The organism is Microseira sp. BLCC-F43 (assembly GCF_041929235.1).
Taxonomy (GTDB): Bacteria; Cyanobacteriota; Cyanobacteriia; order Cyanobacteriales; family Aerosakkonemataceae; genus Microseira.
Genome location: NZ_JBHFNP010000324.1, coordinates 1 through 57,671, shown reverse-complemented (window position 1 = coordinate 57,671; position 57,671 = coordinate 1). Strand labels below are relative to the sequence as shown.

The following is a 57,671-nucleotide window of genomic DNA, read 5'->3' as shown; positions in this document are numbered from 1 at the left end:
CTACCAACCGCCCCGATGTATTAGATGCTGCCTTGTTGCGTCCCGGACGCTTCGACCGTCAAATTTTAGTCGATGCTCCCGATATTAAGGGACGTCTGGAAGTTCTCAACGTTCACGCGCGGAACAAAAAACTAGCACCGGAAGTATCGTTAGAAGGTATCGCCCGTCGCACCCCTGGCTTTACAGGCGCAGATTTGGCGAACTTGCTCAACGAAGCTGCTATTTTAACCGCCCGTCGCCGCAAAGATGCGATTACGATGGCGGAAATTAACGATGCTGTTGACCGCGTCGTTGCCGGGATGGAAGGTACGCCCCTCGTGGATAGCAAGAGCAAGCGGCTAATTGCTTATCATGAAATCGGACATGCGATCGTCGGCACGCTGCTGAAACACCACGACCCAGTCCAGAAGGTAACGTTAATTCCACGGGGACAAGCGCGGGGATTGACTTGGTTTACACCGAATGAAGACCAAGGATTAATTTCTCGCGCCCAGTTGCTAGCGCGCATTACCGGCGCTTTGGGCGGTCGCGCTGCGGAAGAAATTATCTTCGGCGATGCGGAAGTAACCACTGGTGCTGGTGGCGATTTGCAACAAGTATCCGGTTTGGCGCGACAAATGGTCACCCGCTTCGGCATGTCCGATTTGGGTCCATTGTCTTTAGAAAGTCAAACTGGCGAAGTATTTTTGGGTCGCGACTTTATGACCCGCGCCGAGTACTCGGAAGAAATTGCCGCCCGCATTGATGCCCAAGTGAAAACGATTACAGACGACTGCTACAAACAAGCCAAGCAAATTATCCGGGATAATCGCACCGTCATCGATCGCTTGGTAGATCTGTTGGTGGAAAAAGAAACCATTGACGGTGAAGAATTCCGGCAAATTGTGGCTGAGTATACCGTCGTTCCGGAGAAAGAACAGTACGTTCCTCAACTGTAATTTTAGATTTTAGATTTTGGATTTTGGATTGAATAGATTCTGAAATCTAATATCAGCTAATAGATAGGGATGATAAATATCATCCCTTTTTTTTGTGTCTTCTGATTGCCGACCTGTTCTTTGGATTTATAGCGGATTGCAGGCGGATGAGTTACAGCGAAAGTTTGTGTAGCGGCAGCCTTAAGACTGCCGCTACACAAACGAAGCCTTTTGGCTGTCCTGACTCGAAAAGCAATCTGCTGTATCCTGTAGGCTCTCCTACCCTAGCGACGGCACAATCTAGCAATCTAAACTAGATTTTTTATCTCTAAACTTATAATTATTTATATATTTAGATAGATAAGATTGCTATTAAATTTATATGTTTAGGTAGATTTAATTTGATTGATTTTGAATATAGCGTTAAGGAATGGTTTTTAGGAAGAGGAAACCAGGATCATACAGCCTATAAATAAATGTTTCGCGCTGTTTGAATTTTTTTCAGGACTTACGCAAAGAAACCGGGTTTCTACGAAGAAACAAAGGTGATGACCTCGTGGCCCGTAAGTTTTATTTTTGATGAAGATTACACAGAAATACTTGTCATTGGTGACAGGGTTAGATAATATTTTGATTAAATAAATACATTGAAAGTCCTGATGGCAAATTCTGAAATATGATGAAATTAAAGGCACTGGGTCCATACTCTCTATCTATCGTCTCAATCCTGCTCGGTGTAGGATGTGGAATGCCAGCGATCGCTGCCTCTCCTTTTGAAGTCTGGCTAGTCGATCAGTCGAACTCACCAGGACTTAATTATGGCGGGAACATAGCTATTTACGATGGCAGCGCTCTAACTCTAGGCAGTTCCCCTCTTTCAGGAGTTACGCCCCAAAAAACGATTGATTTAAGCGGATTAGGCGGACAGACTGGTCTGTGTTCGACAACCACAGGAACCAATCCAGTCCGTCCCCACATGCTCTTGTTTAATTCAACCTACACCCACGCTGTTCTTTCTTTTGTGGCGAGTGGTCATGTGGCAATTTTTGACACAGCAACCTACGACCCAGTTGCTTGTCTCAGAACAGCGCAGGGGGTAGGAGGTGTCCGTCAAGCCCATGCAGCTTTTCCCGCTTTAGATGATAGCTATATCTTAGTAGCCAATCAAAATGGCAAACTTTTGGAGCGAATTGATACTAACTATCAAAACAATCTTTTTACCCTCAATCCAGCGGCAACTCTCAACTTAGCGACCTGCACCACCCCAAACGGAAATGCTTGCGAACAGACGGAAGTTCGTCCTGATAATGCACCGATTTGTCCAATGCTTAATTCATCAAGTAATTTAGGATTTATTACCTTGCGGGGTGGCGGGTTATTTGTCGTCGATCCTAAATCTAACCCCATGAAAATTCTGGCAGAGTACGATCGAACGACCGTTCATGGTAATGGCTGTGGTGGTATAGAGACAGGAGGGAGCATGTATATCAACTCTGGGGCGGGAAGCCAATCAGAAAACCCCTCTGAGTTTGATGTCTATCAGTTTCCCCTGAGTGGCTACAGTCCATCCAATCTCCCCAATCAGCCAGGAATTACCACGATTTTCTCAGACGACACGACACCAATGCGGGATTCTCATGGCATGATTGCTGTTGGGGAATACCTGTGGGTAGCGGATCGGGGCTTGAATCTGATCGAGGTGTTTGATATTACTTCAAATAATCGAGTCAATACTATCGATCTCATAGGCGAGACTCCCGATTTGATCGATATTTCTCCTGATGGTAATCAAGTCTATATCTCTCTCAGAGGGCCTAATCCCCTCAGCGGATCTGCCCATGTTGCTGCTGGGACTACTCCTGGACTGATGGTGATTGATGTCCTACAAGGGGGTAAAACAGGACAGATAAAAGGAGTCATCCCTATTAGCAACATAGATCGAGGTATTGAACGAGCAGATGGACATGGAATCCGTGTCCGGCAGATTCAGCCTGTTCCCGAACCCAGTTCCACCCTCAGCCTCCTAGCCCTCGGCACTCTAGGCGCAGGTTCAGTTTTGCAGCGCCAACAGAAGCAGAAATCAGCTATCAGCGTTACGGACAAACTTTAGACGCAAGTTGCCCCTTTAGATCCTATTCCCGTGGCTGATAATAGCGACAACCTTGGCATGGCCCATCGGGGTTAACCGCGCAACGCAGGTAGGCGGAACGGGCATTAAATTGACAGGTAATATCGCCGATTAGCTCACCTACGCCTTCGACGTATTGTACCTCTGGCGGCTGATGAGGCATTCGCAATGGCATCATGCTTGCTCGTTCCATCGCCAATCTTAGCTGTTCTCGCGCCCGCGTTTCTGCTTGACGCATGAACCACACGGACAACACTGGTGGGATTAAGCCAATGGTAAAAACAATCAGCGTTTCTAACATTTTGCTTGATTGGGTAATGGGTAATTGGTAATTGGTAATTGCTAATCTTTATTTAAGTTGCTTTAAACTCATGATATCATGTTCTTAGGCAACCGTTTTGTAACTTTTAATAGTCTGTAATCGCGCCGGATTTGCCATATTATTTTCTATAAAAATAAAAATTGTTACGCAAATGCTTCGCCCGTGCTAATGGCTAAATAAAAAATAAACAGTCAATAATTCAGGACTTAGGCACGACATTGCCATCACCTTTGTTGCTACCTATATATGTGGTTTCCTCTCCCAAGGATTTTTCAGAGAAACTTTGGTGTTTGCTTAAGTAATCTAATTAACTCAAGTTGCTAGTTATAAGCTTTGGCGGCAAAGAAACTTTGGTGAGCTGAAAAATCGTGGGTTTGACTCTGAGAAATATGCAGACCGCACGAGTCCGCGCACTCGCGCACGCACTCGCGTTCGCGAACGACGCATCACCTTTGTTTCTGACGCTCGGTAATTGGTAATTGGATTCATTGGTGCTTGCATCCTGGCAATTACCCATTACCCATTCAGAAACCCGGTTTCTTCCGAGATTTCTCAGAGTCAAACCCACGATTTTTTAGAGAAACCGGGTTTCTTTGTCAAAGGATGTAACTAGCAACTTGGGTTAATTACTGAGCAGCTCTGGAGGCAATTGACAATTAGCAATTAGCTATCCGTATGCTGCCAATGCTACCGGACATGATATGATTTCATCATATATAATTTTTACCTAGATAATATGGACTGCTGTGATGCCTCGGCGACAAGGATTGCGGCGTTGAAAAAGTTGCCTATGAAGGGGGATGTGAATTATCTCTAGATGCAAGAATACCCGTCTCTTTAGAGCGGGGAGTATCAAGAACAACCCACGCCTACAGACCCTGCTAGACGGTAGCATCCAGGCGGAGGACATCGAGTTTGAGTGGGAAATCGTTCAGGGGGCGACAACCGTGCTGAACCCCTTATTTATCAAGGTTTTGGCTCTCTTAACCCTGAAAGACATTTGAGCTTATTGACAGTCTTATTGACAAGAGCTTGGTCGGGCGAGCATCTCAAAGCTATTTCTACGGTTGTTGCTACTAATTCTGGTCTGCTCACCCGACCAAATTTTATTGAGGACAAGGAAGCTAAAACCATTGCCTTATCTATATTTGGGGGCGCTTGTCGCCCCCTGAAGGGAAATCGCCTACCTACAACTGCGCCAAATTAAGGAAAACAGCTTTGACCTGTTCGAGTTTTCCCTCTCCAGCTATCTGATGGTGCCGGTCAAGCCGGAGTTGGCCAATCTGGGATAGTTAAACAATATGTATCTAATTGTTAAATTCGCCGAATGCAAAGAATAATAAAATTTCACTCAAACTATAGACATTAGTAACCGAAAGTGGTAAATTATTAAACAAGTTTTTGGTGTTGGTAATGCAGCTAGTTGAAAAGCATATCATCTATCGTCACCACTAACTTTATCAACAGTAGTATTTGGAGCAGAATTAACTCATCGAAGACAAGCAATCAAAGCCAGCCTTGACGATCGGCGTAAGCTCCGAAACTCAAGGATAAATTGTCACGATCGCTAGAGAAAAGCGAGGTTTTTAAATAGGAGAAAACCTGAAGGATGGCATAGTCGCTCGTGACAGCATATTGTTGAGACATGGGTGAGAAAGTTGCTCAAATGAAGTAGAGTTAATTGAATTATTAAAGAATTGGTTAGATTTGATGTAAAGGAATTAGAAAAGCCCGAAAGTTCAGGGATTGAATACCAAAAAGGCAAGTCAACTACCGCACACCAACCCTAACGGGTATGGTGTGGGCTCTCATGGCGCCTGTTGACCAGACGGCTAGACTTCGACTTTGCTCAGTCTAGCAGCCGTTAAGACCAAGAGTTAAAGTTCGTACCAAGGAATGCGTGCCAGTTCCTTGCTCTACAACTGAGTAATTAAACAGGTCATTAAGGGAAAGCCAGTGTTACTCAGAAAGTACCGAGTCTTAACACCGTCCTTGCAAACCTAACCAGTAATGAGAGGCAGCAGTAATGCGCGTTTTCGTACTAGATAAAAACCTCAATCCTCTTGACCCATGCCATCCAGCACGGGCGAGAGAACTATTACGCAAAGGGAGGGCTAAAATATACAGACGCTATCCATTCACCATTGTTTTGCAGGATAGAAGTACTGAGGATTCAGTCACCCATCCTCATCGAATTAAAATCGACCCCGGCAGCAAAACAACTGGGTTCGCTGTTGTCCAAGAAGAAACAGGTCGTGTCACAAACGCCCTGGAAGTTTCTCACAGAGGGCAACAAATTAAAGACGCTCTTGAGTCTCGAAGGGCTTTAAGAAGAGGTCGGCGTAACCGTAAAACTCGATACCGCAAGCCTCGTTTCTTGAACAGAACTCGTAGACAAGGTTGGCTTCCACCTTCTCTAGAAAGTCGAATTGCCAACATTGAAACTTGGGTAAGACGAATCAGAAAACTCTGTCCAGTCGTTGCTATTTCTCAAGAGTTGGTTAGGTTCGACTTACAGCAAATAGAGAACCCAGAGATTAGCGGTGTAGAGTATCAACGGGGCGAACTATTTGGCTTCGAGGTCAAGGAGTATTTACTTCAAAAATGGGGTAGAAAATGCGCTTACTGTGGCGTTGAAAATGTTCTATTTGAGATTGAACATATCCTTGCGAAAAGCAAAGGTGGCTCTAATCGAGTTAGCAATCTTTGTCTTAGCTGTCACTCCTGCAATCAAGCCAAGGGAAATAAATCTGTTGAGGAATTCCTCAAGAAAAAACCTGAAGTTCTCAAGCGGGTTTTAGCGCAAGCCAAAGCACCCCTCAAGGATGCTGCGGCTGTCAATGCAACTCGTTGGGAGTTGTATAGAAGGCTTCAAGCTACGGGCTTACCTGTAGAGGTAGGTTCAGGAGGTCGAACGAAGTTTAACCGTAAAACCAGAGGGATTGAAAAGCACCACTGGACTGATGCAGTCTGTGTTGGAGTATCAACTCCTGAAAAACTTCTCCTTAATGGGGTTAAACCTTTGATTGTCAAAGCTAAAGGGCATGGTAGAAGACAGCGCTGCGGCACTGACCGTTACGGCTTTCCTATTCGTCATGCCCCTGCTCAAAAGTTTTTCATGGATTTCCAGACAGGTGATTTGGTCAAAGCCAATGTTCTGACTGGAAAGTATGCAGGAACCTATACGGGTCGGATTGCTATCCGATTTAAACCAAGTTTCAAATTAACTACAGGAGGTAAGAGTTTCGACGTGCATCCAAAATATTTGAAAATCATTCACAGAGCTGATGGCTACGAATATGCATCTTGAAAATAAGGAAACGCTCGCGCTCAATTTATTTACTGGCGGCAATTCCCCAGACGCTAAACCATCGACGGTACTCGCTGCGCGAGGGTATTCCGCCTCGGTTATAGCGTCCGCCCCCTTGCCGCATTTTAGGTGGGAAGGTGACGAAGTAGGCGCAGATAGCATCAAGAAATGGGAAAGAAAATGTGGTGATTGTGGTGGGGAAAATATTAAAAGCTAAATTATATCGCAAAAAGAAAGGAAGTAAATCAAGAGAAAAAGCTCGTAAGCTAGTCGCTAGAGTTCACGAACGTATTAGCAATGCCCGTCAAGAATTTCTAAATAAATTATCAAGAAAAATAGTCAATGATAATCAAGTAGTGGTTGTTGAGAATTGGAACGTCAAGGGTATGGTATGCGCGGCGCGCACGCACTCGCGTTCGCAATCATAACTTAGCTCTAGCTATCTCTGATGTCGGATGGGGAATGTTTGTTAACCTTGACTATAAACTTGAACAGAAAGGTGGTTTATTGGTTGAGATTGATAGATTTTTACCGAGTTCTAAAACCTGCTAAAGTTGTATTTATCAAATGTCAGAAATGCCATTAGATGTTAGAGAATTGACTTGTCTTCGTTGTGGTACACACCATGACAGAGACGAAAATGCGAGTAAAAACATTCGAGCAGAAGGCATCAGACAATTATCGGTCTTGGGAACCAGGACTGCTGCTGAAGGAGGGAAAGTAAGACCAAAAGGCGGGCGCAAGTCTGTCTTGAGGCATTCCCCTGTGAGTTCAGAAGCCTACGCTGTACCGTCAGGTCAGTATGGGTAGTTCACTCGACAATTATTGCTCAGAAAAATGGTGATGGCTATACTTTCCGATCCTAAAGGCGGTTCAAACCGCCGTGTCAAATTGCTTTGCGAGTTAAAACATCGCGGTTGCCGTTTTCCAGTGAGGTTTTAGATGAACAGTACTTTAGAAGATTTGACTATAACTCAGTTAATCGCTATGGGTGCATCACAACATCCTGACGCCATAGCGCTCGTAGCTCAAGATCGTTCACCCCTAACCTACAGTTGCCTTTGGGCTCACATTCAGGACACAGTCAAAACCTTAAATTCAATGGGTTTGGGTCGAGGTGAGCGCATTGCAATTGTGCTACCCAATGGCCCAGAAATGGCAGTTGCTTTTCTGAGTGTTGCTGCGTGTGCCATCAGTGCGCCACTCAACCCTGGCTATCAGGCACCTGAGTTTGACTTCTACTTGAGCGATCTGAAGGCAAAAGCGCTGATTATCCAATCGGGAATGGATTCCCCTGCAATAGCAGTAGCAGAGGCTCTTAATATTCCCATCATCGAACTGGTGCCGCAGTTGTCGGCACCAGCAGGAATTTTTCAGCTAGTGAGTGATTCAAATTTGCCTCCTGTCGGCAACGCTTTAAGTCAGAGTGAAGATGTTGCCTTGATTCTGCATACCTCAGGAACCACATCGCGCCCCAAGATTGTGCCATTAACCCAGGCGAATTTGTGTACCTCAGCACACAACATTAAAACAACACTGGCATTGGGGCAGAGCGATCGCTGTTTGAATGTGATGCCACTATTTCACATTCATGGATTGGTGGGAGTTTTGCTGTCATCGCTGAGTGCTGGGGCAAGCGTGGTTTGTACTCCAGGCTTTTATGCCCCCAAATTCTTTGACTGGTTAGAAACCTTTCGTCCCACTTGGTATAGCGCTGTGCCCACAATGCACCAAGGGATTCTTGCCAGAGTTCAGGCAAACCGCGAGATTATTGCCCGTTGTCCACTGCGGTTTATTCGCTCCTCCTCTGCTCCTTTGCCTCCTCAAGTGATGACCGAGTTGGAGGGCGCGTTTAATGTGCCAGTGATTGAATCCTATGGCATGACAGAGGCTGCTTATCAAATGACTAGCAATCCCTTACCACCACATCAGCGTCAGCCTGGTTCAGTCGGGATAGCCGCTGGTCCTGAAGTGGCGATAATGGATCGGGAGGGTAACTTGCTACCACTAGGGGAAATTGGGGAAGTGGTTATCCGAGGCGCGAATGTGACCTCAGGCTACGAAAATAATCCTGAAGCAAATGAGAGTGCTTTTACAAAAGGCTGGTTTAGAACTGGCGATTTGGGCTATTTAGATAGCGACGGCTATCTTTTCCTCAAAGGCAGGATTAAAGAAACAATCAACCGGGGTGGGGAGAAAATTTTTCCCCGTGAAGTGGATGAAGTACTGTTAGAACATCCAGCTGTCAAACAGGTAGTTACCTTTGCTGCGCCTCATACGCTTTTAGGTGAAGAAGTTGCTGCTGCCGTAGTACTCAAAGAGAATGCTGCGGCAACTGAGCAAGAAATCAAAGAATTTGTCGCCCAGAAACTAGCTGATTTTAAAGTCCCTCGTGTGGTGGTATTTCTCGATGAAATTCCCAAAGGTCCCACAGGCAAACTAGAGCGGATTGGATTAGCAGAAAAACTAGGACTCCAAGCTTCAGATCCGACTGCCCCCAAACCTGAATTTGTTCCACCACGTACCGCTATAGAAGAAGAGTTGGTGAATATTTGGTCTCTGGTTTTAGGGGTTGAGCCAATCGGGATTAATGACAACTTTTTCCAGTTGGGAGGAGATTCCGTCTTAGCGACTCAGATTGTCAATCGCGTACTCCAATCATTGCAGGTTGAATTGTCATTACTGTTCTTCTTTGAGCAACCAACAGTCGCCAACATGGCGGTGAGAATTGCTCAAATTCAAGCAGAAACATTAGCATCTGGGGAAGTAACTGATTGGTTAGATGAACTGGAATCTCTGTCAGATGAAGAAACGCAACTACTTCTTGACAAGATGAGTCAAAGCCTTGAAAATCATCGAACAAGGGTGTAGGGGGTAGGGTGTAGGGTGTAAGGGTCAATTGGATGGGGATTCAAACCCCAACCAATTACTGACGGATAACCGCTCCCATGCTCCGGTTGAAGTGTCAATCAAAACCTCTGTCATAAGTTGTCTAGATTTTGAATAGCAGATTGATGAAATTCTCATCAGAACTAAGGCATATGCCGCAGGAGGAGCTGATGCTATATTGGCTGATGGAATCAAGGATATGGACGTAATCAGAACCCTAAAAAGTAAACTGGACAAACCTATCGTATTTAACCAAATTGCGGGGGGAAAATCTCCTGCCTGGAGCTTAACAGAACTGAGAGATGCTGGAGTTTCTCTTGTGAACTACAGCAAGCCTTGTCTATTTGCCGCCCAAACGGCGCTTGAGGATGAAATGAAAAGGTTGAGGGAAAAGGATGGATTTTTGCAAAAAGAACGAGTGGGCGTGCAGGAATGTACGGCACTATTGAATAAGAATATGGTCGCTCGCAGAAAGTCCCTAAGAAATTAATCTAAATATGAATAATATCAATCAACGAATTGCTCAACTCTCCCCAGCCAAGCGGGTGCTGCTAGAGCAAAGACTCAAGCAAAAGACTGTCAATGGGAATTCTCACCAGACTATTTCCCCAAGACCAAACCAGGAGGAAGTCCCTCTCTCGTTTGCACAAACTAGGATGTGGTTGCTAGACCAGTTAGAACCAGGTAATCCTGCTTACAATTGTCCCACTAATATCCGCCTCGTTGGTCGGCTCAAGAAGGCAGCGCTGGAGCAAAGTATCAATGAAATTGTACGCCGCCACGAAGTCTTACGGGCTAAGTTTCCGGCTGTGGATGGGAAACCCGTTCAAGCGATCGCTCCAACTTTGACCTTGAGCTTACCGATGGTAGATATTAGTCATTTACCGACGCTAGATAAGCAAGCAGAGGTTCAAAAATTAGCTCAAGAAGAAGCTCAACGTCCTTTTAATTTAGCTTTAGATTCTTTAGTCAGAGCCACTTTAGTGCGACTGGGTGAGGAAGAACATATCCTATTCTTGACCCTGCATCATATTATCTTTGATGGCTGGTCTGTGGGAGTTATCCTCAAAGAACTCGCCTTCCTTTATGAAGCCTTTTGTGCTGGAAACTCATCTCCTCTTTCTGAATTACCCATCCAATACGCAGATTTTGCCCACTGGCAGCAACAGCATCTACAGGGAGAGGTGTTAGAGTCACAACTTGCCTACTGGAGGAGACAACTGGGCAGTGACTTACCTGTGTTAAAGTTACCCACTGACCGACAGAGAGCGCCCCAACAAACGTTTCTCGGTGCAAGGCAAAACCTTTTATTACCTAAGTCCTTGACTGAATTGCTGAAGGTTATCAGTCAACGGGAAGGGGTAACGCTGTTTATGACCTTGTTGGCAGCATTTCAGATATTGCTTTATCGTTACACAGGTCAAGAGGATATCGTTGTGGGAGCGCCGATCGCAGGGCGCATACGCACAGAAACAGAGAAACTGATTGGGGTTTTCATCAACACCCTGGTTTTACGGACTTACCTTGATGGTAAGCTATCTTTTCGAGAACTATTAGCTCAAGTTCGCAAGGTAGCTGTAGAAGCCTATGAACACCAGGATATTCCCTTCGAGAAGCTGGTGGAGGAAATACAACCAAACCGAGATTTGAGTCATACTCCTCTGTTTCAAGTATTGTTCCAATTGCGAAATGTGCCTAATGAAACTGTGGAGGTACAAGGTATAAGATTCGAGGAGTTTCAGCTTGACAGAGGAATTGCCGCGTTTGATTTAACTCTGGATATTGTTGATACACATGAAGGGCTGTCTTGTCGGTTTGTATACAATACCGATTTGTTTGAACGGGCAACAATTAGCCGGATGGCAGGACATTTCCAGACTTTGCTTGAGGGTATTGTCGCTAATCTTGAGCAGCCAATTGGTCAATTACCCCTGTTAACAGAAGCAGAACGGCATCAGTTGTTGGTCGAGTGGAACAATACTCACAGAGATTACCCCAAAGACAAGTGTATCCACCAGTTATTTGAAGAGCAGGCGGAGCGGACGCCGGATGCCGTAGCAGTGGTGTTTGAACAGGAATACCTCACCTACGGCGAGTTGAATCGTCGCGCCAACCAACTAGCACACCATCTACAGGCATTGGGAGTGAAACCAGAGGTGTTGGTGGGGATTTGCGTGGAGCGATCGCTATTGATGGTGGTGGGACTGTTGGGTATTCTCAAAGCTGGTGGAGCCTATATGCCTTTAGATCCTTCCTATCCTACTGAGCGTCTTAATTTCATGCTGGAAGACGCAAACGTATCCGTCTTGCTAACTCAGCAGCAATTCGTTGAACGTGTGGGGTCGGATGGGGTGAGAGTAGTTTGCCTAGATCGGGACGCTTTGGCTCACGCTTCCCTTAGCCAAGAAAATCCAAGCGTGCCGCTAACACCTGAGAACCTAGCTTACGTTATCTACACTTCCGGTTCAACTGGAAATCCCAAAGGGGTTCCGATCGCTCACCGAGGATTATGCAATCTAGCAATAGTGGAAATCGAACTGTTTGACGTGCAGCCAAATAGCCGCGTTCTCCAGTTTGCCTCCTTCAGCTTTGACGCTTCGATCTGGGAAATTGTCATGGCTCTTGGTGCGGGAGCTACACTTTGTTTGGCAACTTCTGAGTCACTGCAACCAGGACAACCTTTACTGCGGCTATTGCAGGAGCAAAGGATTACTCACGTTAACCTTGTGCCGTCAGCACTCGCGGCGCTGCCGACTCAAGATTTGCCAGCTTTGCAAAATATCGTTGTAGGGGGAGAGCCATGTCCGGCAAATTTGGTAGCACAATGGGCTGTTGGAAGGCGTTTCTTTAATGCTTACGGACCAACTGAATCCACTGTCTGCGCTACGGTTGCACAATGCTTTGAAAGTACGCTCGCGCCACCAATCGGTCGTCCGATTAACAACAGCCAAATTTATATCCTCGATCGCTATCTCCAACCCGTTCCGATCGGCGTTCCTGGGGAACTGCACATTGCTGGTGTCGGGTTGGCAAGGGGCTATCTCAACCGTCCAGATTTGACTGATGCAAAATTTATCCCCAACCCCTTTAGCAATGAACCGGGTTCCCGCCTGTACAAGACGGGCGATCTAGTTCGCTACCTACCTGATGGCAATATAGAGTTCAAAGGACGCATTGACGATCAGGTCAAGATGCGGGGAAACCGCATCGAACTCGGAGAAATTGAAACAGCGATCTGTCAGCATCCAGAAGTACGAGAGTGTGTAGTCATCGTCAGAACCAAAGAATCAGGCGACAAGCAACTTGTTGCCTATGTCGTGCCAAACTTAGGAGCGATGCCTCCGGGAGTGCCCCCCACTGCCAGTAAACTGCGTAGTTTCCTCAAACAAAAGCTACCCGACTACATGGTACCAGCCGCCTTTGTGGTCTTGGAGTCTCTGCCCCTGAGTCCCAATGGCAAAGTAGACCGCCGCGTCCTACCTGCCCCAGATAAATCTAGCTTCTTAGATACCAGCTTTGTACCCCCAAGCGATGCCCTAGAAAAACAACTGGCGCAAATCTGGTCAGAAATTTTGGATGTTGAATCCGTAGGAGTTAAAGATAACTTCTTTGCTCTTGGGGGTCATTCGCTGTTAGCTGTGCTATTGATGGCTAAAATCCAGCAGGAATTTGGCAAAAGTTTACCTTTAGCAACACTTTTTCAGTCTCCCACCATCGCAGATTTAGCCGCTCTTCTCAGAACTGAAAAAGATGTCCCAACTCATGCAAATTTAGTTTTGATTCAACCCCTCGGAAACAAGCCTCCTTTCTTCTGCGTTCATCCTGTTGGCGGTGATGTTCTCTGCTATGCCGATCTAGCCCGTCATCTCGGGGATACTCAACCTTTTTACGCCTTGCGAGCGCTTGGTTTAGATGGGTCGGGCGAACCCCTAACCCGAATTGAGGATATGGCTGCCACTTATATCAAAGCTTTGCAAACCATTCAGCCAGAGGGTCCTTATCAACTGGGAGGATGGTCTATGGGTGGCGTAGTCGTTTTTGAAATGGCTCAACAGTTAAAAGCTTCAGGGCATCATGTTTCTCTGGTAGCTCTGATTGACAGTTATGCACCTATCCCTCGGTTCAAAAAAACCAAAGAGATAGATGAGACAATGCTGTTAGCTGATTGGGTCAAAAACTTGAGTGGACTCTCTGGCAAAGATTTGCCAGTATCAATTGATAGCAAAACGGGAGGCGATTGTGTCTTAGAACTGCAACAAAAAGGCTCTTTAGAAGCACAGTTGAACTATATACTTGAGTACACTCAAGTAGCGGGGATATTTCCACGAGAAATGACCTGGCAGCAGTTTATGTGCCTATTTCAGGTGTTCAAAGCTAACCGCTTATCTCTGCATTTTTATCACCCTCAGTCCTATCCAGGTCGGGTTACTTTATTCTTGCAGCACGAACATTCGCTAGCCCTAAACATTGACCCAACCCTAGGCTGGGGTGAGCTAGCAACAGGTGGCTTAGACATACACAAGATTCCTGGCGACCATTTTTCGATTATCCGAACTCCAGTGTTAGCCGAGTTGCTGAAATCTTATCTGAGTCAAACAGTTATATAACGATGAATTCATCAGAACGTACAGACATTCAAAGCACGCAAGAGCAATCTAATGAGCTGACGAAGGAGCCAATATTGCCGAGAAAATGGTGGGCAATGCTGGGCCTGGCGTTGAGTATGTTCATGTTTGCTTTGGATATCCACATTGTCAACCTTGCGCTTCCAACCTTGGTGGGCTCGCTCCACACCAGCTTTGCTGAGATTCAATGGGTTTCCTTAAGTTATCTGCTCGCGCTCACCGTTTTTGTCCTCTTTGTGGCGCGACTGGGAGATATGTGGCAGAAAAAGTGGTTGTTCCTGGGTGGAGTGATTCTCTTCACCATCAGCTCCCTGCTTTGTGGACTGGCACCAACGGTTGGCTTCTTGATCGGCTTTCGGACGCTCCAGGGATTGGGGGCCGTATTGATATCGGGACTTGTAGCAGCGATTATTACGGAAGTGTTCCCGGCACAGGAGCGCGGACGGGCACTGGGCATTGGCGGTGGGATTTTCTGGGTGGGAGTTGCCAGCGGACCAACGATAGGAGGACTGTTGATTAGTCTAGTCGGCTGGCGTTTCATCTTCTTGGTGAATGTGCCGATCAGTATAATTGCCTGTTTGATTGTAGCTTATGCTGTACCGGCTTGTGCGTACAGTGAAGACAAAAAAGGCTTTGATGTGGCTGGGGGGTTGCTCGTGGCGGTAACATTGACCTGCTTCGCACTCGGTATGACAACAATACAGAGGGAGGGCATAGGCTCCCCAACAACGCTGATAATGCTGGCAATAGCTGGGATTGGGTTTGGGTGCTTTCTGGCAGTAGAAGCCCGCAGTCAATCGCCAATGCTCGACCTGAAGATTTTTCGCTCTATAGATCTTAGCCTCGGTCTATTGCTGCGTTTGATGGTAAATGGCATTATGGCAGGTGTGATTTTTATTCTACCTTTCTTCCTAGAATTGGTTAAACAGTATTCACCACAACAGGCAGGATTGTTGCTGGCAGTGGCACCGATTTTCAGTGGATTGATGGCACCTGTTGCTGGCACTTGGTCTGACCGCTTTGGCTCGCGTATCATCAGCTTAATCGGGCTGGTGCTGATGATATTTGGGTGCTTTGCCATCAGCACCTTTGACACCCACTTGACCGTCCCTGGCTATATTGTCCGGATTGCACCCCTGGCACTAGGGATGGGAATGTTTCAATCACCTAACAATAGCGCCATTATGGGAGCTGTACCCAAAGAACGCTTAGGCATCGCTTCGGGATTGTTGTCTTTGTCAAATACCTTGGGTCAGACAACGGGTTTAGCGCTCATGGGTACTGTGTTTTCGCTTTTGACTCTCGCCAGCGCCAAACTTCCACCTAACGTGGATGTCACTTCCGCACCGGTTGAGGCATTGGTGGTTGGCGTGCAGATGAGTTTTCGCCTGATTGCCCCAATTGTCATGGTGGCGGCAATCCTGGCAGCTTTCTTGTTGTGGTTGGAGCAATCGAAACAGCTTGCTTCAAAACAAGCAGGCACTCCCATCAGCTAAAGTTCCGCTTTGCCAAACCTACTCAAATCTACCTATGAGACTTGTATCGGCTTGACTTCCTGCTTCTACCAAGGGAGTCGGCGAAAACAGTCCCCAGGCGTAAATTCGGGAGCAGCTCTCCCTACTTGCTCTAAATTGAGCGCTGCATTCAAGTCTCGATCTCCTTTCCAACCACATTCTTCACAGTCTAAATCCGCTCATCCAGAGATAAAGACTGTTTTATGTCACCACAACAATGGCAAGTTTTTGAACTCGGAAACCATCGGGAAACTATCAATAGTTTTGCTCCGTAAAGAAGGCATTTATACTCTAACTGCCTCTTAAATTCATAAAAACTCCCATCGGCAATAGCTAGAGCTAACTTTCGATTAGCTAACATACCGCTAACATTTAAGTCTTCAATTACTACTAAGCCGTGGTTCTTGGCTAGGTAGGTGGTTAACTTGTGTAAGTAGTCGGTGCGAATGTTAGCAATTTGGCGATGTATCCGCGCGATGAGGATTCTAGAAGCGTGCCAATTTTTCGAGCGAAGTTGAAGGTGCCGATGACTCCATTGTAAGTGTGCTAGCCGTTTGAGCAGTTGGCGAGTTTTTTTGTTACCCGGAAAGACTTCTTTGGTTGAGAGTGTGGCTAAATTTAATATGCCATAGTCTACTCCCACCACATCAATCGCTTTTGGGGTAGATTTGGGTTCTACCTCCATCCGAAATGAAATGAACCAATCGGCCTTGCGGCTAATCGTCACTGTCTTTGGTGTGATGCCACTGGGCAATTGTTCGTAGGTTTTTAGAACGCCAATAACTGGGACTTGAATTTGATTGGCACTAATGATTTTGATGGTTCCTTCTAGGGTGAATGAATCTGAGCGTCCTTTTTTCTTAAACTTTGGTGAGCTTGCTTGCTTAGAGAAGCATTTTTTCCAAGCTGATCTCAGATGAATTAATGCATATTGGGGGGCGGTTTTTGAAACTTCATAATACCAAGGATTTTTGGATTTGACTAATGCTACTAGCCATTTATGTAAATCTATGGCACTGGGAAATTTGATTTTATCCTCTGGATGGTTCTGGTTGTGGTCTAAAATGGCTTTAGTTAATCCTAATCCCCAGTTCCAAGCATGACGTGCTACTCCTGCGTGTTTGGCCAGTAGTTGAGATTGAGTGTTTTTCAGTTGGATTTGTGTTTTAAATCCTAGTAGCACGGTTGGGTGGCGATGGAAGTACCTGTTGTGAGTGCGATTTTAATTTGAGCTTGGTTGCTGCTGAGCAAATTTTCGCAAATCTTTACATTATCCTCAGTGTTTAGGGAGATTTAGGCAGAAATAGGTAGATTTTTTTCAACTGTTTTTAGCCCCCATAGACTTTTTTGATTCACAAGCAATTGGCTGGCAGTTCTGTTGGTAACTATTCGGCTAGCCAACATATTATTTCTTTGGGAGTGGGTTGATAGGGAGGCTGTTTCTAGCCCACCAGAAACAGCGTTTTTGTCAATCTCTTTTACTGGACTGGTTACATCGAATAATAATTGGTAATTGGTAATTGGATTAACAGGCTTTTGCCCTCAGAGTCAGAAACCCGGTTTCTAAGTAGAGAAACCGGGTTTCTTTGGCTAGAGAGTTGATTCCCGTCAGGACTTACGCAAACACCAAAGTTTCTCGGAAAAATCGTCGCTTGGAAACTAAAAATCTACGCAGAAACAAAGGTGATAGGTCAGCCTTAGCCATTAGCCATTAGCGACTATGACTTAGGTTTATATGTCGATGCTACGTGCAATTCTTTCATTTGTTTTGCATCGACAGAGGAAGGTGCATTTGTTAACACACACCTGGCTTGCTGCGTCTTCGGAAATGCAATTACATCCCGAATCGATTCTTCTCCAGCTAATAACATTACCAATCGGTCTAAGCCGTAGGCAATGCCGCCGTGGGGTGGGGTACCGTATTCAAATGCTTCTAATAAAAAGCCGAATTTGTTGTACGCTTGCTCTTGGGATAATCCAATCGCTTCAAACACTCGCTCTTGAATTTCTCGCTGATAAATCCGCAAGCTACCTCCGCCGACTTCTGTGCCGTTATAAACCAAATCGTAAGCTTGCGCTCTTGCGGTTTTAAGGTCGTTTATATCTTCGGGATTGGGTGCGGTAAAGGGGTGGTGCAAGGCTTCGAGTCGCTTTTCTTCGGCGTTCCACTCGAACATGGGAAAATCGGTTACCCAAAGTAAGTTAATTTTATTTTGGTCAACTAATCCCTGTTCGCGCGCAATAACTTGACGCAAGCGGTCTAAGGTTTTATTGACTATATCAGTTGCGCCTGCACCAAATAGTAATAAGTGACCTGCTGTCGCACCCGTGCGTTTGAGGATTTCTTGTTTTTGTGATTCGCTTAGGTTATCTTTAATCGCACCAATTGTGTCGATTTCGCCACCTTCGCGCACGCGGATATAGGCGAGTCCTTTTGCACCAGCTTCGCTGGCTTCTTTGAATAAGTCGCCCTCTGGTTTTATCCGCATGTTGGAGATAGTATCGTTGCCGCCGGGAATGGGTAAAATTTTGACAATCCCGCCGGAAGAAATCGCTCCCGAAAATACCTTGAATCCCGAATCTTTCAACAAGTCGGAAACGTTGACCAATTCTAACCCATACCGCGTATCCGGTTTATCGCAACCGTAGCGTTCCATTGCTTCTTTATAAGTTATGCGCGGGAAAGGTCGAGGAATGTCGATTCCTTTGACTTGTTTGAAGATATAACTGACTAATTCTTCGTTGAGTTGGAGTACTTCTTCCTGAGACATGAAGCTCATTTCCATGTCCAGCTGAGTAAATTCTGGCTGTCTGTCGGCGCGCAAGTCTTCATCGCGGAAGCAACGGGCTATCTGATAGTATCTGTCTAAACCAGAAACCATTAACAACTGCTTGAATAATTGCGGCGATTGTGGTAATGCATACCACTCGCCGGGATTGACGCGCGAGGGGACGAGGTAGTCGCGCGCGCCTTCGGGTGTAGATTTGGTGAGGATGGGGGTTTCGACTTCGATAAAGCCTTTTTCGTCTTCCAGGAAACGGCGCATCGCTTTGACGACTTGGTGGCGGAGTTGGAGGTTGGAATTCATGCGGAAGCGCCGCAAATCCAAATACCGATATTTCAGCCGCAAGTCTTCCCGTACTGTTTCTGTCTCCGCGGTTGATACTTGGAAAGGCAATTGCTTGCCTACTGTATTGAGCAGTTCAATTTGATCCGCGTATATTTCGATCTCGCCCGTGGATAGCTTGGGATTGAGGGATTCTTCTGGACGTTGGGTAACGCGCCCGGTAATTTTTACGACATATTCGTTCCGCAAATCTTCGGCTTTGGCGTAGGAGTCGGGGGTGCGTTGAGGATCGCTGACAATTTGGACAATACCAGAGCGATCGCGCAGATCCAAGAAAATCACGCCCCCATGATCGCGGCGACGATCCACCCATCCGCAAAGGGTAACGGTTTTTCCAATATCTTCGCTTCGGACTGTACCGCAATAATGGGTTCGCATAAGCAATGTATTTGGGTAATCGGTAGTGGGTAGTTGGCAGTGGGATGGACTCCCTACAGTGAGAGTCGGATCTAGGATTGTGAACTACCCACACTGACCTGACGGTACAGTGTGGGCTTCCTGCCCAACAGAAAGCGTAGTAGTGGATTTCTTGCGTCCTCCCTTACTCCGACTTACATCTGGGCGACAGGCTTTATCCCCCGTTCCAGAGGTGAAAATTCGTAATCCTTCATCACGAAGGTTAATGCTTGCGTTGATATCTCTGTCATGCCTAGTTTGGCAATTTTCACAAGTCCAGAATCTTATATCAAGCGGTAAGCTAGCAACTTGATTTAGGCATACGTGACAGGTTTTTGAACTAGGGAAAAATCTATCAACTTCTAGATAAATTTTCCCTGACATTTCTGCCTTGTATTTCAACATGGTGCAGAACATACCCCATCCAACGCTCTGGATGGATTTGGCAAGTTTATGATTCTGCATCATGCCTAACACATTAATATTTTCAACCACAATAACTTGGTTTTCGTTAACTATCCTACGCGATAGCTTGTGTAGAAAATCTTCTCGGCAGTTAGTTATTTTTCTCTGAACTCTAGCAACTTTTTTTCTAGCTTTAACACGGTTATTTGAACCTTTTTGTTTTCTAGATAGTTGCTGCTGCTTGAGTCTTAAGTTCTTTTCATGCTTGTTGAGTATTCTAGGATTGTCGAATTTAGAGCCATCGCTGGTAACAGCAAAGTGAGTCAGTCCCAAATCAATACCTATTGCTTTGCCATCTGCTTTTTGTTCTGGCTTATCTTTGCCATCATCAAATAGGATAGATGCGAAATATTGATTGTAGCAGTTCTTGGATACAGTTACAGTTTTAACTTTGCCCTCAATTTGTCTATGAATAACTGCTATGACATCGCCTATTTTTGGCAGCGTTAAGCAGTTATCTTTGACTTTGACATTTTGAGGATACTGAATAGACTGCTTCCCATGTTTTGATTTAAATCTAGGATATTTAGCCCTTTTCTCAAAGAAGTTATTAAAAGCAACTCCCAGGTTTAAACAAACTTGCTGCAAACATTGTGAGTAAGTTAGTGACAACCACTCATACTCTTTCTTTAACTGGGGAATTATCTTTTTAACTTCATATCCAGACAACCCCTTGCCAGACTCTTTGTATGTTTTATTCATCAAATTCAAGCAATAATTCCATAGCCACCTACAACTGCCAAAAGCTTGCGCTAGTAACTGTTGTTGCTGGGTATCTGGATATAGCCTAACTTTGACGACTCTAAGCATATTAGAGTAAACAGCGTTTGTTATAAGAGATTATAGCATAAGATTTGTTCGTTTCCTCCATGTTTTCCTCCCTTGCTGTCGCATCGGTCGGAAAACTGTCGTCAACTCACCCGCCATTCATCCCACGCTGCCGTACCCGTGTCAGACGTGGGGCTTCTGTCGGCTCAAGCTAAAGCAAAACCTTTTGATTATCTAACATAATCGACATTGTTTTAATCACCAAAAAGGGGCGCGGCGTACCGCACCCCTACAAATTTGGGCTGGTGAGCATCCGCCGCCAGAGTAAAATTTGAATAGACAATCTCACTGGCTCACCCACCGGGGCCCGAAGAGTTAAATTGTCGGTTTTTCTGACAGGTTATTGGTAAAACCCGCCCCTACATTTCTCACCCGCGCACCTGCTCACTCGCTCCCCTGCTCACCTACTCGCGGGGTGCTGTCAGCTTTTCCCAGGCGGCTTTGGCAGCTTCGCTTAGGCGATCGCCCCATTCTTTAACTTCATTTAAGATGGATTCCCAGTTTTTCTCGGCTTCCATCTGGATCAGTTTCATCGAGTATTCGATGCGATCGCGCTCGAATAACAGTTGGTTTTGTTCCAAGGTTTCCCTCGCTTTCCGCACCGCATCCAGATAGGCATCCCGCGTCATCGTGCCAACTGATTGTGCCGTTTCCGTGGCGGCGGCAGCTTCGGCTTGCGCCCGCTTTTTCAGCGCGTCGATTAATGCTTTGGTTTCGCGCTTGAGATCGTCGGATTCCCCCGCCATTTCTTTTTCTACCAGGGCGTCTGTTTGCGGGGTGACTTCCACGATTGCAGTTTCGGTGTTAGGAGTTGGTTCTGTCATGTTTTTTCTCACCACTTAAAGAACTAATAGCGAGAGCCAGAAATTTGTTGCTCCAGCTTCAGCAATGCTTGAATGCGTGCTTCTGTGGAGGGATGAGTAGAGAACAATTGGAAAATAGACTCACCTGAGAAGGGATTGATAATCAGAAGCGGCTCAAATGCTGGGTTCGCTTCGATTGGCATTTCCCTCGCACCGCTTTCTAAGCGTTGAAGCGCTCTAGCTAAGGCGCGCGGGTTACCAGTGAGTTTAGCAGCACCAGCGTCAGCAGCGAACTCTCTCGTGCGAGAGATTCCCATCTGAATCACGGTTGCCGCAATCGGTGCGAGTATGAACGTCAACAGCAATCCGATGGGATTGGTACCTCCTTCTCGATCTCGTCCTCCCGAAAACCACATGCCGTAACTAGCCATTTGAGCCAAAAATGAAATTGCACCGGCGATGGTAGCAGCAACGGCTTGAGTCAGGGTATCGCGATTGTAAATATGGCTCAGTTCGTGGGCAATGACGGCTTCGAGTTCTTCCTCTGGCAAAATCCTCATAATGCCTTCAGTGACTGCAACTGCGGCGTGTTTCGGATCTCTTCCCGTCGCGAAGGCGTTAGCGGCTCTTGTGGGAACGATTTGACACTCCCCCAGATGAATCAGGGGGATTCTAGCGGTTGTCTAACTCAGGGCTGAAGCCACTGAGTTAGACGCATCACCAGTTTTGGGACTGTCATTGACCCCATCCGCTAAATCAGCCGCACCCATTGTAGATACAGCTTTCTGAAGATCTAACGGACAAGCAAACCCCAACCACTGCCCAATATTTTGAGAAGCGTTCCAGTCTGCGTTACACCGATAACCATCGAATCCCTTGAACTGATGTTTTACTCGTTTACCGATCGCACCATTGCGATGATCCGATTTGCTCGTGTACGGAGCGGGAACGGATTCGACGGGAACACCCGCACGAATCGCTTTATAGCGGGTGAAGCATTCCAGTTGATAGTACGACCACGCATCGCGGTTTTCAGCCGCATCAGACTTGATTTTCTTGCGTTGTTTAGAGGTTTGGCGAATCCCGCTGAGATCCTCAAAGCGCAACCCCATCCCGAAGTCTTTGGCAAACTGTACCAACTGCTTAGAAATCTCGTGATTGATTTGCGTCATAATCCGACGCTCACGCGATTCGAGTTGCTTCACTTTCTTGAGCTTCTTCGCTTCTTGCAACGACTTCCGTTGCTTCTGAAACCGTCTACGAAGTGCTTTGACTTTGCGACCATTCCAGAATCTTCCGAAAGATTTGGGCAATGCTGCGACTGCAATATTGTTTTGTCCTCGATCAACGCCAATCCAGCCTTTAATCACGCCTGCATCGGGAACGTCCATCGATACAGAAATGAGGGCATACCAAATTCCTTTCTTGGATTTGCAAAGCTTCAGACTCCCCAATTTGGCAGAGCCGTCAATCACTTTGTTCAAGACTTCGGTATGCGAGGCTGCATGAACATCAAGAGGAATTCGCCCTTTCCGTCCTCTCAACAAATTGAAAGCAACGGTGAAGAAATTACCTTGCTTGGATATCTCAAAATTTTGATTGTTGGTTTCCAACAACATCCGCTTAAAATGCTTCACCTTTGTTTTGGCATTTGTATTTCGGATTGTCTGATTAATCCAAGCCGAGCCGATTTCGACATGACGAAAAGCAGAGCTAGTCAACTTCTTACGCTCTTTCTTATCGACTGCCAGCAAATCGTTAGCAACCTGAGTGTTGATAGCAGTTAGCCGCTCAAACTCAAGTGCTTTGACTTGGTTCAGCCGATAGAAAGGAAGCTTAAGTGTCAATTTTAGTTCTGCCATACAATCAGTATAGCACTTATCTTACCGTACTCTGTAAGATACTGGCTAGTTAAAACTAGCCGTTCGGTTTTCATCCCCCGCATGAATGACGGGGGCTTTCAACCTCTCGTTAAGGTCTTGGTAATCAGTAGCGCACTTAACAGACCTAATAAGGCAACGGTTTTCAACTGATTCATGCCAAAAACCTCCTTTTAATATCGTCGGCTTGACAGGCTCATCTATTCCACCGACGGGAGAGTATTTTGTTTAATTTTAAAAGCTGCCATTATACTTGACACGGCGGAAAACTTCAACCTGCCGGTACGGGTTTGCATACTTGTTACACAAATAGTGGATTATTACGAAAAATTAATGAAGTAAGATGAAATTTTCTTGACAGGTAATTTCCGTGAAATTACGATTGCATCAATCGGCTTGGTCTAAAAATCAGTAAAACTGCGGTTTAATCGCTCGCCAAGTCGCCTGGGTGCAGCAAAGTAGATTGATTCACGCTCGCGCAGGGGCGAAACTGAGCATCGCGCGGCGCGAGACTTTAACTCAACGATCTGGTAGAAAAATGAAATCTTGATTCAGAATCTACCTATAAAATTTGATTTGACGGGATAAAAAATTAAATAGACAGAAAAATTGCGTGAAATTACGATAAGCGCAAGCAGATTAGACTAAAAAATCAGTACAAATACGTAGGAGACGCTGTCCTGGTACGAGGGATGGCAGAATTTGCTGCACTCGGATTGTTAACCCAAAGAACAAATGAATTAAAGCTTCAAAGTTGACTTGCATTGATATACAAGTTTTGAAAGGTGTCTACCAATGAGCAATAGAAAGGAACTTTGGCCCACAGAAAACCCAGGGCTGTTAAAAAAAGCACTCGATCGACAAGCTAGGGAAGTTAAATATGCCCCCCTCTCCTTGGCTCAAGAGCGATTGTGGTTCCACGAGCAATCAGTACCTGGCAGTTCGATATACAACATTCCAGTCGCTTATACCTTGACGGGTTGGCTCAACTTGACTGCACTGGAGCAGAGCTTGCGGGAAATTGTGCAACGCCATGAAGTTCTGCGAACAACTTTTTCGATAGTAAATGGGCAACCGATTCAGCTCATCTTCCCAGAGTTAGAGGTAACGCTACCAGTAATAGACCTGCAAAAACTGCCGCCCCAACAGGGACAGGCGCAAGCGCAGCAGTTGGCAGAAGAGGAAGCGCAGCAACCCTTTGACCTGATAATTGGTCCGTTGTGGCGCTTCAAACTGCTGCGAAAGGACGAAGGGGAACACTTATTGCTGGTGACATTACACCACATAATTTCTGACCGCTGGTCTTTGGTGATATTTATGCAGGAACTGGCGACACTTTACGAAGCATTTTTGAGCCAAAAGTCCTCGCCACTTGCCGATCTACCCAAACAGTATGCAGATTTTGCAATTTCTCAGAGAGAGTGGATAGAAGGTAAAAAGTGGGAGTCGCAGCTAGCTTACTGGGAGCAGCATTTGACAGGGAACGTCTTGCCGTTGGAGTTACCGATTGATAAAGAACGACCTTTAGTACCAACTTACCGAGGGGCGCGTCAATCTTTGGTCATCAACAAGAAGGTAACAGAAGAACTGAAGAAATTGAGCGCTAGGGAAGAAACGACTCTGTTCATGACCCTGCTGGCAGCATTTCAAATGCTGCTCTACGAATATACAAAGCAGGAAGACATGCTGATATGTTCGCCAATTGCCGGTCGTCATCGCTTCCAGACTAAAGATACGATCGGCTATTTTATTAATATATTGCCGCTGCGGACAAACCTGGGAGGCGACCCAAATTTTGGCGAGATATTGGGTCAAGTGCGCCAAGTTGTATTGGCAGCATATAGAAATCTGGATTTGCCTTTTCAAGCGATCGCAGATTTGCCAAATCTAGCACGCACGCCTTTAACTCGCGGTTTTTTTGCCCTGCAACCAGCCGCAAGTCAGACTCTCGATCTGCCTGGTGTAAAAGTTAGTTTCCAGGATATCCCCAACGGCACAGCCAATTTTGATTTTTCCCTATGTTTGGAAGAGACGGGAGAAACCCTGACTGGGTTTGTAGATTACAAAATTGACTTGTTTGATGCGACTACCATCACCCAGATGTTAGAGCATTTTCAGAGGTTGTTGGAAAGTCTGGTTGCTAATCCAAATCAACGCCTCTCGTCCCTGCCGTCCTTGAGAGAAACAGAACTCGTAACGCCCAAGAAAATAGAGGTGGAACCCACATATGTAGCGCCTCAGAAAGAGATAGAGCGCACTATTGCTCTGGTGTGGCAAGAAGTACTGCAAATAGAAAAAGTTGGGATTCACCACAACTTTTTTGAACTCGGCGGTCAGTCACTGGCAATAGCGCGAGTCGTCGGCAAACTGCAAGAAATTTTTCACCGAAAAATATCGGTGGTGGACTTATTTCAATATCCCACCATAAGAGGAATGTCCCAATATCTCAGCCAGGAAGATCGAGAGACAACAGCTTTGAAGCAAATCCAGAACAATGCTCAACGACAAAAACAAGCGCTGGCGCGGCGCAAACAACTGATGCAGCAAAGGACGAGCCGTTGAAGTATGAAAAAATTACTGACGGGTTTGGCTGGTTTAATCTTAGCTGTTGGTGGTCTAGAACCTGTGAAAGCAGCCGTAATCGTTCTCGAACCGACAGCTGGACCGCTCTCTATCTACGATACTGGTGGCTTGCTCAACAGCCCTCCAGGTCTCGACTGCACCCCTGGTAACCTACCCAACATCCCAACTGATAGACCCTTCTACATGGGAGGACTGGAAGTAGCCCCCGACGGCAGCGGCGTTTTCGTCACTCAATCGAATAATCTTCCTTGTAATGACTTTTTTGACCATCCCAGTACCCTGAACCGATTGATTAAATCCACGGGTCTTGGCACTGCCAGTCAGGTTGGACCAATCCTGGAAGCCGGAAATAATGGCACCTGGGGAAATGACTTAACTTTGGGTCCTGAAGGACTGTATTACATTGCAACAAACAAGGGTGTTTGGGGTTTCGACCCGGCAGGAGGGTCACCAAGGCAATTTGCTGGCGGGGAAACCATCTGGACAGCCAGTGGTTTGACCTTCACTCCAGACGGAAACACAGCTATTATATCTTCCGATTGGCCGAAAGGTTTGTGGAGCGTTCCCAAGGGTGGCAGTATCAATAATCTTCAGGCGCTGATTCCGGTAATACCCCGAGAAGCTTGGGACGATCACGTGGTTACAAGAGACGGCAAGCTCTTGATGATGGGTGATAACGCGAGTGAGCTGATTGAAGTATTGCCTGACGGTCGCCTCCAAGATGTTTTCAGGTTCCGCGACTATATAGATGTGCGTTCATACTTTAGAGGTAATAGTTATGGTTCGAGAGGGACTGTCGATCCCATAACAGGTGACATCTTCTATGCAGTAAGTTTTGAGAGTCCTTCATCGTCAATTATCCGCATCAAGTCGGATTTTAGCGGTGCCATCCCCTTCGCTACCGGATTTGCCGAAGACCTGCGCGATTTAGATTTCGGTCCGTCCAGTTCGGGGCGACTAGGTGAGATCAGTCTCTACGTATCAGAAAACAACCGAGCGACTGGTGTTGGTACTATCTATGAAATCGGAGTGGGTTCAACTGCGGTACCCGAACCATCTGAGACTATCCTGGGTTCGATTATGGTTCTGGGATTTGGAGTTTTGTTTAAAAGAAAGCTTTCTAAAAAGCAGAAAAAATTAAAAAAGAAATCCTAAAAAAATACTTTTTCAGGCAAAGAAACCTGGTTGAGCGGAAAAAACGTTGATTTGTCAAGAGATATCTCCGAAAAAACCTGGTTTATAGGTTCAGATAGCAAAGCCAGAAAAAAAAATGAGGCTTCGCTCAACAAGACAATAAAAAAGGAAAAATAATGGATAACTTAGAAACATTTGAATCTATAGAACCTATAGCCATCATTGGGATGGCGGGTCGATTTCCGGGGGCAAAAAATGTTGAGGAGTTTTGGCAGAATCTGTGCAACGGTGTCGAGTCTATTTCATTTTTTAGCGATGAAGAGTTAGCGGCGGCGGGTGTAGACCTAGCTCTACTGAATAACCCCAACTATGTCAAAGCCAATGCGGTTTTAGAAGACATCGAGATGTTTGATGCTTCGTTCTTTGGTTTTACCCCAAGGGAAGCGCAAGCAATGGACCCGCAACAGCGGCTGTTACTAGAGTGTGCGTGGAATGCTCTAGAAAATGCTGGCTATGACTCGCAAACATATCCAGGTCGGATCGGCATCTATGCGGGTAGCTCGATGAGTAGTTACTTGTATAGAAACCTCAGTTCCAATCCGGATTTGCTCAAGTTGGTAGACTTCGATTGGCTCCAGCAACAAGACCCCATTTCACTAGGTAACGATCGCGATTACCTCACAACGCGCATTTCCTATAAACTGGGCTTAACTGGGCCGAGCATGAGCATCAATACCGCCTGCTCTACCTCATTGGTGGCGGTACATACAGCCTGTCAAAGCTTGCTGAATTATCAATGCGAGATGGCATTGGCAGGTGGGGTTTCGATCCAAGTTCCCCAAACAGCTGGTTATTTATACAGAGAAGGCGGCATCGCTTCCCCCGACGGACACTGCCGCACTTTTGATGCTAAAGCACAAGGCACTCTATTTTGTAGCGGTTTGGGTCTGGTTTTGCTGAAGCGATTAGAAGATGCTCTGGCAGACGGGGACTATATTTATGCCGTTATTAAGGGTTCGGCGATTAATAACGACGGGACGCAAAAAGTCAGCTACACGGCTCCTAGCGTAGATGGGCAAGTAGGGGTAATTACTGAGGCGCTAGCAGTTGCTGGTATCTCGCCGGAAACAATCTCTTATATGGAAGCTCACGGAACTGGTACCGCTTTGGGCGATCCGATTGAAGTAGCGGCAATGACGCAAGCATTCCGCGCCAGTACTGATAAAAAGGGTTTCTGTGCCATTGGTTCGGTTAAACCCAACGTGGGTCATCTGAATCGGGCTGCGGGTATCGCCAGTCTGATCAAAACGGTAATGGCGCTCAAACACCAGCTGATTCCACCCAGCTTGAACTACGAGCAGCCTAATCCAAATCTCGACTTTGCTAACAGTCCCTTTTTCGTCAATACAACCAGGCGCCAATGGCAAACTAATGGCACGCCTCGCCGCGCTGGGGTAACTTCCTTGGGATTTGGTGGCACAAATGCCCATGCTGTTTTAGAAGAAGCTCCAGTGACGGAACCTTCCGATGCTTCTAGAAGCTGGCAATTACTGTTGCTTTCGGCTAAAACTGATTCTGCCTTGGAAGCGGCGACTAAAAATTTAGCCGCACACCTGAAGCAGCATCCGGATCTGAATCTGGCTGATGTCGCTTATACCTTGCAAGTGGGGCGTCGGGGTTTTAATCATCGGCGGATGTTGGTTTGCCGCGATTTGGCAGATGCTGTAACTGCCCTGGAAACTTTAGATCCGAAACGGATTGTTACACAGTCGCAGGAGCCGAAAGAACGATCTGTCGCCTTCATGTTTTCTGGGCAGGGGTCGCAGTATGTCAATATGGCTCTGGAACTGTACCAACTTGAGCCGACTTTCCGCGAGCAAATCGATCTCTGTGCGGAAATTCTCCAACCTTATTTAGGTTCACACCTTGGATTAGGGGAGGCAGAGCCTCCCGGATGTCGTTCCCAGGTTGAACCTGGGAACGAGACGATCGATCTGCGGGATCTGCTGTATCCGAGGGAGGATAAGGCTCAGGAGGCGGCTGAGCAACTTAAACAAACTTCTATTACTCAGCCAGCGCTGTTTGCGATCGAGTACGCTTTGGCGAAGTTGTGGATGTCTTGGGGAATCCATCCCGCCGCCACCATCGGGCATAGTATCGGCGAATACGTCGCCGCTTGTATTGCAGGGGTGTTCTCCCTGGAAGATGCTTTATCTCTCGTTGCGGCACGGGGGAAGATGATGCAGCAGATGCCTCCAGGGTCGATGATCGCCGTTCCCCTTTCAGAACGGGAATTGCAACCTTATCTAGGTAACAATCTTTCCCTCGCTTTAATTAACGGCCCATCTCGCTGCGTGGTTTCGGGGACTGGGGAAGCTATCGATGGGTTGGAGAAGCAATTAGCCGCCCAAGGCGTGGAAGGTCGCCGCCTCTATACTTCCCATGCTTTCCATTCGGAAATGATGGAACCCGTGCTGGATTCTTTCGCCGAATTGGTTAAAAAAGTAACTCTCCATCCCCCGGAAATTCCTTATGTTTCCAACGTCACCGGCACTTGGATTACAGCTGAACAGGCAACCGATCCGAATTATTGGGCAAAACACCTGCGCCAAACTGTGCGCTTTGCTGAAGGTCTGCAACAGTTGTTCCAAGATGCGGATCAAATCCTGCTGGAAGTTGGCCCTGGGCGGACTTTGTCTACGTTAGCGCTTCAGCATCCAGATAAGCCATCCGAGCAAGTGGTGCTGACTTCGGTGCGCCATCCGCAAGAGAGTCAATCGGATTTGGCTTTCTTGCTCAATACCTTGGGTAAACTTTGGCTGGCTGGGGTACAGGTGGATTGGTCGGGATTTTACGAAGGCGAACGGCGTCACCGCTTGCCCTTGCCGACTTATGCCTTCGATCTCAAACGCCATTGGATTGAAGCGAATGAAGTTTCAATACATAAAAGCCAGATTTTGTCAAGGACAAGCAGCAAAAATATTCACCCGCTTTTGGGTCAAAAATTATCCCTAGCGGGGACGGAAGATATTCGTTTCGAGGCGCTTCTTAGCCTTGATTGGCAAGCTTTTCTGAAGCACCATTGCTTCTTTGAGACGGCGATCCTGCCAGCTTCCGGTTATCTGGAAATGGCTTTGGCGGCTGGGGTGGCGGCGTTAAAGTCCGATCGGTTATTGGTAGAAGACTTGGTGATTCACCAAGCACTGGTGCTACCAGAAGATGAGGTGAAAACCGTTCAGTTAATTTTGTCCCCAATTGGGGATAAAATGTACTCATTCCGCATTTTTAGCTTGACTGGGGATGAAAGTGAGAACCCTGGGTGGATGCTGCACGCTTGCGGGCGAGTTTTGGTGGGAGATGAAGGTGCGTCTAGGGTTGATTTAGGTGCTTTACAAGCGCAGTGTGGTGAAGAGTTAGCGATCGCATCCTACTACCAAAACCTACAAGCACGCGGCCTCAATTACGATCGCTTGTTCCAAGGGATTGAAAAACTCATGCTTTCCCCTCCCAGCAACGGCAACGGTGGGGGTAGTATAAGCGCGTTAGCTCAAATCCGATTACCAGAAGAATTAGTCGCCACAGCTTCCGACTATCACCTGCATCCCATCTTATTAGATGCTTCGTTCCAGCTTTTAGGCGTTGCTTTCCCCGATGACAAGCAATTTACCTATCCCCTAGTCGGGTTAGATCGCCTGCAAGTTTACCACCGTCCCGGCACTAGCTTGTGGAGTCAAGTTGTAGTGCATCCGGCGAAAGATTCGCAAACTATAAGCGCCGACTTGCATCTATATGCCCCGGATGGACAGATAATCGCCAAAATCGAGGGAATAAAGCTGAAACGCCAGCGTTGCGAAGCCTGGCGCGAAGCTTTGCAGGATTGGTTATATGAAGTGGAATGGCGTCCTGTGGCTCAAACAGCCGAGGTTGCATGGGAGTTAAACGGATCAAATCCGAGAAATTGGCTAATTTTGGCGGAGAGTCAAGGAATCGGGCAGCAATTGGCGACCAAGCTGCGGTCGCAAGGTGAGATTTGTACACTTGTGTTTGCAGGGAAACAGTACCAACAGTTATGCGAGCAAGAATTTAGCATCGATCCAGCTAACCCAACCGACTGGCGGCAATTACTGGCAACATTGGGTAAAGAGGACGCGGGGACGCGGGGAGGTGGGGACGCGGGGAATGTTTCCGGACAACTCTCCGCGTCTCCCCGTCTCCCCTTCTCCGCCTCTCCCTTACACGGGGTGGTGCATTTGTGGAGTTTGGATGCAGTAAGTGCAGAATCTTTAACGAGTGCAGACTTAGGGGTAGCTTCGCAGCAAGGATGCGGTAGTACGCTTTCTTTAGTTCAATCTCTCGTTTCTGGATTGTCGGAATTGCCTTCGCTGTGGTTGGTGACGCGGGGTGCAGTACCGGCGGGGTGTAATATGCCGGGAGTGGCGCAATCTGCTTTGTGGGGAATGGGTAAGGTTATTGCCTTGGAACACCCAGAACTGCATTGCGTGCGGGTGGATTTAGACCCGAATGCCAGGGGGAATGAGGCGCAAGAGTTATTTGAGGAAGTTTGGTTAAAGAGTCAGGAAGATGAAGTGGCTTGGCGCGATCGCATTCGTCAAGTATCCAGGTTAGTCCACAGTCACCAAACAAAAAATACACCCAAAACATTTACTTTCCGCGAGGACAGTACGTATCTAATTACCGGCGGTACGGGTGGTTTAGGTTTGCTGGTGGCTCGTTGGATGGTAGAAAAAGGAGCGAAGCATTTAGTACTGGTAAGCCGCAGCGGTAGCGGTCAAATCGAAGAATTAGAGCAAATGGGTGCTGAAGTAGTTGTGGCAAAAGCCGATGTCACTCAGCCAGAAGAAGTTGCTCGGATCATCAGGGAAATTGAGCAGTCGCAACGACCTTTACGTGGGGTAATTCACGCCGCCGGGGTTGTGGATAATGGCACCCTGGGACAGCTAGACTGGGAACGCTTTGCCAAGGTATTGAATCCCAAACTAGCAGGTGCTTGGAACCTCCACCTTTTGACTGGGAACCTGCCTTTAGACTTCTTTGTCATGTTCTCTTCTGTTGCCTCGCTGGTGGGTCATGCAGGTCAAGCCAACCATTCGGCTGCCAATGGGTTTCTCGATGCCTTAGCCTACCATCGTCGGTCTAAAAAGCTACCGGGATTGAGTATTAACTGGGGCAGTTGGTCGGAAGTCGGGGCAGTCGCCACGTCTCAAGCTGCCACCGATTACATGAAGGCACGCGGAATGGAAGCGATCGCACCCCAACAAGGATTGCAAGTATTGGAAGAATTGCTGGGACAAAATGCGGCCCAAATTGGAGTGGTATCGGCGAATTGGTCGAAGTTCCTGGAACAATTCCCCGCAGATGCATACCCGCCTTTATTCTCCGACTTAGCTAAGGAGGCGCGGCAACAAGCAAAAGGCCAGTCAATGCAATTGCCAACTGCGGAATTGATGAATCAATTGCAGACAGCAACACCAGAAAAACAGCGGGAACTTTTAATTGCTTATCTGCAAATTCAAGTAACAAAAGTCCTTGGTCTAGATGCATCCAATCCGCCAGAAGCTCACCATTCATTGAACGAATTGGGACTTGATTCCCTAACGAGTATTCAATTGCGGAATTGGATCAGAACTGACATTAAGGTAGACCTACCGATGAAGAAATTTATTGTGGAAGCCAGTATCGACCAATTAGCAAATGCTTTGTTAGAGCAATTAGCTTTAGCGAGCATCACCTTAATAGAAGCCCCATCTGCTGACTTGAATGAAGAAGAAGAGGAGGAGGTAATCAGACTATGAAACCGACTGAACTTTTGGTGGAATTATCCCAGCGGGGTGTAAAGTTGTGGGTCGAAGATGACCAGCTGTGCATCAAGGCTCCCAAGGGTGTATTGACTGGGGAATTGCGCGATTCTCTAGTCGAACACAAACCAGAAATCTTGGCGTTGCTGCAAAAGTCTCTCAATGCCAACACCTCGAATCAAACTATATTGCCCGTAGCGCGAGATCCAGATCTGCCCCTGTCTTTGGCTCAACAACGGCTGTGGTCGCTCGATCAATTGGTTCCCGATACTTCGGTTTATAATCTCCCTCTAGCTTTTCGCCTCACGGGTGTCCTCGATGTGGCGGCGATGGAAAAGAGCGTGGGGGAAATTGCCCGACGCCATGAAATCCTGCGAACCACGTTTCCAGGGGTGGATGGAAAACCCGTGCAAAAGATTTCCCCGGTAACAACCTTCCACCTGCCAGTAATAGATCTGCAAAATCTGCCTCAAAACCAGCGGGAAGTAGAAGCTCAGCGGCTAGCTTCCCAGGAGGCTCAACAGCCATTTAATTTGGCAGAGGGGCCATTGTGGCGCGTCAAACTTCTGCGCCTAGCCGAAGACGAAGATTGGTTGCTGGTGACCCTGCACCACATTGTCGCCGATGGCTGGTCTTTAACTTTGTTCTTGCGAGAACTTTCTGCACGCTACAAAGCCGCACCCTTGCCCGAATTACCCATCCAGTATGCTGACTTTGCCTCCTGGCATCGGCAGTGGGTGCAAGGTGAAGCGATCAAGTCTCAACTAAACTACTGGCAGCAGCATCTGGGAGAAGGGGTTTCCCCACTCCACCTGCCTGCGGATCGATCTGCATCGACTATCCAGACTTACCGAGGCGCAATTCAACGTTTAGTACTAGCCAAAAATCTCACCGATGATTTGAAGTCTCTCAGTCAGCGGGAAGGGGTGAGCTTATTCGTCACCCTGTTGATGGCGTTTAAAACATTGCTCAATCGATATACAGGGCAAGAAGATATCGTTGTCTGTTCTCCGGTTCTCGGTCGTAACCAATCGGAAATCGAAGATTTAATTGGGTACTTCAACAATATATTGCCGCTGCGTACCGACTTGTCTGGCAACCCAAGTTTTCAGGATTTACTGCGTCGAGGCAGCCAAGTTACTACAGCGGCTTACGAACACCAAGACCTACCTTTTCAGGAATTGGCAGACTTAGTTCGCACGCCGTTGAATCGAGCGATCGTTGGCTTACAAAAGGCTCCCTATCTGGGTCTAGATTTACCAGGCATCACCGCGAGTCGCCTCGATGTCCACAGGGGAATGGTTGATTTTGATTTATCCCTATTCGTGGAAGAAAACGGGGACATTCTGACAGTGGCGCTCGAGTACAAAACAGATTTGTTCGATGGCAATACCATCGGCAAAATGTTGGATAATTACCAGAATTTGCTGGAAGAATTGATTGCCGATCCTCAAGAGCAAATCTCATCAATTCCCCGCTTAAAGGCCACACAAACCGAGCGGCTAATTGATGAAAATGGTGTTTCAGATAGCTGCAATATAGCGCAAAAACGAACCTTTGTTGCTCCCCGAAATGGGTTAGAAATTAAACTCACAAAGATTTGGGAGAAAGTTTTAGGCATCCAGCCAATTGGTATTCGGGATAATTTCTTCTCCGATTTGGGAGGAACTTCTTTAGTAGCGGTCAAACTGTTTGCGGAAATCGAGAAAGCTTTTAACAAAAACCTGCCCTTGTCAACCCTGCTTCAAGCACCAACCGTCGAGCAATTCGCTAACTTGATTGGTCAAGAAGAATGGTCGGGTTCGTGGTCTTCATTGGTACCGATTCAAACAGGTGGTTCTAAACCACCGCTGTTCTGCATTCATGCGGTTGGCGGTAACGTCCTTACCTACGTAGCTTTAGCGCGCCATTTGGGGTCGGAGCAACCCGTTTATGGAATACAGGCGCAAGGAATTGATGGCAAAGGAACCTTCCACACTTCCCTTGAAGAAATGGCAGATCATTACATCAAAGCAATCCGTACTGTGCAACCCGAAGGCCCTTATTTTTTGGGTGGTCTTTCCGGTGGGGGCATCATTGCATTCGAGATATCCCAGCAACTGGTCGCGCAAGGTGAGAAGGTAGCCTTGCTTGCTTTGTTTGATTCTTACAATCCCGATTACTTAAGAGCGCGTTGCATAGCCGATGACAAATACAGGACAGAGAATTTTTCAATTACAAGGTCTATCCTCGAAAGATTGGGCTGGTACTGGCAACTTCAAAATCAGTTGAAGCGCGGTTTAAGAGTTTTGAGTCATTTTTCACAACTCGAACCTCAAGAAAAGTCGTCCTATCTTCTGGAAAAGGCCAACAAGTTCAAGGAGAAAACTCAGCATCAGCTGGAGTTGATTGCCTACAAATTAGACCCGCGTCCGGGACGCCCCTTGCCTTACCTGATGCGAGAAGCAGCGATTACAAACACCTATAATAAGGTGCTGTTTAGCTACACGCCAAAAATCTATCCAGGCAAAGTCACCCTCTTCCGCGCCAGTGAAAGCGTCTTTATTTCCAGCGAGGGAGGCGATAGTGACGAATTAGGGTGGGACAAAGTGGCTGCGGGTGGATTGGAGATTCATAAGGTTCCTGGCGATCACACTAGCTTAGTTGCAGAACCTCATGTCCGGGTATTAGCCCCAAAATTGAAGGCTTGTATAGATCGCTGTGTTAACCCAGCACACCAGTCTAGCTGTTTGATCTGATCAACTACCAGTTGAATGCTTGCCCAGTCGTTGCAGCATTTGGTATAAAGAGGGCGCAAGCGTTGCGCCCTCTTTATTAAAGAAAGTTGCTAGTTAATAGTTGTGACATTGGTAATTGGTAATTGGATTCATGGCTCAGTCTACTCTTGACAATTACCCATTCCCCCAGAAACCCGGTTTCTTCGTAGAGAGAAACCAGGTTTCTTTAGCGTCAAACCCACGATTTTTCCGCTCACCTTTGTTTCAATGCCTTGGGATGTAACTAGCAACTTGAGTTAATAACTCAAGTTGCTAGTTACCTCTCTGGGAGCGGCTAATGGCTAATCGCTAATGGCGAGATTGGTAAAAATCCTAGATTAGCAATTAGCAATTAGCAATTAGCAACGCCCTTGTTTATAACTAGCAACTTGAGTTATTACTCAATTCCCTTAGAGATTAGATCGGACATTTGATAAGTTTTGCTTTGCATCAAATCGAGGGATTGCTTTTGCGCTTGGGTCCATTGCTGGTTAGAAAGTCGCAAAAGTTCAACGGCTAACGCAATGTTATGCAAGTTAGTTAATAAATCGTTCGTTACCGTATTGAGCAAACCTGTTTTGCTCTGGCTGATTTTTGTAATACTCGCGTTTTCCATGTCACATTGTTCCCAGTATATGCACAAGAGGAGCTTTTTCTACAATAAAAGATTCATGGATGATATCGAGTTTGAGTAAAAGTTTTATTTAGGTATGATTTGTATTATTTATAAAATAATTATAGAATTACGATCAAAATAGCGGCGAAGCGTAAGTTATGGCAAAGCGATCGCTCCAAGCATCCCCAGAAGGCATCAAACAAGCAAAGCAGGCATTTACTAGCAAGGGATGGACGCAAGCAGATTTAGCCAGAGAAGTTGGTATAAAAACTCGCCAACCAATTGGGCGATTTTTCGCAGGTCAACCTGTAGATCGCCAAGTCTTTATTGAGCTGTGTTTCTTGCTGGACTTGAATTGGCAAGAAATTGCCGATATACCCAAAGTTCCTGTCACCTCTGAGGAAAGTAACGATTGGGACATCGATGCCAAGGTAGAAGGCGCGCGAGCGCCATACGGCGAGAAAATTGAACACCAGTGCGGTAGTCTCCGCCTATTGGACGTTGCTTTTCCGGTGAATTTAGACGATATTTACGTTGAAGTTAAGATTCTAGAACAGCCGGTCGCTCGAAAGTGGTTAGAATTATCTGACTGGCAAACCGACTGGGAAAAACTGCTCCCAGAAAGAGTAGCGGCACTTGAGGCCGTGGCAAAGTACGGCAAATTAACCGTACTGGGAAAACCAGGATCTGGTAAAACGATATTTTTGCAATATCTGGCGTGCGCTTGTCAGCGAGGCGAGTTGCCAGATTCCCTTCTCCCTATTTTTATGCGACTGAAGGACTTTGGAGAAGATACCAGCAACGGAATGTCTCTTCTAGAATACATCAGCCAAGAGTTAGAAATTTGCGGCATAGGGGCAAAAGAAGTCGAAAAATTGTTGGAAAGCGGCAGAATGCTGATCTTGCTCGATGGGTTAGATGAAGTTCCCCAAAAAGACAGCGATGCCGTTTGGCAAGAAATTCGCACTTTTTCCCAGAGATATTACAAAAATAAGTATGCGATCGCAACTCGAACAGCCGCTTGTAACTATCAGTTGGAAGGCTTCGCAGAAGTGGAAATTGCCGATTTTAACCAAGAGCAAATCGAAGCTTTTGCGAAAAAGTGGTTTGTGGCAGTAGCTAAAAATAACCAACAAGCAGGAATAGCCAAAGCATCTGCATTTATTGACAAGTTGAACCTCCCAGAAAATCGCTTAATTCGAGAACTTGCCGCCACCCCGCTGTTACTCCATCTCGTCTGCTTGGCGTTTGATAGCAAGGCCAACTTTCCCCGCCAACGCTCTAAAATTTATCGGGAAGCTTTGGATATTCTGTTATTCCGATGGGATGCAGCTAGGGGAATTGAACGAGATGAAAGTTATCCTAATTTGTCTTTAGCAGGCAAAATTAAGCTGTTGAGTTATTTGGCAGCGATTACGTTTGAGCGGGGCGATTATGTTTTTGAAATCTCGATAATTCAGCCGTATATTGCCGACTATTTGCGTCAGTTACCCGACGGGGATACCGCTGCGGAAGCATTGGAATTAGCCAGCGTTGCCGTGCTGAAATCGATTGAGGCGCAACATGGGTTATTAGTTTTGCGTTCCCACAATATTTATGCTTTTTCTCACCAAACTTTTCAAGTATATTTAACCGCCAAACAAATTGCCAATGCCGGTTTATCAGTCGGGGCATATTTTAGCAATCAATCGCCAGCTTATGGGAAATATCTGGTTAAATATGCCCCTACCTATATTACCGATAAACCCTGGCAATCAGTCTTTTTAACCGTAGCTGAAATCTTGCCAAATGCTGCTCCTTTATTGCAGATGATGAAAGAACAAATCGATGGGCTTTTAGCAAAAGATGAAACATTGCAGCAATTCTTAAAATGGGTGAGTCAAAAATCTTGGTCATTCCAAGAAAATCGCCAACTCGCTGCCGTGCGAGCCTTTTATTTTTCCCTTGCCTATGTCCTAGATAGTTATTTAGCTTTGGCTTTAAACATGGGCAAACTTGACGTTCAATTTCCCCCCTTGCCTGACTTTACCCTACCGCTTTACCTCAACTTTGCTCAGACGCTTGACTCCAACCTTGCCCTCACACCCAACTTTAATTTTGCCATCGAATTTGACCGAAAATTGAGAGCAACCGATTATACACTTGACCCAGCTTTGAGACGTTTATGCGAGCTGGAATTAATTCTAAGTTGTGTGCTTAACTTTGACTTGGCACTTGAACGCGATTTAGCCTTAGAATTGCAGAACTCGCTACAACAACTTAAAGCAAAACTTCCTCAAGAAGCCGAAAATTCCGCAAGCTTTCAAAACTGGTGGCAAGCAAACGGTCAAGCTTGGATCGAGGATTTAAAAGCCTTGCTGATTGCCCATCGTCATGCCGGACACCATTGGCAATTTAGCCATCAACAAAAGCAATTGCTCAAGCAATATTATGAGGCGAATCAATTACTGGTAGATTGCCTCAATAGCGGCTGTGAAGTAACTGACGGTGCGCGACAGCAAATTGAAGAGACTTTGTTGTTGGTAATTGGTAATTGCCAAAAAATCAGCAGCCATGACCAAGTTTGATATTAGTTAAGATCGGGTTTGAAAAGATGGCTTATTTGACTTGGATAACTTTGTGCCGCTTCGCGATTGACACTAGGTAAAAATGTGGGTTTATACTGTTGAATGCGAACCCCTTGTATTTGTTCTCCCTTATGTTCTATAGCTTCCATGTAACTTGGTTGGGCAATTCCAGCTTCTTTGGCGCTAATAAAGGGGCCAAAATAGTAGTTAATGCGGGGGTTAGTTGTGGTAATTTCCACCCACCAAGCTTTTCCAAAACGATCTAACCGAGACTTTAATTCGGCTTCATTTGGATTGATGAGTATCGTTTTAGCTTTAATGAATTCAACCATTTGAATCGCATATTTTTTGACAAACTCTAGATAGTATTCTTCCGCTTCTGTCCAGATATAATCAGAACATTTCAAAAGTTCAACCGCTAAGATAATGCTATCCATTTGGTTGGAAAAAAGCTCAGTTAACCTGTCTAAAAAATTAGACTTTATCCCATCGAGTTCTTGCTTGTGACTGTCTTCCATTACTGACTCCCCCTTCGGTTAGACAAACAAAGCCCCTAAAGGGGCTTTTTGAGACTAAAGGATCTGTGGCTGAAATAAAATTTTCGTCTTAAAATTCTAGAGTCAAAAACGAACTAGACGCCGTTTGTATAATTTTTTTTTAATGTCTATATTTTTTTTAAATTTTCTCATCTAAAAACTCAGCATAAATTGTATATTTTGCTAAAAAAAGATATATTAATTTAAGAAGGTTGAAGTGAAACAGAAAGATGTGATAAAAAAGTTAAGTATTCGGGACTTACGCTCAAAGGAGGCCAGAAACCGGGTTTCGACCTAGATCTGTAGTTTCCTGGCTCAAGGATTTTTTAGAGGAACCCGGTTTCTTTGCGTCAGACTGCCAGACCCAACCCCCGATTTTGAGACGAGATGCTGCAAGATCCTGCCATTCGCCATCCAATTGCTATAAGTTTAGGAGCGATCGCTGGTGCCCTGAGTCGCTACTATCTCACAGTGTGGTTTGTGCAACGCTTCGGTACGGGGTTTCCTTACGGAACTTTTTTGATCAACGTTACCGGCTGTTTTGGGATGGGCTTTTTCACTACATTGGCGTTAGATCGGGTGGGGGCGATTTCCCCAGAAGTGCGGCTATTGGTAGCAACGGGATTTTTGGGTGCTTATACCACATTTTCTACCTACGGGATCGAAACGCTTTACCTGCTGCGCGAGGGCGCGTTTTTAAGTGCCGGTCTTTATTGGGCAGGTAGTGCGATTTTGGGAGTTATTAGCGTTCAATTGGGGGTAATTATAGCAAGGGTAATTGGTAAGGGGTAATTGGCGCAGAAGCAGCGGGTTTTCCCCAGATTGGGCAGGTATTACCCGCCCCTACATCTCTCACCTGCTCACCTGCTATGATTCAAGCACGATAGCTTTTGCAAGTGTTGCAATGTCGAACAAGCTGAACCGCCTGGAAATCGCGGAATTTGTATTCCTGGTAGGCTTAATTATTGGCTTGATAGTAGCGGCGATCGCTAAACAGGCGATCTACGCGATCGTACCGCTTTCGGTGTTGGTATGTCTCAATCTGATCAACCGTCGTCGCTTTCAACTACTGATGCAGCAGGAAACTAGCGCTATCGTTGAGCAAGTTGAGCGAGAAGTTTCAGACCAACTCAAATCTTTTGCCAGCTACTACAGCAGCATCACCCCATCTGGCGCCGCTAGCTGGGTGCCAGCGCCAGACCATCTCGCCTCGTTAATTCAGACTAATATCAATCCGATTTATGAAGACCTTGGGCAAGTTCAGCAGCAGTGCGCCAATTTGCAAGAGTCTATAACCAGTATCGCCAATTATCTCAACCGATCTTCCCTAACCACAAGGATAGAGGATTTAGAGCAAGGATTGGCACGTATATCGCGAGGACTTGCTGGTATTTCGGATCAAGTCGATAATGCGGTGCAACGTCAGATCGACGATTTGAAACAGCAGGTTAAAGCAATTCAACGCAAAGCAGGAAGTAGGGATAGGGATAGGGAAGAAAAACCCAGACCTAAAGTAGAGTATTTGGAGCGGGCGTTAGGACAGCTCTCCGATAATATTGCCGCAATTTCCCAGCAGGTGGAAGCATTGCAACGCCAAGCAGAAAGGATGGCGACGCCCCCACAATATGCTTCTGGTGGTGGAATGACAGGCGGGACGCCCATGCCACAATATGCTTCTGGTGGTGGAATGACAGGCGCGACGCCTGTGCCACAATATGCTTCTGGTGCTGGAATTACAGGCGGGACGCCTGTGCCACAATATGCTGTATCCTCCAGGGCATCTCAAAGCGAACCTCCGCAACAGACTTGGCGTTGCGTCCATACCCTACCGGCGCATGGTGATTGGGTAAGCGATTTGGCAATTGCTAACGATGGACAAACGCTAATTAGCTGTAGTTTTGACCAAACAATTAAACTTTGGAATTTGAGAACTGGACAGCTAATTCGCCCCTTGTGCGAAAGCGGGGGAGAGATATATGCGATCGCATTAGGACAAGATGGTAAAACCCTTGTCAGCGGTAGTTCAGATCAAACAATTAAGCTATGGGACCTCGAAAGCAGCAAATCAATTTACACGTTTTGGGAATATTCCGGATCGGTTCGCGCAGTTGCTATCAGTCCAATTTCCCCCAACCCACAGAACAAAGGATCGATTCTCGCTTCCGGTAATTTTGACCAAACTGTTAAACTATGGCATTTAGAAACCAGAGAATTAATTGAAACTTTAGAAGGACATGCGGGGGCGATAGGGGCAGTTGCTTTTAGTCCGATCCCCCCTGGCCCCCCTTCCCCAGGGGGGCCAGGGGGGATGCCTTCCCCATTGGGGATCGGGGGGCTCCTTGCCTCTGGTAGTGCCGATGGAACGATTAAAATTTGGGATTGGGAACGCAGAAATTTACTGCAAACCTTTAGCGGCGACTTGGGGGCGATCGGCGATCTCGCATTCTCTCCCAACGGGCAAATTCTCGCCTCCGGTAGTAGCGACAAAACCGTCAAGTTGTGGCATGTTCCCACAGGAAACCGCATCGCGGTGCTAAAAGGTCATCAAGGTGCAGTAACTTCAATTGTTATCAGTCCAGATGGAGAAACGCTGATTAGCGGTAGCGCCGATGGTACGATTCAGATTTGGCATTTAACAACCAACAAACAACTGGGCATTTTGATAGCAGATACCCCAGAGTCGGTAATATCCCTTGCCCTGAGTCCCGATGGACAAATTCTTGTCAGCGGCAGCGCCTACGGTACGATTAACATTTGGCGGCGAGATTGAGCGGCGGATTTTAGATTTTATTTGGTTTTAGCCACCTAACTCGCCCTACTGCTGATAAATACAATGTTCTGAGTAGTCGCATCATACTTTCTCGATGCCCTAACGCCCAAATATTCAAGCACAAACATACACTTCCCAATGACAGCAAAATGTATGTAGGCGGCATAACGACGCCGATGGCAAACCAAGTGTAGACGTGCAGTACCATTGCTAAAGCGCAGGTAATTGCCATTACCGTTGCGCGTTGCACCTGGTATTGAGGTCGATTCAATCCTACTAGAATCAGCGTTTGCAAGGTTGCGAGTAAGTTAGCTGGTACTAAAAACCCACAAATGGCAAGGCAGTGGGTGCGCGAGAATTCAAATATGCTATTGAGGTCGATCATGCAGTTTACTCGTGTTGGATTATTAGCGATCGCTCTTGGACTTGACTTTATTTTGTTTTTTTGTTATTCCAAATATTGGTGAACATCCTCAACACCCCGCTGATAAAAATAGCGATCGCCAGACCGCCCGCTATCCAATTCATCCAATCTGCTGATTCCATTCTTTGATTTTTCAGTTATTTACCTTGGCTTCTTTCTCTTGCATTATCTCATATTTCCCGCTCTTAAGCCAAGACTTATAAGCTACATTTTTATGAATTCTTAAGCATAGGATTTATGCTTGACTCAGGGATAAAAAATTGTTTAAAAAGTAGGGACACGGCAGATAAAACATTGGTTGTCACACCCGAATCCTTGCTGCCGTGTCTATACCAGGTTTTGGGTAAATTATTTGGGGCTTTTCTTTCAGGTTATAAGCATCAGCGTATCGAGGTAAATTTTTATCAATTGCTAATTTTTTAAAGCTGGGATGGGGTATCGGGAGCAATTTCAATTCCGCCCCGATCTATAATTATGTCAAAGTCGGTAATCAAGTCGCCCAGTTCGTTATATTTTACGCCAATACGATCGCAAGCTTGTTTGAGTTCTCGCTCAAAGGTATTGATATCCTTGCCGTAGCCACACAGATAGGCAGCGGTTGCAATTCCTTCTTTAGCATTGGCTTTGGCGCAATCTATTAAATCGGTGTCGTGTAAAGGTGTAGGTGATGCCATAATTAGTTGTTTGTTGTGTTATATCATGTCCGCCTGATTACTATCAATATCTGCTAATTGCTAATTGCTAATTGCTTTTTTACTATTAGCCATTAGCCAGCCCAGACTATAATCAGAGGATGTGATATTATGGGTTAGTTATTAGCAATCTGACTAATGGGTTAATTTAACAACAAGTTCTTAGCAAGAGCATCTCTCTTAGGAAAGGGTTTATAGCATTTTCGGTTCATGGGTAGGGACACGGCATCTTTTAGGTGGAAGGACGCGCCTGATAGATTAGACCTCTGGCAAAAATATTTGAGGCGGGCGGGACGCCCACCCCACAAAACCAGAAAAATTCTGGTGGGGTGGGCGGGACGCCCGCCCTTCAAATCTTCTGAAAAGGACTTTTGCCAGAGGTCTATTGATATCGCGTCCCTACTACTTTTGCCGTGCATTATCGATGACCGTAAGTTTCTTGCCAATACTTATATGCAGCATAAGCTAAAGTAACGACGCCGGTGACGATGGCAGATTCATCGACTTCAAATTGGGGATGGTGTAAGGGGTAATTGGGTTGATCGGCGCGTCCGACACCGAGGCGAAACATCGCACCGGGGGCGTAATCTAAATAGCAGGAAAAGTCTTCAGCGCCGAGGGAAGGTTCTGGGATAATTTGAACGCGATCGCTTCCCCATGCTTCCCTAGCTGATTCTTCCAATAGTTGCGTCAGTGCGGCATTGTTTTGCACTGAAGGCACTCCCCGCTTATAGTTAAATTCGTAGCGGGCGCCGTAAGTTTTACAGATATTAGCGACAATTTGTTCGATCCATTGGGGTAAAGCGGCGCGGGTTTCTGGGTGAAGCGATCGCACCGTTCCCAATAACTTTACTTGATCCGCAATCACGTTGGGCGCTCGTCCCCCCGCAATTTTGCCAATCGTCAATACCACCGGACGCAGGGGATTTTGCGTGCGACTGATCGCTTGCTGAAGCGCGGTAATCGCTTGTGCCGCAATCCAAATCGCATCAATCGCTTCGTGGGGACGCGCCCCGTGACCCGATTCCCCGATAATAATCATTTCTAACTCATCTGCCGCAGCGGTTAAAGCACCGTACCGAATCCCCACCGAACCCCCTGGAATCGTAGGAAAAACGTGCAACGATAAAATCCCCGTCACATTTTCCATCGCCCCATCAGCAACCATCCAACTTGCGCCTTGAGCAATTTCTTCAGCGGGTTGAAAAATAAAACGCACCGACCCCGGCAATTGTTCTCCCAACTCAGCCAAAACCATTGCCGTACCTAAACCAACCGTGGTATGGACATCGTGACCGCAGGCGTGCATCACTCCTGATTCGCGGGAAGCATATTCTAAATTTGTGCGTTCGATAATCGGCAAAGCATCCATATCCGTCCGAATTGCTAGCAGTCTATCATCGGTACCTGCCCCATTCAGGTGGGCGATGACGCCGGTTTTACCAACTTGTTCTCGCACCTGAAGACCGTAGGAAGATAAAACACCGGCGACGTAAGCTGAAGTTTGATATTCTTGACCGCTTAATTCTGGATGCGCGTGGATGTGGCGGCGAATTTCAATCAAGCGGGGTGCGAGTTTGGTGGCTAAGTGTTTAATCCGGGTAAGCATGGATGAATTGGTTGATGCGGCTTTTTCTCATGATACGGGTTGTTACAAAAGTTGAAGTGGAAGGGATCGCAAGAGAAACCCGGTTTTTCCAAAAAACCGGGTTTCTGAGAAACCCGGTTTCTCGCAGAAAGATTTCTGGGTTTCTTCATCCCTAGCGTGACTTACTTAAAGCCTTTGGATTTTGCCTTGAACGAACCGGATTTTAGCTTGCCGCTAAACTTCTTAAGCGCTCCAGTACTCGCACCCTTGATCTTACCCAGGTCAACTAGGGTTGAACTGTTAATTGAACCTGGAAGATTACCCAAACCAACCGAAATATTATTCACCGTCAGCGAAGAATTACCAAAGACAGCGATCCGGAACTGCTGAGACAGCGCGATGACGTTGTAAGTTACACCCGTACTCGTCGTACCCGTAGTCACCGACTTAAGTACGTCATTGGCGTTACCAAAACCCAAATCGCCAGCTATCTGTATCCGGTCTTCAGAGGCATTGAAATCGTAAATCACGTCAAAGCCAGATTTAGCGCCGCCACCTGTGACGGTGTCCCCAGCTTTACCACTGCCTAGCGCTATAGAATCGATGACGAAGATATCTTTACCAGCGCCGCCGACGAGGGTATCTTTTCCTGCACCTCCATACATGTAGTCGTCCCCGTCGCCGCCGAACAGCAAGTCCTCGCCTTCACCGCCAAACAGACTATCGTTACCTTCACCACCTGCAATGATATCTTTACCTGGCCCGCCCACGAGGATGTCATTCGCTTCGCCGCCGTAAAGAAAGTCATTGCCTTCGCTGCCAAGGCAGAGGTCGTCACCTGCTTCGCCGATGATGATGTCGTCACCGGCACCGCCTTCTACCACATCATCGTTGGTGCCGCCGAACACTAAATCGTTGCCGTCATCACCCTTGACGAGATCGTCACCACCATCGCCGAATACGTAGTCATTCCCCGCACCGCCTTTGAGGATGTCATCGGCGCCACTGCCGGAAATGATATCCATGCCAGCTTTGCCATCAAAGAAATCGGCGACTGCCGTGCCTAGGAGCAAATCATCTTTGTTGGTGCCGAAGGATTCCGTCGTGGCGATGAAACCTTGCTCTTTTCCTTTTGCAAGGTATTGCTCGAAGGCGCTGCTATAGGCACCGCCGGTAATTTCGTCTTTGGCCTCCGGATTGAGGGCAAGATAGAATTTGGTGTCAAACTTAGAACTGGGATTGCGACCTTCTCCAGCGCCATATAAGATGAAGTGTTCTACGGCACTGTTTTGGTTTCCCTTTTCGACTGCCGCTTTTACATCCTGATTGGCGTTGAGATATTCGGTTTCATCGAACAGGGGGTTGAATCCACGACCTTTTTCATAAATTCCATACTCGAGGAAGTGTTGATAAGCGCTGCCAAGTTTCCCCTCTTCAATTGCCTTCGCGATGTCTTTGTTTCGCTCTAAGTAATAATCTTTATCGAATATGGCGGTGGGAATATCCCCCGATCCTGCACCCTTTGTAACGAAGTATTCTAACGAACTGTTGACTTGCCCGTTCGAGATCGCTTGCTGCACCTCTTTAGTCTGGGCATAGAATGTGTTATCGTAGAGCGTGCTGACTTGACGACCTTCTTTGGCTCCAAACATCAGCGCGTGTTCCAGCGCACCTGTTTTACCATTGGCAACAACCTTACCTACATCTTCGTATGTTGCTAGATAGCTGCCAGCATTGAAGAAATCCCGGTTACCGCTACGACCTTCTCGGTCGCCCCATGTGAGGTAGTGTTCGATCGCAGTCAATTTACCACCGCTTTTTTGCACCGCATCTTTAACATCCTTGTTTTCGTTCAAGTATTGGTTGGCATCAAAAGCAATACTGGGGTTGCGGTTCTCGTATTTACCAACTTTCTCGTAGTGTTCCCTGCCGCTTTTGAATTTGCCTTCTTTGACTGCCTTCGCAACGTCATCGTTTCCCTTGATGTAAAACTGTTCGTCGAAGCAGCTGTCTAAATTCAAAGTCATGCAATCTATCTCCTGAAATGGGTCAATAACTCGTGTATCTCTGATCTAGAAAAGAGACAGGGTAAATACCTTTGGCCTTTTGACGGTATTTTTTCAGACCAGGTTCCCCACAAAAATTATTAATTTTTATGCCGGATGGGAACTTTTATGCTTTGATGGAAAGTCATACCAGCCATTACTCAAATTTTGAATCTGACCGGAATATACGCAAGATAGCAGTATATAGAGTGACTTAAAACCGAATTTATACCGAAATATAGACGCTCGGTTTGGCGTCAAAGCTAGTAAATTTCTTTACCTCTCCCTATGACCTATTGCTTCAATCCAGCTTGCGAAAATCCCCAAAACCCAGAGGTGGTCGAGTTTTGCCTTGCCTGCAACTCGGCGCTGTGGTTGAGAAACCGCTATCGAGTCATCCAGGTAATTGAAGAAGGGAACTTTGGGCGCACGTTATTGGGTGAAGATGCAGATAGACTGAGAGATCGCTGCGTCATCAAGCAACTTTTTAAATGGCGGAAAGTGCAAGACCAAGCTGAAGCAATGGCAAAGGTAAGCCGCGCTTTTGAGCAAGAAGCCGCTTTACTGCTACAGTTGGGAACCCACCCCCAAATCCCAACCCTATTAGCTTGCTTTGAGCAAGATAGACGCTTTTATATCGTCCAAGAATATATCCAAGGGCAGAATTTGTTAGAAGAATTGTTAGATCAAGGGGGATTCAGCGAACAAAAAATCCGGGATTTGTTAAACGATATGTTACCCGTCCTGAAATTTATTCACGCTCATAATGTAATTCATCGGGATATCAAACTGATGAATATTATTCGTCGCCAAAGCGACGGCAAATTAATGCTAATTGACTTTGGACTTGCCAAGCAATTGCAGCCAACCGCCTGCGGTAAAACCGGATCGAGATACGGCACAGAAGGATATGCACCCATCGAACAAACCCGTGGCAAAGTTTATCCCGCCAGCGACCTTTACAGTTTAGGCATCACCTGCATTCAGTTACTTGCAGGGGCAGCATTGGAAGAACTTTACGATGCAGAACAAGGAATTTGGATATGGCGAGAATATCTCAGAAACAAAGCAACCGATGTCAGCGACCATCTGGGTCAAATATTGGATAAATTAATTAAGGACTCGCTCAAAGAACGCTACCAATCTGCTGATATTGTAATAAAAGACCTCGAAGAAGGCGTCCCCAAATGGCGATGCGTGCATACCTTCAGCGGACTTGGCAAAATCGAGCAAGTCACCTTTAGTCCCGATGGAGAAACAATCGCCAGTAGCAGCGATGATAAAACTTTAAAAGTCTGGCATTTAAGCAGCCGTCAGTTAGTACAATCGGTAAGATCTGAGTCGCAAGCGGTCAAATTCGCCGTTATCAGTGCCGACGGAAAAACCCTCGCCTCCGGGACTGGGGATAGCAAGATTTCCATCTGGAATACAGTAACGGGACAACTGCTGCATACCCTAGACGCCGGTGCAGGTGCAGTTCACCAAGTCGCGTTTAGTCCAGACGGAGAAACCCTAGTTAGCGGTAACTCTGATAGTACGGTTAAGCTTTGGCATCCAGGTACGGGGAAACTGCTAGATACCATACGCGGACATTCTGGGGCAGTTTTTGCCGTCGTCCTGAGTCCGGATGGTAAGATTTTAGCCAGCGGCGGCGCAGACCAGACGATTAGAATTTGGCATCTGGACAGTGGGGTACTGTTGCACACCCTCACCCAACATTCAGCAGCGGTTAATGCCCTCTGTATCAGCCCAGATGGTGAGATGCTAGTCAGTGGTAGCGCAGATTGCCAGATCTTGGTTTGGCATCTCGGTAGCGGCAAGCTGATGGATATTCTCTGGGGACATCAAGCGCCGGTTCGTTCGGTGGCGTTTAGTCCAGATGGACATGCGATCGCCAGCGGTAGCGACGACAGGACAATCAAACTTTGGCGCCGCGCGGGGTAATCGGCGATCGGAAAGAATCCACCAACGCTGCGATCGCCCACAACTTGGTAGACTGACCAATTACCCATTACCCATTACCCATTACCCATCCCCCCAAATTGTCAAGTTCTTTAAAGTTTTGCAGACTTTTGCACGAGTAATTTAAGCCACTGCGGTAAACTAAGCGTTGATCCGGAAAAGCTCGCCTTTATCTGCTTTTGGCAGATATTTTAGTTGTTCAGCTTTCATTTGGAGTCCTTATACCATGTCTCATACCGTAAAAATCTACGACACCTGTATTGGCTGCACTCAGTGCGTCCGCGCTTGCCCTCTAGACGTGCTGGAAATGGTTCCCTGGGATGGCTGCAAAGCTGGTCAGATTGCCTCTTCGCCTCGCACGGAAGACTGCGTTGGCTGCAAGCGTTGCGAAACTGCATGTCCTACTGACTTTTTGAGCATCCGGGTCTACCTGGGCGCTGAAACTACCCGCAGTATGGGTCTGGCTTACTAAGCGAGTCCGGCGTCAGCAGTCTCTAGGGGCGAAGCATGGCGGCAATTAAACTCTGCTTCTATTGTTAGGGTCTTGTTTCCGCAATGCTTCGCCTTTACAGAATTGGTCATGGGTCATGGGTGATTGGTAATGGTTAGAAGAATTTCCCCAAGTCCTCCCTATTCCTCTGTATTTTTGCTCAGCCGCCCCGATTACAGTTGTGTTATCCTACCTTGGCAAGCTGGTTGTTAGTTCAAGAGTGAAGGACTAAGGACCAATAAATCATCACTAATAGCTAGGCAGGAGACTTCGCTAAATGTGCGGAATCGTTGGCTATATCGGCACCCAATCGGCAAGCGAAATTTTGCTTTCTGGGTTAGAGAAACTGGAATACCGGGGCTATGATTCCGCCGGAATCGCCACGGTGTGGGAAGGTGAAGTTCATTGCGTCCGCGCCAAAGGGAAACTAGATAACCTGCGCGATAAACTAGCAGGGATGGAAAATCCAGCCTCTGTCGGCATCGGACACACGCGCTGGGCTACCCACGGTAAACCAGAAGAGTATAATGCCCATCCCCACATGGATACGGCAATGCGCGTGGCGGTGGTGCAAAATGGCATTGTGGAAAATTATCGCGAGTTGCGGGAAGAATTAAAGCAACGAGGACACAAGTTTCGTTCGGATACGGATACGGAAGTTATCCCCCACTTAATTGCTGAATTTTTGGCTAAAATTCAACTTTCGGATGCCCATCACCGTTCACCGTTATTAGAAGCAGTCCGACAAGCTGTGCATAAACTAGAGGGGGCATTTGCGATCGCAGTCGTCAGCGCCGACTACCCCGATGAAATCGTTGCCGTCAGGCAACAAGCGCCCCTCGTGGTGGGATTTGGTCAAGGGGAATTTTTCTGCGCTTCGGATACGCCAGCGATCGTCACCCATACCCGCGCCGTACTACCCTTGGAAAATGGGGAAATGGCGCTGCTAACCCATTTGGGAGTAGAAATTTACAACTTTGCAGGCACTCGCCTCAAAAAAACCCCCAAGTTACTTTCTTTGAACCCAATTTTGGTGGAAAAACAGGGATTCCGCCACTTTATGGTCAAAGAAATTTACGAACAACCCGCCGTGGTACGGGCTTGCTTAGAAGCTTACATTAATCCAGATTGGAATGCCGCCACCAAAGAACTACCCGTCAATCTAAAACTGGCAGAATCTCTTTCCGAAAATTTAGAACAAATTGAAATCGTCGCCTGCGGTACTTCTTGGCACGCCGGATTAGTCGGAAAATACCTGTTAGAACAGTTAGCCGGAATTCCCACCTCGGTGCAATATGCGTCGGAATACCGCTACGCACCCCCGCCTTTGACTCCCAATACCCTCACCATCGGCATTACCCAATCGGGAGAAACTGCCGATACTCTAGCCGCGTTGGCGATGGATAAGCAACGTCGGGCGGAAAAAGGCGGTAAATTTGAGTCAAGGTTGTTGGGAATTACCAATCGTCCCGAAAGTTCCTTGGCGGGAATTGTCCCCAATCTGATCGATACCCACGCGGGGATTGAAATTGGGGTAGCCGCGACTAAATCTTTTGTCGCCCAATTAATGGCATTTTACTGTTTGGCGTTGGATTTGGCCTATCGGCGTCAGACGCTGCCCCTATCAAGAATAGAAGAAATACTTGCCGGATTGCATATGCTACCGGCGCAGATTGAAATGCTGTTGGGCAATCTTGAAAAGTACCTCGAAGAGTTAGCCCACGATTTTACCGAAACCCAAGATTTTATTTTCGTGGGACGGGGAATTAATTTCCCGATTGCCTTGGAAGGGGCGCTGAAGCTGAAGGAAATTAGTTATATTCATGCGGAAGGATATGCCGCTGGGGAGATGAAACACGGCCCAATTGCGCTGTTAGATGCTAAAGTGCCAGTTGTAGCGATCGCAGTCAAAGGTAGCGTCTACGAAAAAGTCCTCTCTAACGCCCAAGAAGCAAAGGCGCGAGATTCCAGATTGATTGGGGTAACTCAAATCAACGACACCGAAGCGGCAGAAATCTTTAATGACTTGTTACCCGTACCGCCAGTTGATGAGTTACTTTCCCCGATTGTCACTGTGATTCCGCTGCAATTATTGGCGTATCATATCGCCGCCCGTCGCGGGTTGGATGTGGATCAGCCCCGGAATTTGGCAAAATCGGTGACGGTGGAGTAAGCGAAAAGGGGATTTTTAGCAGAAGTAGGGGCACGGCATCCTGAATTCGTTGTGCCAATATATATTTTTGATGCCGTGCCCCTATTAAAACATTGGTTTTTGCGAGATTGTTTATACTGGGGGACTTCTGCCGACATTTTTGTCACCCAGTAGATGCACATAACTCCGAAAAGTGCGATCGCTACCTGAATTTGGCATCAGACTTGTGCCCGCTAGCTTTGCGTTGCTTAACTTAGTAATTATACTGAATCCGCTTCTACAACAATCAACTCGCTCTTGCAGTGTATTTACAAGCGAATCAGACTTCTGGCAAATTGGCAATTCCGTAATTTTACTGAACAAAAATAAATTATCAAAAAATAATAATTGTTACATGAGGAAAACACGTAAAAAACGGATGTCTGCGTCAGTAATTTTACGATTTGGAAAAAAATTGCATAAAAATTGATTCGCGGTTTCGCTGAAGAATCATGTATAATCCAAGTAAAAATAGCTAAACAAAATCTACTAAAGGTTAACCCAGAAGCTGGCGCTACGCTATAAATACTAATAAATCAACGGATAAGTCCAGATGTTTAAGGTTTCAAACACAAGAATATAAACTTAAAAAATATGCCACGCTGGAAACTGGTGACTGAATTTTCTATTGATAGCGCCCACTATATCAAAGACTACAAAGGCCCTTGCGGTAGGTTACACGGTCATACCTACCGCATCAAAATTGAGGCAACTGCCAATCAACTTTACTCATCGGAATTCGTTCCCCACAAGGTGATGGTGGCGGATTTCAGGACGTTGCGCTGGGCGAAGCAGGATGTGACCAAAGGGGGATTGGATCACTGCGTTTTAAATGAGGTGCTACCGCCCGAATACGACACAACCGCAGAGATGATTGCCCAGTATATTTACGACAAGACGAAGAAGCTTCTACCGGAAGGGGTAAAGCTGAAAGTTGCTGTATCTGAAACGCCCAGTAGTTGGGTGGAATATGAGGATGATTGAGTTATAGATAGTGCTAATAGCTAATAGCTAATTGCTAATTGCTAACTTGATAATATAGCATTTTTTCTGACATTAGCCCCTGGTTAGAGTAGGGGCGAGTTTAACATCGTCGGGACTTACGCAACTTCTCTATATGTAGGGTGCGTTAACGCAGTGTAACGCACCATGTCCACTATATCTGGAGTTCCTGCGTAAGTCCCGATCGTGACAATTACCCAAAACCCGAGCGTCAGAAACAAAGGTGATGCGTCGATTTCTCGGTTTCAAACCCACGATTTTTTAGAGAAACCGGGTTTCTTTGCTCAGAAACAAAGGTGATGCGTCGATTTCTCGGTTTCAAACCCACGATTTTTTAGAGAAACCGGGTTTCTTTAGCATCAAACCCACGATTTTTTAGAGAAACCGGGTTTCTTTGTGCTTGGATGTAACTAGCAACTTGAGTTAATTAGGTGAATTTACTATCCCATTAAAAGACTTAGTATTCTCAGCAACTTGCTCGTTGATGGGGTCTTTTGAGGGTAACAAAAGTTCTGAACGGAAGGAATGGCGGATATGAGAATTGAGATACCGCATTTGTAGCAGTTGCCACTCTTGCCACATTTCGTAGCGAGTTTCGGCGAGTTGTTTAGCTAGGGTTGGCAGGTTTTTGGTGGTTTCAGAATCTAAGGCATCTGCGAGAAATTCGGCTAAAACGAAGCTGTCTTGAATTTGCCCCAGTATTTCTTGAATGCTCTTGATATCTTCGAGAAAAGCTGTATAAGTCGGGCTATAGAAGTCGGTAAATAATTCCATTTGATAGCGCACGCGCTTGGTTTGTTTCCGCAAGTCGTGCAGAACTTCTCCGTGGATTGCGATTTGTTCTTCTACCGCTTCGTGACTTAAATTTTTCAGGGGTTTAATTTCTGTTTCCTCAGCTTGAGTTCCCACCAACCAAGCTTGATGAAGTAACAAATCGCTGACTGAGGGTAAGAGTAAATCTGGCAATACTTCGTGAATTGGCATTTGAGCCATTGCCTGATATTTTGGCGACTCCAACCACGCTTTCAAAGATTGTTTAAATTGCTTATAACTTTTGTGATGAAGGGTTTCTCGTACCTGTTCTAAAACCTTTTCCCGCCGTTTATCTAGGTAAGCCAAAGCTTTTTCCAAAACTTTCTGTTCTTCGCGGGGCAAATTGGGTTTATAGCGCTTTTCCAGTGCTTCTTTTAATACATCTAAATCCCGCAGTTTCCCCAAAGTCAGAGCAATTTTACCAATCTGTTTTTCTTGCGCCGACTCAGGCAGATCTAATGCGGGTGCAAAACCCGTGACCGCCGATCGCAGGCGACGCATCCCGACGCGCATTTGGTGCAACGCTTCCGGATCGCGGTCTTCTAAAACATCGGCTTCGTGCTTGAGAATTTTTTTCAGGTGTTTCTCGATTCCGAGGTATGCCCAGTCTCCAAGGGTTTTCGCCGTTGATGTCGTTGGTAATTTCATAAGAAATTGGTAATGGGTAATCGGTAATGGGTAATGGCAGGTGAGGGAGGTGATGGAGGTAAGCGAGAGTTGGAACTAATATCTTTCCCATCTTCTCCATCTTCTCCATCTTCCCTATTACCTATTACCCATTACCTATTACCTTATTTAAGATATTCCTGAATCGCTTTTACCTCGAGTCGTTCTGACTGCAAGCGCGCGATCGCCGCCGTGGTTGCTTGCGCCCCGGCGATGGTGGTAATCACCGGAATTTTGTAAGCCAAAGCCGTGCGACGCAGCAGGCGTCCGTCGCTTTGCGCTTCTTCCCCAGAAGGCGTATTCAGAATCAGGTTGATTTTCTCGTTTTTAATCGAGTCCATGATGTGGGGACGCCCTTCGTGGATTTTTAGCACCAATTCGACGTTCTTGAGGCCGTGTTCTTGCAATACGCGACGGGTTCCGTCGGTTGCTACCACGTTAAAACCTAACTCTAACAGCTGTTTGACCACGGGGACGATTGCTTGTTTGTCGCGATCGCTCATCGATACAAACACCGTCCCTGCCAGGGGTAAGCGCTGATTTGCCGCCAGTTCTGCCTTGGCAAAGGCTTTGCCAAAATCGCTGTCTATCCCCATTACTTCGCCCGTAGACCGCATTTCCGGCCCTAATAGAGTATCCGTACCGGGGAATTTATCAAACGGCAATACGGCTTCTTTTACCGCGATGTGACGGGGCAGAATTTCTTGGGTGAATCCCAATTCTTCTAATGTTTTCCCCGACATAATTAATGATGCCAGTTTCGCCAACGGCACGCCTATCGCTTTGGATACAAATGGCACCGTGCGCGACGCGCGGGGGTTCGCTTCCAAGATATAAACTTGGGGCATGTATCCGTGGGCACCAACCACTGCAAACTGGATATTCATCAACCCCACTACGTTCAGTGCCTTGGCTAGCCCGATCGTCCAATTCCTTATTGTTTCTAGGGTTGCGGGCGGCAGAGAAGTTGTCGGCAAGGTGCAGGCGCTGTCCCCTGAGTGAATTCCCGCTTGCTCGATGTGTTCCATGATACCGCCTATCACTACGTTACCCGTAGAGTCGGCGATCGCATCCACATCGACTTCGACGGCATTTTCCAGGAATTTATCGACCAAGACGGGTTTTTCTGGTTCCACCTGCACCGCCATGGTCATGTAGCGCTGCAAGTCTTCATCCGAGTAGACAATTTCCATTGCCCGCCCGCCGAGGACGTAGCTGGGGCGCACCACGACGGGATAGCCAATCCGCCGCGCCACGGCGAGTGCTTCTCCTTCGCTGCGGGCAATACCGTTGGGGGCGGTTTTCATCTGCAACTGCTGCAACAAGACTTCAAACCGTTCTCGGTCTTCGGCGATGTCGATAGAATCAGGGCTAGTTCCCCAAATTTTGGGGATTGGTAATTGGGAATTGGTAATTGGTAATTGGTTAGATTCTTCCCCATTAGCAATTAGCAATGAACCATTAGCAATTTGGTTCAGATATTCTTGCAAAGGAACAGCCAATTTTAGGGGTGTTTGACCGCCGAATTGGATGATAATGCCTGCCGGGTTTTCTGTCTCAATAATATTGAGAACGTCTTCTTTGGTGAGGGGTTCAAAATATAAGCGATCGCTCGTATCGTAGTCAGTCGAAACCGTTTCCGGGTTCGAGTTGACCATAATAGTTTCAAACCCGGCAGCGGATAGAGCATAGCTAGCATGACAGCAGCAGTAGTCAAATTCTATTCCCTGACCGATGCGGTTGGGGCCGCCGCCCAAAATCATCACCTTTTGTTTATCCGAAGGCAGCACTTCAGATTCGCAAATGCCAGTGGTCAGTTGTTCTTGTTCGGACGACTGACTGCTGACTGACATACTACCCATTTCATACACTGAATAGTGGTAGGGAGTGAACGCTTCAAACTCTGCCGCGCAGGTATCGACGGTTTTGTAGATGGGAACTACACCCAATTGTTTGCGGTAAGTGCGGACTTCGTCTTCGGTGGTTTTGGTGGCGAAGGCGATTTGGCGATCGCTAAATCCCAGCTGTTTAATTGCTAACAGCTGTTCTTGGCTCAAATCTTGCAGCTTTGTGCGTTTGAGGAACTTTTCTGTTTCCAGAATTTGCGCCATTTTATCTAAGAACCAAGGGTCGATGCCGGTGAGTTCGTAGATTTCTTCTACCGACATGCCCATCATCATGGCGTGGCGGACTGTAAAAATCCGCTCTGGATTGGGGGTGCGTAAATTGGCGCGAATTTGTTCTAAACTGGGGAGTTTTTCATTGCGATCGCATCCCCATCCTGCACGTCCGGTTTCCAAACTCCGCAGCGCTTTTTGGAACGACTCGCAGAACGTGCGCCCAATTGCCATTGCTTCCCCTACCGACTTCATTTGGGTAGTCAAAAATGGCTGAGTTCCGGGAAACTTTTCAAAGGCAAACCGGGGGATTTTGGTTACCACATAATCAATTGTCGGCTCAAACGACGCGGGGGTTTTCTTGGTAATGTCGTTGTTGATTTCATCCAGGGTATAACCCACCGCCAACTTCGCCGCAAACTTAGCAATCGGGAACCCAGTCGCCTTAGAAGCAAGTGCCGAGGAACGAGACACGCGCGGGTTCATTTCAATTACGATTAATTCCCCATCTACCGGATTAACCGCAAATTGAATATTCGAGCCGCCGGTTTCTACCCCAATTTCGCGGATAATTTTAATCGACGCATCTCGCAGGCGCTGATATTCTTTATCCGTTAACGTCTGTGCCGGGGCGACGGTAATCGAATCCCCCGTGTGAATCCCCATCGGGTCTAAGTTTTCAATCGAGCAGATAATCACTACATTATCTGCCAGATCTCGCATCACTTCTAACTCGTATTCTTTCCATCCCAGGAGTGATTTTTCAATCAAAATTTGCGATACGGGGGAAGCTTCTATCCCTCCCTGCGCCATTTCTTCAAATTCTTCCTGATTGTATGAAATGCCGCCCCCCGTACCGCCCAGAGTAAATGCAGGTCGGATAATTAGGGGATAAGTGCCGATTTTTGCGGCGACTTCTTTGGCTTCGGCAATATTTGAGGCAATCCCAGAAGGACAGACACCCACCCCAATCCGCGCCATCGCTTCTTTGAACAATTGCCGGTCTTCGGCTTTTTCAATTGCTTCCAGCTTCGCCCCGATCAGTTCTACACCGTATTTTTCCAAGACGCCATTTTTTGACAAAGCCACCGCTAAATTCAATGCAGTTTGCCCGCCCATCGTTGGTAGGAGGGCGTCTGGTCGCTCCTTGGCGATTACTTTTTCTACCATTTCTGGCGTCAGCGGTTCAATATAAGTCCGGTCTGCTGTTTCCGGATCGGTCATGATGGTAGCGGGGTTGGAGTTGACCAGCACCACCTCATAACCTTCGCTGCGGAGGGCTTTGCACGCCTGAGTTCCAGAATAGTCAAACTCGCAGGCTTGACCGATGATAATCGGACCGGAACCCAACAGCAGGATTTTTTTGAGGTCGTTACGGCGGGGCATATTTGTTTCTATAACACTGACAGCATTTGAACCCAGACCATTGTAAGCCTGCTGTGCGTGAGTTGGTCTGCGTTTAACAAATTTCACGGAATTCCCCATCCGTCACTTGCGGTGGGGATGGATAGCAACCAAAAAATAACCTGAGCGATCGCGAATCCACAGAATCTACGCTATTATGTTATCAGCAACTTCTGATGATGATAAATGCTCAAGGCGTATAAATACCGCATTTACCCCGATCAAGACCAGCAAGTATCTCTGGCAAAGTCGTTTGGGTGCTGTCGTTGGTATTGGAATTACGCCCTTTCTTTG

General features: G+C 46.7%; 35 protein-coding genes and 1 pseudogene (1 of these 36 running past the window's edge). 20 read left to right on the top strand and 16 right to left on the bottom strand.

Annotation, left to right across the window (positions count from 1 at the left end):
• Positions 1 to 938, top strand: the 3' portion of a protein-coding gene (gene ftsH2, locus ACE1CM_RS43725) for an ATP-dependent zinc metalloprotease FtsH2 (protein ID WP_374885680.1). 949 nt of this gene lie to the left of the window's left edge; 938 of the gene's 1,887 nt are visible here — the last part of the coding sequence; its start codon lies beyond the left edge, outside the window; the stop codon is at positions 936 to 938.
• A 655-nt stretch (positions 939 to 1,593) separates the two neighbouring features.
• A complete protein-coding gene (locus ACE1CM_RS43720) occupies positions 1,594 to 3,027 on the top strand; it encodes a YncE family protein (RefSeq protein ID WP_374885678.1) in 1,434 nt (477 codons plus the stop codon).
• Positions 3,028 to 3,049: 22 nt separating this feature from the next.
• Here ACE1CM_RS43720 and ACE1CM_RS43715 read toward each other — a convergent pair whose 3' ends face one another.
• A complete protein-coding gene (locus tag ACE1CM_RS43715; RefSeq protein ID WP_374885677.1) occupies positions 3,050 to 3,346 on the bottom strand; it encodes a DUF6464 family protein in 297 nt (98 codons plus the stop codon).
• A gap of 1,527 nt (positions 3,347 to 4,873) precedes the next feature.
• Positions 4,874 to 5,014, bottom strand: coding sequence for a hypothetical protein (locus ACE1CM_RS43710; RefSeq protein ID WP_374885675.1), 141 nt, complete (start codon positions 5,012 to 5,014; stop codon positions 4,874 to 4,876).
• Positions 5,015 to 5,393: 379 nt separating this feature from the next.
• Here ACE1CM_RS43710 and iscB point away from each other — a divergent pair, with 379 nt between their 5' ends.
• The 6 genes and pseudogenes from iscB to ACE1CM_RS43680 all read left to right on the top strand — a co-directional run bounded on the left by iscB (position 5,394) and on the right by ACE1CM_RS43680 (position 15,687).
• Positions 5,394 to 6,677 (top strand): RNA-guided endonuclease IscB, encoded by a 1,284-nt coding sequence (gene iscB / locus ACE1CM_RS43705; RefSeq protein ID WP_374885674.1) that lies wholly within the window; start codon positions 5,394 to 5,396, stop codon positions 6,675 to 6,677.
• A gap of 215 nt (positions 6,678 to 6,892) precedes the next feature.
• Positions 6,893 to 7,487: pseudogene (locus ACE1CM_RS43700) on the top strand (RNA-guided endonuclease InsQ/TnpB family protein); the annotation flags it as partial.
• Between the two features lie 132 nt (positions 7,488 to 7,619).
• On the top strand, positions 7,620 to 9,548 hold the full coding sequence (locus ACE1CM_RS43695) for an AMP-binding protein (protein ID WP_374885673.1): 1,929 nt from the start codon (positions 7,620 to 7,622) through the stop codon (positions 9,546 to 9,548).
• Positions 9,549 to 9,687: 139 nt separating this feature from the next.
• Positions 9,688 to 10,056 (top strand): isocitrate lyase/phosphoenolpyruvate mutase family protein, encoded by a 369-nt coding sequence (locus ACE1CM_RS43690; RefSeq protein WP_374885705.1) that lies wholly within the window; start codon positions 9,688 to 9,690, stop codon positions 10,054 to 10,056.
• A gap of 7 nt (positions 10,057 to 10,063) precedes the next feature.
• Entirely contained in the window at positions 10,064 to 14,173 is a 4,110-nt protein-coding gene (locus ACE1CM_RS43685; RefSeq protein WP_374885672.1) for an amino acid adenylation domain-containing protein, read from the top strand.
• A 2-nt stretch (positions 14,174 to 14,175) separates the two neighbouring features.
• On the top strand, positions 14,176 to 15,687 hold the full coding sequence (locus ACE1CM_RS43680; RefSeq protein WP_374885670.1) for an MFS transporter: 1,512 nt from the start codon (positions 14,176 to 14,178) through the stop codon (positions 15,685 to 15,687).
• A 187-nt stretch (positions 15,688 to 15,874) separates the two neighbouring features.
• Here ACE1CM_RS43680 and ACE1CM_RS43675 read toward each other — a convergent pair whose 3' ends face one another.
• From ACE1CM_RS43675 to ACE1CM_RS43650, 6 genes are all read right to left on the bottom strand, one after another.
• Complete coding sequence (locus tag ACE1CM_RS43675; RefSeq protein WP_374885669.1) at positions 15,875 to 16,888, bottom strand: RNA-guided endonuclease InsQ/TnpB family protein; 1,014 nt, start codon at positions 16,886 to 16,888, stop codon at positions 15,875 to 15,877.
• Between the two features lie 535 nt (positions 16,889 to 17,423).
• On the bottom strand, positions 17,424 to 19,211 hold the full coding sequence (gene aspS / locus ACE1CM_RS43670; protein ID WP_374885667.1) for an aspartate--tRNA ligase: 1,788 nt from the start codon (positions 19,209 to 19,211) through the stop codon (positions 17,424 to 17,426).
• A gap of 84 nt (positions 19,212 to 19,295) precedes the next feature.
• Positions 19,296 to 20,504, bottom strand: a complete 1,209-nt coding sequence (locus ACE1CM_RS43665) for an RNA-guided endonuclease InsQ/TnpB family protein (RefSeq protein ID WP_374885665.1) — start codon at positions 20,502 to 20,504, stop codon at positions 19,296 to 19,298.
• Between the two features lie 422 nt (positions 20,505 to 20,926).
• Complete coding sequence (locus ACE1CM_RS43660; RefSeq protein ID WP_374885663.1) at positions 20,927 to 21,346, bottom strand: hypothetical protein; 420 nt, start codon at positions 21,344 to 21,346, stop codon at positions 20,927 to 20,929.
• 23 nt (positions 21,347 to 21,369) lie between these two features.
• Positions 21,370 to 21,966, bottom strand: a complete 597-nt coding sequence (locus tag ACE1CM_RS43655; protein WP_374885703.1) for a M48 family metalloprotease — start codon at positions 21,964 to 21,966, stop codon at positions 21,370 to 21,372.
• Between the two features lie 42 nt (positions 21,967 to 22,008).
• Positions 22,009 to 23,187 (bottom strand): RNA-guided endonuclease TnpB family protein, encoded by a 1,179-nt coding sequence (locus tag ACE1CM_RS43650; protein ID WP_374885661.1) that lies wholly within the window; start codon positions 23,185 to 23,187, stop codon positions 22,009 to 22,011.
• Between the two features lie 813 nt (positions 23,188 to 24,000).
• On the opposite strand from ACE1CM_RS43650, the gene ACE1CM_RS43645 reads away from it, so the two are divergent.
• The 4 genes from ACE1CM_RS43645 to ACE1CM_RS43630 all read left to right on the top strand — a co-directional run bounded on the left by ACE1CM_RS43645 (position 24,001) and on the right by ACE1CM_RS43630 (position 35,476).
• Positions 24,001 to 25,767 (top strand): condensation domain-containing protein, encoded by a 1,767-nt coding sequence (locus ACE1CM_RS43645; RefSeq protein ID WP_374885660.1) that lies wholly within the window; start codon positions 24,001 to 24,003, stop codon positions 25,765 to 25,767.
• A 3-nt stretch (positions 25,768 to 25,770) separates the two neighbouring features.
• Entirely contained in the window at positions 25,771 to 26,943 is a 1,173-nt protein-coding gene (locus ACE1CM_RS43640) for a PEP-CTERM sorting domain-containing protein (RefSeq protein ID WP_374885659.1), read from the top strand.
• Positions 26,944 to 27,098: 155 nt separating this feature from the next.
• Positions 27,099 to 32,735: a type I polyketide synthase gene (locus tag ACE1CM_RS43635; protein WP_374885658.1), complete on the top strand. Its 5,637-nt coding sequence runs from the start codon at positions 27,099 to 27,101 to the stop codon at positions 32,733 to 32,735.
• Complete coding sequence (locus tag ACE1CM_RS43630) at positions 32,732 to 35,476, top strand: condensation domain-containing protein (RefSeq protein ID WP_374885657.1); 2,745 nt, start codon at positions 32,732 to 32,734, stop codon at positions 35,474 to 35,476. Before ACE1CM_RS43635 ends, ACE1CM_RS43630 begins: the two co-directional genes overlap by 4 nt.
• A gap of 415 nt (positions 35,477 to 35,891) precedes the next feature.
• On the opposite strand, the gene ACE1CM_RS43625 is transcribed toward ACE1CM_RS43630, so the two are convergent.
• On the bottom strand, positions 35,892 to 36,110 hold the full coding sequence (locus tag ACE1CM_RS43625; RefSeq protein ID WP_374885655.1) for a hypothetical protein: 219 nt from the start codon (positions 36,108 to 36,110) through the stop codon (positions 35,892 to 35,894).
• 158 nt (positions 36,111 to 36,268) lie between these two features.
• Between ACE1CM_RS43625 and ACE1CM_RS43620 the strand changes: the two genes are divergently transcribed.
• Entirely contained in the window at positions 36,269 to 38,677 is a 2,409-nt protein-coding gene (locus ACE1CM_RS43620) for an NACHT domain-containing protein (RefSeq protein WP_374885654.1), read from the top strand.
• A gap of 2 nt (positions 38,678 to 38,679) precedes the next feature.
• Here ACE1CM_RS43620 and ACE1CM_RS43615 read toward each other — a convergent pair whose 3' ends face one another.
• Complete coding sequence (locus ACE1CM_RS43615) at positions 38,680 to 39,195, bottom strand: DUF1816 domain-containing protein (RefSeq protein WP_374885653.1); 516 nt, start codon at positions 39,193 to 39,195, stop codon at positions 38,680 to 38,682.
• A 405-nt stretch (positions 39,196 to 39,600) separates the two neighbouring features.
• Between ACE1CM_RS43615 and crcB the strand changes: the two genes are divergently transcribed.
• Entirely contained in the window at positions 39,601 to 40,005 is a 405-nt protein-coding gene (gene crcB / locus ACE1CM_RS43610; protein WP_374885652.1) for a fluoride efflux transporter CrcB, read from the top strand.
• A gap of 112 nt (positions 40,006 to 40,117) precedes the next feature.
• Positions 40,118 to 41,983 (top strand): hypothetical protein, encoded by a 1,866-nt coding sequence (locus ACE1CM_RS43605; protein ID WP_374885651.1) that lies wholly within the window; start codon positions 40,118 to 40,120, stop codon positions 41,981 to 41,983.
• A gap of 10 nt (positions 41,984 to 41,993) precedes the next feature.
• Here ACE1CM_RS43605 and ACE1CM_RS43600 read toward each other — a convergent pair whose 3' ends face one another.
• From ACE1CM_RS43600 to ACE1CM_RS43585, 4 genes are all read right to left on the bottom strand, one after another.
• Positions 41,994 to 42,368, bottom strand: a complete 375-nt coding sequence (locus tag ACE1CM_RS43600) for a hypothetical protein (protein WP_374885650.1) — start codon at positions 42,366 to 42,368, stop codon at positions 41,994 to 41,996.
• A 458-nt stretch (positions 42,369 to 42,826) separates the two neighbouring features.
• A complete protein-coding gene (locus tag ACE1CM_RS43595) occupies positions 42,827 to 43,081 on the bottom strand; it encodes a hypothetical protein (RefSeq protein WP_374885648.1) in 255 nt (84 codons plus the stop codon).
• 436 nt (positions 43,082 to 43,517) lie between these two features.
• Positions 43,518 to 44,708: a M20 family metallopeptidase gene (locus ACE1CM_RS43590; RefSeq protein WP_374885646.1), complete on the bottom strand. Its 1,191-nt coding sequence runs from the start codon at positions 44,706 to 44,708 to the stop codon at positions 43,518 to 43,520.
• Between the two features lie 161 nt (positions 44,709 to 44,869).
• Entirely contained in the window at positions 44,870 to 46,714 is a 1,845-nt protein-coding gene (locus ACE1CM_RS43585) for a calcium-binding protein (RefSeq protein ID WP_374885644.1), read from the bottom strand.
• 306 nt (positions 46,715 to 47,020) lie between these two features.
• Between ACE1CM_RS43585 and ACE1CM_RS43580 the strand changes: the two genes are divergently transcribed.
• The 4 genes from ACE1CM_RS43580 to ACE1CM_RS43565 all read left to right on the top strand — a co-directional run bounded on the left by ACE1CM_RS43580 (position 47,021) and on the right by ACE1CM_RS43565 (position 52,359).
• Positions 47,021 to 48,676, top strand: a complete 1,656-nt coding sequence (locus ACE1CM_RS43580; protein WP_374885642.1) for a protein kinase — start codon at positions 47,021 to 47,023, stop codon at positions 48,674 to 48,676.
• Between the two features lie 244 nt (positions 48,677 to 48,920).
• Positions 48,921 to 49,166: a photosystem I iron-sulfur center protein PsaC gene (gene psaC, locus ACE1CM_RS43575; RefSeq protein WP_299492574.1), complete on the top strand. Its 246-nt coding sequence runs from the start codon at positions 48,921 to 48,923 to the stop codon at positions 49,164 to 49,166.
• Positions 49,167 to 49,461: 295 nt separating this feature from the next.
• Positions 49,462 to 51,357 (top strand): glutamine--fructose-6-phosphate transaminase (isomerizing), encoded by a 1,896-nt coding sequence (gene glmS, locus ACE1CM_RS43570; RefSeq protein ID WP_374885640.1) that lies wholly within the window; start codon positions 49,462 to 49,464, stop codon positions 51,355 to 51,357.
• A gap of 612 nt (positions 51,358 to 51,969) precedes the next feature.
• A complete protein-coding gene (locus ACE1CM_RS43565; RefSeq protein WP_374885638.1) occupies positions 51,970 to 52,359 on the top strand; it encodes a 6-pyruvoyl tetrahydropterin synthase family protein in 390 nt (129 codons plus the stop codon).
• Positions 52,360 to 52,800: 441 nt separating this feature from the next.
• Here ACE1CM_RS43565 and ACE1CM_RS43560 read toward each other — a convergent pair whose 3' ends face one another.
• Positions 52,801 to 53,838, bottom strand: coding sequence for a CHAD domain-containing protein (locus tag ACE1CM_RS43560; RefSeq protein ID WP_374885637.1), 1,038 nt, complete (start codon positions 53,836 to 53,838; stop codon positions 52,801 to 52,803).
• 143 nt (positions 53,839 to 53,981) lie between these two features.
• Positions 53,982 to 57,359: a carbamoyl-phosphate synthase large subunit gene (gene carB, locus ACE1CM_RS43555; RefSeq protein ID WP_374885701.1), complete on the bottom strand. Its 3,378-nt coding sequence runs from the start codon at positions 57,357 to 57,359 to the stop codon at positions 53,982 to 53,984.
• A gap of 204 nt (positions 57,360 to 57,563) precedes the next feature.
• On the opposite strand from carB, the gene ACE1CM_RS43550 reads away from it, so the two are divergent.
• The coding region (locus ACE1CM_RS43550) for a helix-turn-helix domain-containing protein (RefSeq protein WP_374885700.1) at positions 57,564 to 57,671 on the top strand (108 nt) is incomplete at its 3' end.

What these genes read in the sequence shown, in the direction of transcription:
- ACE1CM_RS43720 (WP_374885678.1), top strand. Translation starts at nt 1,594, where the DNA reads ATGATGAAATTAAAGGCACTGGGTCCATACTCTCTATCTATCGTCTCA.
- ACE1CM_RS43715 (WP_374885677.1), bottom strand. Translation starts at nt 3,346, where the DNA reads ATGTTAGAAACGCTGATTGTTTTTACCATTGGCTTAATCCCACCAGTG.
- ACE1CM_RS43710 (WP_374885675.1), bottom strand. Translation starts at nt 5,014, where the DNA reads ATGTCTCAACAATATGCTGTCACGAGCGACTATGCCATCCTTCAGGTT.
- iscB (WP_374885674.1), top strand. Translation starts at nt 5,394, where the DNA reads ATGCGCGTTTTCGTACTAGATAAAAACCTCAATCCTCTTGACCCATGC.
- ACE1CM_RS43695 (WP_374885673.1), top strand. Translation starts at nt 7,620, where the DNA reads ATGAACAGTACTTTAGAAGATTTGACTATAACTCAGTTAATCGCTATG.
- ACE1CM_RS43685 (WP_374885672.1), top strand. Translation starts at nt 10,064, where the DNA reads ATGAATAATATCAATCAACGAATTGCTCAACTCTCCCCAGCCAAGCGG.
- ACE1CM_RS43680 (WP_374885670.1), top strand. Translation starts at nt 14,176, where the DNA reads ATGAATTCATCAGAACGTACAGACATTCAAAGCACGCAAGAGCAATCT.
- aspS (WP_374885667.1), bottom strand. Translation starts at nt 19,211, where the DNA reads ATGCGAACCCATTATTGCGGTACAGTCCGAAGCGAAGATATTGGAAAA.
- ACE1CM_RS43665 (WP_374885665.1), bottom strand. Translation starts at nt 20,504, where the DNA reads ATGCTTAGAGTCGTCAAAGTTAGGCTATATCCAGATACCCAGCAACAA.
- ACE1CM_RS43660 (WP_374885663.1), bottom strand. Translation starts at nt 21,346, where the DNA reads ATGACAGAACCAACTCCTAACACCGAAACTGCAATCGTGGAAGTCACC.
- ACE1CM_RS43650 (WP_374885661.1), bottom strand. Translation starts at nt 23,187, where the DNA reads ATGGCAGAACTAAAATTGACACTTAAGCTTCCTTTCTATCGGCTGAAC.
- ACE1CM_RS43645 (WP_374885660.1), top strand. Translation starts at nt 24,001, where the DNA reads ATGAGCAATAGAAAGGAACTTTGGCCCACAGAAAACCCAGGGCTGTTA.
- ACE1CM_RS43640 (WP_374885659.1), top strand. Translation starts at nt 25,771, where the DNA reads ATGAAAAAATTACTGACGGGTTTGGCTGGTTTAATCTTAGCTGTTGGT.
- ACE1CM_RS43635 (WP_374885658.1), top strand. Translation starts at nt 27,099, where the DNA reads ATGGATAACTTAGAAACATTTGAATCTATAGAACCTATAGCCATCATT.
- ACE1CM_RS43630 (WP_374885657.1), top strand. Translation starts at nt 32,732, where the DNA reads ATGAAACCGACTGAACTTTTGGTGGAATTATCCCAGCGGGGTGTAAAG.
- ACE1CM_RS43625 (WP_374885655.1), bottom strand. Translation starts at nt 36,110, where the DNA reads ATGGAAAACGCGAGTATTACAAAAATCAGCCAGAGCAAAACAGGTTTG.
- ACE1CM_RS43620 (WP_374885654.1), top strand. Translation starts at nt 36,269, where the DNA reads ATGGCAAAGCGATCGCTCCAAGCATCCCCAGAAGGCATCAAACAAGCA.
- ACE1CM_RS43615 (WP_374885653.1), bottom strand. Translation starts at nt 39,195, where the DNA reads ATGGAAGACAGTCACAAGCAAGAACTCGATGGGATAAAGTCTAATTTT.
- crcB (WP_374885652.1), top strand. Translation starts at nt 39,601, where the DNA reads ATGCTGCAAGATCCTGCCATTCGCCATCCAATTGCTATAAGTTTAGGA.
- ACE1CM_RS43605 (WP_374885651.1), top strand. Translation starts at nt 40,118, where the DNA reads ATGTCGAACAAGCTGAACCGCCTGGAAATCGCGGAATTTGTATTCCTG.
- ACE1CM_RS43600 (WP_374885650.1), bottom strand. Translation starts at nt 42,368, where the DNA reads ATGATCGACCTCAATAGCATATTTGAATTCTCGCGCACCCACTGCCTT.
- ACE1CM_RS43595 (WP_374885648.1), bottom strand. Translation starts at nt 43,081, where the DNA reads ATGGCATCACCTACACCTTTACACGACACCGATTTAATAGATTGCGCC.
- ACE1CM_RS43590 (WP_374885646.1), bottom strand. Translation starts at nt 44,708, where the DNA reads ATGCTTACCCGGATTAAACACTTAGCCACCAAACTCGCACCCCGCTTG.
- ACE1CM_RS43585 (WP_374885644.1), bottom strand. Translation starts at nt 46,714, where the DNA reads ATGACTTTGAATTTAGACAGCTGCTTCGACGAACAGTTTTACATCAAG.
- ACE1CM_RS43580 (WP_374885642.1), top strand. Translation starts at nt 47,021, where the DNA reads ATGACCTATTGCTTCAATCCAGCTTGCGAAAATCCCCAAAACCCAGAG.
- psaC (WP_299492574.1), top strand. Translation starts at nt 48,921, where the DNA reads ATGTCTCATACCGTAAAAATCTACGACACCTGTATTGGCTGCACTCAG.
- glmS (WP_374885640.1), top strand. Translation starts at nt 49,462, where the DNA reads ATGTGCGGAATCGTTGGCTATATCGGCACCCAATCGGCAAGCGAAATT.
- ACE1CM_RS43565 (WP_374885638.1), top strand. Translation starts at nt 51,970, where the DNA reads ATGCCACGCTGGAAACTGGTGACTGAATTTTCTATTGATAGCGCCCAC.
- ACE1CM_RS43560 (WP_374885637.1), bottom strand. Translation starts at nt 53,838, where the DNA reads ATGAAATTACCAACGACATCAACGGCGAAAACCCTTGGAGACTGGGCA.
- carB (WP_374885701.1), bottom strand. Translation starts at nt 57,359, where the DNA reads ATGCCCCGCCGTAACGACCTCAAAAAAATCCTGCTGTTGGGTTCCGGT.